The sequence below is a fragment of the Lichenibacterium ramalinae genome (assembly GCF_004137085.1).
GTDB lineage: Bacteria > Pseudomonadota > Alphaproteobacteria > Rhizobiales > Beijerinckiaceae > Lichenihabitans > Lichenihabitans ramalinae.
In genome coordinates, this window is sequence record NZ_QYBC01000024.1 from 1 (window position 1) to 56716 (window position 56716).

At 70.5% G+C, this 56716-nt stretch carries 50 protein-coding genes (1 of these 50 cut by a window edge); 19 read left to right on the forward strand and 31 right to left on the reverse strand.

Annotation, left to right across the window (positions count from 1 at the left end):
• Positions 1-308: 308 nt before the first annotated feature.
• Genes D3272_RS22795 through D3272_RS28120 form a run of 3 tightly spaced genes read right to left on the reverse strand, consistent with a single transcriptional unit; the run spans position 309 to position 4220 of the window.
• Positions 309-2561, reverse strand: a complete 2253-nt coding sequence (locus tag D3272_RS22795; protein ID WP_129221519.1) for a xanthine dehydrogenase family protein molybdopterin-binding subunit — start codon at positions 2559-2561, stop codon at positions 309-311.
• Between the two features lie 10 nt (positions 2562-2571).
• Positions 2572-3549 (reverse strand): FAD binding domain-containing protein, encoded by a 978-nt coding sequence (locus D3272_RS22800; protein ID WP_129221520.1) that lies wholly within the window; start codon positions 3547-3549, stop codon positions 2572-2574.
• Entirely contained in the window at positions 3546-4220 is a 675-nt protein-coding gene (locus tag D3272_RS28120; RefSeq protein WP_129221521.1) for a 2Fe-2S iron-sulfur cluster-binding protein, read from the reverse strand. The genes D3272_RS22800 and D3272_RS28120 overlap by 4 nt, the downstream gene beginning before the upstream one ends.
• A gap of 251 nt (positions 4221-4471) precedes the next feature.
• Between D3272_RS28120 and upp the strand changes: the two genes are divergently transcribed.
• The 3 genes from upp (at position 4472) to D3272_RS22820 (ending at position 7233) form a co-directional block, all read left to right on the forward strand.
• On the forward strand, positions 4472-5101 hold the full coding sequence (gene upp, locus D3272_RS22810; protein ID WP_129221522.1) for a uracil phosphoribosyltransferase: 630 nt from the start codon (positions 4472-4474) through the stop codon (positions 5099-5101).
• Positions 5102-5111: 10 nt separating this feature from the next.
• Positions 5112-6281, forward strand: coding sequence for a winged helix-turn-helix domain-containing protein (locus tag D3272_RS22815; RefSeq protein ID WP_129221523.1), 1170 nt, complete (start codon positions 5112-5114; stop codon positions 6279-6281).
• A 103-nt stretch (positions 6282-6384) separates the two neighbouring features.
• Positions 6385-7233 carry a DUF4336 domain-containing protein gene (locus tag D3272_RS22820; RefSeq protein WP_129221524.1) on the forward strand — a complete coding sequence of 283 codons (849 nt, stop codon included), beginning with the start codon at positions 6385-6387 and terminating at the stop codon, positions 7231-7233.
• On the opposite strand, the gene D3272_RS22825 is transcribed toward D3272_RS22820, so the two are convergent.
• Positions 7184-7996 carry a DUF72 domain-containing protein gene (locus tag D3272_RS22825; protein WP_245496737.1) on the reverse strand — a complete coding sequence of 271 codons (813 nt, stop codon included), beginning with the start codon at positions 7994-7996 and terminating at the stop codon, positions 7184-7186. The genes D3272_RS22820 and D3272_RS22825 overlap by 50 nt on opposite strands.
• A gap of 61 nt (positions 7997-8057) precedes the next feature.
• Positions 8058-9629 (reverse strand): glutamine-hydrolyzing GMP synthase, encoded by a 1572-nt coding sequence (gene guaA, locus D3272_RS22830; protein ID WP_129221592.1) that lies wholly within the window; start codon positions 9627-9629, stop codon positions 8058-8060.
• Positions 9630-9825: 196 nt separating this feature from the next.
• Between guaA and D3272_RS22835 the strand changes: the two genes are divergently transcribed.
• Both D3272_RS22835 and aat read left to right on the forward strand, forming a co-directional pair.
• Positions 9826-10041, forward strand: a complete 216-nt coding sequence (locus tag D3272_RS22835) for a hypothetical protein (protein WP_129221525.1) — start codon at positions 9826-9828, stop codon at positions 10039-10041.
• A 55-nt stretch (positions 10042-10096) separates the two neighbouring features.
• Positions 10097-10759, forward strand: coding sequence for a leucyl/phenylalanyl-tRNA--protein transferase (gene aat, locus D3272_RS22840; RefSeq protein WP_129221526.1), 663 nt, complete (start codon positions 10097-10099; stop codon positions 10757-10759).
• Positions 10760-10780: 21 nt separating this feature from the next.
• On the opposite strand, the gene D3272_RS22845 is transcribed toward aat, so the two are convergent.
• The gene (locus D3272_RS22845) at positions 10781-11500 is read right to left on the reverse strand and encodes a DUF2155 domain-containing protein (RefSeq protein WP_428978013.1); all 720 of its coding nucleotides are present in this window, start codon (positions 11498-11500) and stop codon (positions 10781-10783) included.
• A 185-nt stretch (positions 11501-11685) separates the two neighbouring features.
• Positions 11686-12129: an NADH:ubiquinone oxidoreductase subunit NDUFA12 gene (locus D3272_RS22850; RefSeq protein WP_245496738.1), complete on the reverse strand. Its 444-nt coding sequence runs from the start codon at positions 12127-12129 to the stop codon at positions 11686-11688.
• 445 nt (positions 12130-12574) lie between these two features.
• Between D3272_RS22850 and D3272_RS22855 the strand changes: the two genes are divergently transcribed.
• Entirely contained in the window at positions 12575-16300 is a 3726-nt protein-coding gene (locus tag D3272_RS22855) for a vitamin B12-dependent ribonucleotide reductase (RefSeq protein ID WP_129221528.1), read from the forward strand.
• Positions 16301-16398: 98 nt separating this feature from the next.
• Here the strand turns inward: D3272_RS22855 and D3272_RS22860 are convergent, their stop codons facing one another.
• Together D3272_RS22860 and D3272_RS22865 are read right to left on the reverse strand one after the other, a co-directional pair.
• A complete protein-coding gene (locus D3272_RS22860; RefSeq protein WP_129221529.1) occupies positions 16399-17766 on the reverse strand; it encodes a sensor histidine kinase in 1368 nt (455 codons plus the stop codon).
• Positions 17767-17810: 44 nt separating this feature from the next.
• Positions 17811-18476 (reverse strand): response regulator, encoded by a 666-nt coding sequence (locus D3272_RS22865; RefSeq protein ID WP_129221530.1) that lies wholly within the window; start codon positions 18474-18476, stop codon positions 17811-17813.
• A 130-nt stretch (positions 18477-18606) separates the two neighbouring features.
• On the opposite strand from D3272_RS22865, the gene D3272_RS22870 reads away from it, so the two are divergent.
• The 3 genes from D3272_RS22870 (at position 18607) to deoC (ending at position 20668) form a co-directional block, all read left to right on the forward strand.
• Positions 18607-19155, forward strand: a complete 549-nt coding sequence (locus D3272_RS22870) for a hypothetical protein (protein ID WP_129221531.1) — start codon at positions 18607-18609, stop codon at positions 19153-19155.
• Positions 19156-19275: 120 nt separating this feature from the next.
• On the forward strand, positions 19276-19719 hold the full coding sequence (locus tag D3272_RS22875) for a hypothetical protein (protein ID WP_129221532.1): 444 nt from the start codon (positions 19276-19278) through the stop codon (positions 19717-19719).
• Between the two features lie 184 nt (positions 19720-19903).
• On the forward strand, positions 19904-20668 hold the full coding sequence (deoC, locus tag D3272_RS22880; RefSeq protein ID WP_129221594.1) for a deoxyribose-phosphate aldolase: 765 nt from the start codon (positions 19904-19906) through the stop codon (positions 20666-20668).
• 69 nt (positions 20669-20737) lie between these two features.
• Here deoC and D3272_RS22885 read toward each other — a convergent pair whose 3' ends face one another.
• Genes D3272_RS22885 through D3272_RS22895 form a run of 3 tightly spaced genes read right to left on the reverse strand, consistent with a single transcriptional unit; the run spans position 20738 to position 25307 of the window.
• Entirely contained in the window at positions 20738-21910 is a 1173-nt protein-coding gene (locus D3272_RS22885) for an efflux RND transporter periplasmic adaptor subunit (protein WP_129221533.1), read from the reverse strand.
• Positions 21911-21921: 11 nt separating this feature from the next.
• Positions 21922-25092, reverse strand: coding sequence for an efflux RND transporter permease subunit (locus tag D3272_RS22890; RefSeq protein WP_129221534.1), 3171 nt, complete (start codon positions 25090-25092; stop codon positions 21922-21924).
• Positions 25086-25307: a hypothetical protein gene (locus D3272_RS22895; protein ID WP_129221535.1), complete on the reverse strand. Its 222-nt coding sequence runs from the start codon at positions 25305-25307 to the stop codon at positions 25086-25088. The genes D3272_RS22890 and D3272_RS22895 overlap by 7 nt, the downstream gene beginning before the upstream one ends.
• Positions 25308-25486: 179 nt before the next feature.
• On the opposite strand from D3272_RS22895, the gene D3272_RS22900 reads away from it, so the two are divergent.
• Both D3272_RS22900 and D3272_RS22905 read left to right on the forward strand, forming a co-directional pair.
• The gene (locus D3272_RS22900) at positions 25487-26116 is read left to right on the forward strand and encodes a TetR/AcrR family transcriptional regulator (RefSeq protein WP_428978015.1); all 630 of its coding nucleotides are present in this window, start codon (positions 25487-25489) and stop codon (positions 26114-26116) included.
• A gap of 91 nt (positions 26117-26207) precedes the next feature.
• Positions 26208-26522 (forward strand): hypothetical protein, encoded by a 315-nt coding sequence (locus tag D3272_RS22905; protein ID WP_129221537.1) that lies wholly within the window; start codon positions 26208-26210, stop codon positions 26520-26522.
• Positions 26523-26528: 6 nt separating this feature from the next.
• Here D3272_RS22905 and D3272_RS22910 read toward each other — a convergent pair whose 3' ends face one another.
• Positions 26529-27059 carry a CreA family protein gene (locus tag D3272_RS22910; RefSeq protein ID WP_129221538.1) on the reverse strand — a complete coding sequence of 177 codons (531 nt, stop codon included), beginning with the start codon at positions 27057-27059 and terminating at the stop codon, positions 26529-26531.
• A gap of 204 nt (positions 27060-27263) precedes the next feature.
• Between D3272_RS22910 and D3272_RS22915 the strand changes: the two genes are divergently transcribed.
• Positions 27264-28334 carry a DUF2865 domain-containing protein gene (locus D3272_RS22915; RefSeq protein WP_129221539.1) on the forward strand — a complete coding sequence of 357 codons (1071 nt, stop codon included), beginning with the start codon at positions 27264-27266 and terminating at the stop codon, positions 28332-28334.
• Here the strand turns inward: D3272_RS22915 and D3272_RS22920 are convergent.
• From D3272_RS22920 to D3272_RS22945, 6 genes are all read right to left on the reverse strand, one after another.
• Entirely contained in the window at positions 28297-29646 is a 1350-nt protein-coding gene (locus tag D3272_RS22920; RefSeq protein WP_129221540.1) for a glutamate--tRNA ligase, read from the reverse strand. The genes D3272_RS22915 and D3272_RS22920 overlap by 38 nt on opposite strands.
• Positions 29647-29803: 157 nt before the next feature.
• Positions 29804-30493, reverse strand: a complete 690-nt coding sequence (locus tag D3272_RS22925; protein WP_129221541.1) for an ABC transporter ATP-binding protein — start codon at positions 30491-30493, stop codon at positions 29804-29806.
• The gene (locus tag D3272_RS22930; RefSeq protein WP_129221595.1) at positions 30490-31788 is read right to left on the reverse strand and encodes a lipoprotein-releasing ABC transporter permease subunit; all 1299 of its coding nucleotides are present in this window, start codon (positions 31786-31788) and stop codon (positions 30490-30492) included. The genes D3272_RS22925 and D3272_RS22930 overlap by 4 nt, the downstream gene beginning before the upstream one ends.
• A 25-nt stretch (positions 31789-31813) precedes the next feature.
• On the reverse strand, positions 31814-33163 hold the full coding sequence (gene proS / locus D3272_RS22935; RefSeq protein WP_129221542.1) for a proline--tRNA ligase: 1350 nt from the start codon (positions 33161-33163) through the stop codon (positions 31814-31816).
• Between the two features lie 176 nt (positions 33164-33339).
• Positions 33340-33636 carry a hypothetical protein gene (locus tag D3272_RS22940; RefSeq protein WP_129221543.1) on the reverse strand — a complete coding sequence of 99 codons (297 nt, stop codon included), beginning with the start codon at positions 33634-33636 and terminating at the stop codon, positions 33340-33342.
• A complete protein-coding gene (locus D3272_RS22945; protein ID WP_129221544.1) occupies positions 33633-36212 on the reverse strand; it encodes an HWE histidine kinase domain-containing protein in 2580 nt (859 codons plus the stop codon). Before D3272_RS22945 ends, D3272_RS22940 begins: the two co-directional genes overlap by 4 nt.
• Positions 36213-36382: 170 nt before the next feature.
• Here D3272_RS22945 and D3272_RS22950 point away from each other — a divergent pair, with 170 nt between their 5' ends.
• Genes D3272_RS22950 through D3272_RS22970 form a run of 5 tightly spaced genes read left to right on the forward strand, consistent with a single transcriptional unit; the run spans position 36383 to position 40560 of the window.
• Positions 36383-37000: an anthranilate synthase component II gene (locus D3272_RS22950; protein ID WP_129221545.1), complete on the forward strand. Its 618-nt coding sequence runs from the start codon at positions 36383-36385 to the stop codon at positions 36998-37000.
• On the forward strand, positions 37000-38037 hold the full coding sequence (gene trpD / locus D3272_RS22955) for an anthranilate phosphoribosyltransferase (protein ID WP_129221596.1): 1038 nt from the start codon (positions 37000-37002) through the stop codon (positions 38035-38037). Before D3272_RS22950 ends, trpD begins: the two co-directional genes overlap by 1 nt.
• 2 nt (positions 38038-38039) lie before the next feature.
• On the forward strand, positions 38040-38843 hold the full coding sequence (gene trpC / locus D3272_RS22960; RefSeq protein WP_129221546.1) for an indole-3-glycerol phosphate synthase TrpC: 804 nt from the start codon (positions 38040-38042) through the stop codon (positions 38841-38843).
• Positions 38840-39328, forward strand: a complete 489-nt coding sequence (moaC, locus tag D3272_RS22965; protein WP_129221547.1) for a cyclic pyranopterin monophosphate synthase MoaC — start codon at positions 38840-38842, stop codon at positions 39326-39328. The genes trpC and moaC overlap by 4 nt, the downstream gene beginning before the upstream one ends.
• Positions 39329-39330: 2 nt before the next feature.
• Positions 39331-40560, forward strand: a complete 1230-nt coding sequence (locus tag D3272_RS22970) for a molybdopterin molybdotransferase MoeA (RefSeq protein ID WP_129221597.1) — start codon at positions 39331-39333, stop codon at positions 40558-40560.
• 85 nt (positions 40561-40645) lie between these two features.
• Here the strand turns inward: D3272_RS22970 and D3272_RS22975 are convergent, their stop codons facing one another.
• From D3272_RS22975 to D3272_RS23005, 7 genes are read right to left on the reverse strand one after another with little or no spacing between them, the layout of a single operon-like run.
• A complete protein-coding gene (locus tag D3272_RS22975) occupies positions 40646-41374 on the reverse strand; it encodes a hypothetical protein (protein WP_129221548.1) in 729 nt (242 codons plus the stop codon).
• Positions 41375-41377: 3 nt separating this feature from the next.
• Entirely contained in the window at positions 41378-41803 is a 426-nt protein-coding gene (locus D3272_RS22980) for a hypothetical protein (RefSeq protein ID WP_129221549.1), read from the reverse strand.
• 1 nt (position 41804) lies between these two features.
• Positions 41805-42767, reverse strand: a complete 963-nt coding sequence (locus tag D3272_RS22985) for a capsid protein (RefSeq protein ID WP_129221550.1) — start codon at positions 42765-42767, stop codon at positions 41805-41807.
• Between the two features lie 48 nt (positions 42768-42815).
• Positions 42816-43814 (reverse strand): phage protease, encoded by a 999-nt coding sequence (locus D3272_RS22990; RefSeq protein WP_129221551.1) that lies wholly within the window; start codon positions 43812-43814, stop codon positions 42816-42818.
• 35 nt (positions 43815-43849) lie between these two features.
• The gene (locus D3272_RS22995; RefSeq protein WP_245496739.1) at positions 43850-44350 is read right to left on the reverse strand and encodes a phage virion morphogenesis protein; all 501 of its coding nucleotides are present in this window, start codon (positions 44348-44350) and stop codon (positions 43850-43852) included.
• Positions 44347-47934, reverse strand: coding sequence for a phage tail tape measure protein (locus D3272_RS23000; protein WP_129221552.1), 3588 nt, complete (start codon positions 47932-47934; stop codon positions 44347-44349). The genes D3272_RS22995 and D3272_RS23000 overlap by 4 nt, the downstream gene beginning before the upstream one ends.
• Positions 47931-48608, reverse strand: coding sequence for a hypothetical protein (locus D3272_RS23005; RefSeq protein ID WP_129221553.1), 678 nt, complete (start codon positions 48606-48608; stop codon positions 47931-47933). Before D3272_RS23005 ends, D3272_RS23000 begins: the two co-directional genes overlap by 4 nt.
• 226 nt (positions 48609-48834) lie before the next feature.
• On the opposite strand from D3272_RS23005, the gene D3272_RS23010 reads away from it, so the two are divergent.
• On the forward strand, positions 48835-49680 hold the full coding sequence (locus tag D3272_RS23010; protein WP_129221554.1) for a hypothetical protein: 846 nt from the start codon (positions 48835-48837) through the stop codon (positions 49678-49680).
• 635 nt (positions 49681-50315) lie between these two features.
• Positions 50316-51941: a hypothetical protein gene (locus D3272_RS23015; RefSeq protein WP_129221555.1), complete on the forward strand. Its 1626-nt coding sequence runs from the start codon at positions 50316-50318 to the stop codon at positions 51939-51941.
• Between the two features lie 28 nt (positions 51942-51969).
• Here D3272_RS23015 and D3272_RS23020 read toward each other — a convergent pair whose 3' ends face one another.
• From D3272_RS23020 to D3272_RS23040, 5 genes are all read right to left on the reverse strand, one after another.
• Positions 51970-52914, reverse strand: a complete 945-nt coding sequence (locus D3272_RS23020) for a hypothetical protein (RefSeq protein ID WP_129221556.1) — start codon at positions 52912-52914, stop codon at positions 51970-51972.
• Positions 52911-53729: a regulatory protein GemA gene (locus D3272_RS23025; protein WP_129221557.1), complete on the reverse strand. Its 819-nt coding sequence runs from the start codon at positions 53727-53729 to the stop codon at positions 52911-52913. Before D3272_RS23025 ends, D3272_RS23020 begins: the two co-directional genes overlap by 4 nt.
• Complete coding sequence (locus D3272_RS23030) at positions 53726-54070, reverse strand: hypothetical protein (RefSeq protein WP_129221558.1); 345 nt, start codon at positions 54068-54070, stop codon at positions 53726-53728. The genes D3272_RS23025 and D3272_RS23030 overlap by 4 nt, the downstream gene beginning before the upstream one ends.
• A gap of 94 nt (positions 54071-54164) precedes the next feature.
• Positions 54165-54926 (reverse strand): AAA family ATPase, encoded by a 762-nt coding sequence (locus D3272_RS23035; protein ID WP_129221559.1) that lies wholly within the window; start codon positions 54924-54926, stop codon positions 54165-54167.
• Positions 54923-56716, reverse strand: the 3' portion of a protein-coding gene (locus D3272_RS23040) for a hypothetical protein (protein WP_129221560.1). Its footprint extends 15 nt past the window's final position; 1794 of the gene's 1809 nt are visible here — the last part of the coding sequence; its start codon lies off the right edge, out of view; its stop codon occupies positions 54923-54925. The genes D3272_RS23035 and D3272_RS23040 overlap by 4 nt, the downstream gene beginning before the upstream one ends.

Sequence of the window (56716 nt, forward strand, 5' to 3'; positions counted from 1 at the left end):
CGCCGCCGTCGATGAGCGGTTTATAGAACCCACCAACCAAGCCCGTCAACGCCGAAATTCACAAAAGTGCAAAAATCAGCGGCAGCGTTCGGAGTTGCCGCGGGCGGGCCGGACTCGGCGGCCAGGGGGCAAGGGAATGACGGGACTCTCCCCCTGCCCTGCCCCGGGCCGAGGCGGCAGCCCGCCGGGGCGGCCCCCGTCCCCTCATCCGACCCCGCTGCGCGGGGCCACCTTTTCCCGCAGGCGGGAGAAGGGCAGCGCACGACGGGGCCGGGTTGTCGCGGCAGACGGGAGAAGGGGAAGTGCGATCAGCCGCCTTGCGTGGCCGCCGGGACGGCGCTGCGGCGCTCGGGACGGTCGCGCGCCTCGAAGCCCGCCAACACCTTGTCGAGCGTCAGAGGGTAGTCGCGGATGCGCACGCCGGTCGCGTTGTAGACGGCGTTGGCGACCGCGGCCCCTGCCCCGCAGATGCCGAGTTCTCCGATGCCCTTGCTCTTCAACGGGTTCGACTTGTCGTCGAGTTCCGGCAGAAAGACGGCATCGATGGCCGGGATGTCGGCGTGGACGGGCACGTGGTACTCGGCGAGGTTGTGGTTGACGAACATGCCGAAGCGCGGGTCGAGCGCCACGGCCTCCGTCAGCGCCGCCCCGACTCCGAAGATCATGCCGCCGATCGCCTGCGAGCGGGCCGTCTTGGCATTGAGGATGCGACCGGCCGTGAAGACGCCGAGCATGCGGCGCAGCCGGATCTCCCCGGTATCCATGTCGACGCCGACCTCGGCGAAATGGGCCCCGTAGCTCTGCTGCGAATAAAGCTTGTGCATGGTGCCGGGCTCGATGCCGCCGTCGGCCTCGATCCCGGACGGGCCGGCGAGGCTCGCCAGGGTGACGGAGCGGTTGCCCTCGGTGATGCGGCCGTCCCGGAAGGTCGCGCCATCCGACATGCCGGCCGCCGCCAGCAGCTTGCGGCGCATCACCAGGCAGGCGTCGTAGAGCGCCGATCCGGCACTGCCCGCCCCGAAGGAGCCACCGGAGCCCGACGACATCGGGAAGTCCGTGTCGCCGAGTTCCGTCCGCACCATCTCGGGCGGCAGCCCCAGGAGTTCGGAGGCGATCTGGGTCAGGATGGTGTAGGAGCCCGTCCCGATGTCCGTCATGGCGGCCCGCGTCGTCGCGATTCCGTCCGGCCCGATGCGCACCCAGGCCTTTGCGGGCTGCAGCGGGTTGCCGCGGCTCGCGGCCGCGACCCCGAGGCCCACGGTCCACTGACCGTCCCGCACGCCGCCCGGCGTGGCGACGCGCTTGTCCCAGCCGAACATCTCGGCGCCGTGGCGCAGGCACGGCACCATGGCGCGCGTCGAATAGGGGATCAGCTTGGTGGGGTCCTGGCTGGCGTCGTTGCGGATGCGCAACTCCACCGGGTCGAGCTTCAGCGCCTCGGCCAATTCGTCCATGGCGCATTCGATCGCCAGCATGCCGACGGCTTCGCCCGGGGCGCGCATGGCGGAGGCCGTGGGAATGTCGAGTTCTGCCAGGCGATGCTGCGTCAGGATATTGGGGGTGGCGTAGAGCGAGCGCGTCACCTCGGCGGCCGCCTCGAAGTTCTGCTCGCCGACCTGGTTGCCCGACCAGGAGCGATGCGCCACCGACACCAGCCGGCCGTCACGGGTCGCGCCGAGGCGGATCCGCTGCACCGTGTCCGACCGATGGAAGGTCGAGTGGAACACCTGCTGGCGGGTGAGGGCCAGCTTGACGGGCCGATCCACCACCTTGGACGCCAGCGCCGCCAGCACGGCGTCGGGGTGCGGCGTCAACTTGGCGCCGAAGCCACCGCCGACGTAGCGGCTGACGATGCGGATGTTGTCCTTGTTCATGTTGAGGACCGACGCCAGGATCGCCTGACCGCGGTTCGGCATCTGGTTGGCGGTGAACAGGATCAGCTGGCCGCGCCGCCAATAGGCCAGTGTGGCATGCGGTTCCATCATGGCATGGGTCTGCAGCGGGGTCGTGTACTGCACTTCCACCTTGACGGGCGCCGACGCGAAGGCGGCATCGGCGTCGCCGACCGACGTATCGGCCGGCGACGTGCCCCGGTCCTTGGGCTTCACGGCCCGGTCGAGGTTGGCGTCCAACGCGGCATTGACGGGGTCGGGCGCATAGCCGACCGCGACCGCATAGGCGGCGGCCCGCGCCTGCTCGAAGCTGTCCGCCACCACGCAGGCCACCGCCTGGCCGTAGTGGTCGATGCGGTCCGATGCCAGCTGCGGCTCGACCTGCTGGCTCGCCGAGCCCTGCTTCGGGGCGTTGCGGTAGGTCAACACCGCCACCACGCCCGGCATGGCTTCGGCTGCCGCGGTGTCGAGCGTAGCGATGCGGCCCCGGGCGATGGAAGCCGGCACGAGGTAGCCGTAGGCGATGTTCTCCGGCTCCCGGTACTCGTAGGCGTAGGTGGCGGTGCCGGTGACCTTGGACGGGCCGTCGACACGGTCGAGCGGCTTGCCGACGATGCCGTCCGTGATCGTGTCGAGCGGCGTGGTCCCGACGGGGTGCGTCATGTCCATGAAAGGCTCCTCACGCCTTGGTGACGTCGGCGACGACGGCCCGCAGCGTGCGGCGCGTCAGCGGGATCTTGAAGTCGTTGGAGCCGAAGCCGCGGGCACCGAGCAGCACGGCATCGGCGGCGGCGTCGACCGCATCCGGGCCGCCCTCGACGAGGGCCCGCTCGGCCTCGGGGACGCGCCAGGGCTTGTGGGCGAGGCCGCCGAAGGCCAGCCGTGCCGAGGCGATCCTGCCGGCCTTCGCCTGGATCACGGCCGCGACCGACACCAGGGCGAAAGCGTAGGAGGCGCGGTCCCGCACCTTGCGGTAGACATGCGTGCCGACGACAGGCTTCGGCAGCGTCACGCCGGTGACGAGCTCGCCGGGCTGCAGCACGGTCTCGACCTCGGGCGAGGAGCCCGGCAGCCGATGGAAGTCGGCGATCGGGATGGTGCGGGCGGTGCCGGCGGGCGTCAGCGTCTCGACCTCGGCGTCGAGCGCCCGCAGCGCCACGCACATGTCGGACGGGTTGGTGGCGATGCAGCGGTCGCTCGCCCCCACGATGGCGTGGATGCGGTTGAACCCGCCGATCGCCGAACAGCCGGAGCCCGGCTCGCGCTTGTTGCAGGGTTTGGACGTGTCGTAGAAATAATAGCAGCGCGTCCGCTGCAGCAGGTTGCCGGCCGTGGTGGCCTTGTTGCGAAGCTGGCCGGTGGCTCCGGACAGCAGCGCACGGCTCAGGACGGCATAGTCCCGGCGCACCCGCATGTCGGCGGCGAGGTCGCTGTTGCGCACCGATGCACCGATGCGCAGCCCGCCCTCCGCTGTCGCCTCGATGCGGTCGAGGCCGAGGCGGTTGACGTCGACGATGTGCGACGGCGTCTCGACCTCCAGCTTGGCGAGGTCGAGCAGGTTGGTGCCGCCGCCGATGAACTTGGCGCCGGCCTTGCCGGCCACCGCCGCGACGGCGGCCTGGGGCGTCGCCGCCCGCTCGAAGGTGAACTCCTTCACAGCGCGATCTCCCCGTCGGGGCCGACGCCCCCGCCATCCTTGATGGCCGCCACGATGTTGGGATAGGCGGCGCAGCGGCAAATGTTGCCGCTCATGCGCTCGCGGATCTCGACGTCCGACAGCCGCGGTGCCCCGGACAGGTCGGCCGTCACGACGCTGGGCATGCCGGCCTTGGCTTCGGCCAGCATGCCGATTGAGGAACAGATCTGCCCGGGCGTGCAATAACCGCACTGGAAGCCGTCGTGGTGGACGAAGGCGGCCTGGATGGGGTGGAGCGCCGCGCCCTCGGCGAAGCCCTCGATGGTCTGCACCCGGTCCCCCTCGTGCATGGCGGCGAGCGACAGGCAGGAATTGATGCGGCGGCCGTCCACCAGAACCGTGCAGGCCCCGCACTGGCCGTGGTCGCATCCCTTCTTCGACCCGGTCAGGCCGATGTGTTCCCGCAGAGCGTCGAGCAGCGTGGTGCGGGGGTCGAGTTCAAGCGCGTGGTCGAGGCCGTTGACGTTCAGCGTCACCGGCACTCGCACGGAAGAACTCGCATCCCGTCCGGGAGCCGCGGGCGTGGCGGCCCGCGCCGCCTCGGGCGCGACGCTGCCGAGAACGGCGAGGGCCGCCGTGCCTTCCAGCACGGTGCGGCGGGAGACCCGAAAGGGCCCTGTCGTGTCGTCCATGGGAATCCTCTTTCCGCGTGACGGCGGATCCGGCGAGACCGCGTGACGGCGGCCCGGCTCCCCTGCTCAACGCAGCGGCATGCCGCCCAGGTTCGGGGGTGCGGCATCGCAGCTTGGAACATGTCCAAGTCTTTAATCGGCGGTCCGCCGCCGCTCGCCGTCGGCGCCGCGCCCGACGGGCGTTTCCGGGGCCCGTCCGGCATGTTAGGCGGAACGCCAGGGCGCGGACCGACGCGCCGCCGGGGGCCGCCATGGACAACGTCACGATCGTCGCTCACCCGCTAGTGCAGCACAAGCTGACGCTGATGCGCGAGGAAGAACGATCCACCAAGGGGTTCCGCCAGCTCCTCAACGAGATCGGCATGCTGCTGTGCTACGAGGTCACGCGCGACCTGCCGGTCGAGCTGGTGGAGATCCGCACGCCGCTGCAGCCCATGATGGCGCCGCGCATCTCGGGCAAGAAGCTCGTCTTCGCCCCCATCCTGCGGGCCGGCGTCGGCTTCCTCGACGGCATGCTCGACCTCGTGCCCTCGGCCCGCGTCGCCCATATCGGGCTCTACCGGGACCCCGAAACGCTGCAGGCGGTGGAATATTACTTCAAGGCGCCGGTCGACATCGCCGACCGGCTGACCATCGTCATGGATCCCATGCTGGCCACGGCCAATTCCGCCATCGCCGCCATCGACCTCCTGAAGCAGCGCGGCGCGCGCGAGATCCGCTTCGTGTGCCTGCTGGCGGCCCCGGAGGGCGTGGCGAAGCTCCGGGCGTCCCACCCGGACGTGTCCATCTGGACGGCCTCGGTGGACGAGCGGCTGAACGAGCACGGCTACATCGTGCCGGGGCTCGGCGACGCCGGCGACCGGATGTTCGGGACCAAGTAGGACTCCCGCCATGGACTCGCTGTCGGCCCGGGAGGCGCGCCGGATCGCGCTGGCGGCACAGGGCTTCGACCGCGCGCGGCCAGAGGGCGGCGCCACGCCAAGGGCGCTGGCCGGGACGCTGGCGCGGCTGCACCTCCACCAGGTCGACAGCGTCAACGTGCTGGTGCGGGCGCATTACCTGCCGGCCTTCTCGCGGCTCGGCCCCTACGACCGCGGGCTCATCGACGCGGTGGCCTGGGGACCGTCGCGCGGGCGCAAGCTGTTCGAATATTGGGCGCACGAGTGTTCGCTGCTGCCGCTCGGCCTGCACCCCCTGCTCCGCTGGCGCATGGCGCGGGCCGACCGGGGGATCGGCTGCTACGGCGGGCTCCGGCATTTCGCCGGCGAGGCGCGGCCCGTCGCCCTGGCGGTGCTGCAGCGGATCCGCGCCGAGGGCGCCTTGTCGGCGGGCGACTTCGACGCGGGCAAGGGCAAGGGCGGCTGGTGGGGCTGGGGCGAGACCAAGGGTGCCCTCGAATGGCTGTTCTGGGCCGGCCACCTCACCACGGCGACGCGCCGCGGCACCTTCGAGCGCGTCTACGACCTGCCGGAGCGCGTGCTGCCCCCTGCCCTGCTCGCCCTGCCGACGCCCGGCGAGGCCGAGGCGCACCGGGCGCTGATCGCGCTGTCGGCGCGGGCGCTCGGCGTGGCGACGGCCGGCGACCTGCGCGACTATTTCCGGCTCGGGCCCGAGGACGCGCGCGGCGCCATCGCGGCGCTGGTCGACGAGGGCATGCTTCGGGCCGTCGCGGTCGAGGGCTGGCAGAAGCCGGGCTACCTCCACGCCGAGGCGCGGGTGCCGCGGCGGGTCGCGGCCCGGGCGCTGCTGGCGCCCTTCGATCCGCTGATCTGGGAGCGGGCCCGCACCGAGCGCCTGTTCGGGTTCCGCTACCGGATCGAGATCTACGTGCCGGCGGAGAAGCGCCAGCACGGCTATTACGTGCTGCCGTTCCTGTTCGGCGACCGGCTCGTGGCACGGGTGGACCTCAAGGCCGACCGCGCCGCCGGGCGTCTGCTCGTCAAGGCCGTGCATTGGGAGCCGGACCCGCCGCCCGAGGCCCCGGACGCGCTGCAGGCGGAGCTGGACGCCATGGCGAGGTGGCTGGGCCTCGCGCCCGAGGCGCCGACGGTTCCCGCCTGACACCGCGAAAGCGAAGCCGGGTGGGCGCGCGCCGCAACCCGCGTCGCGTCCCGCGCGTCGTTCCCTGGGCCGCGCCGCCCGCGCGGTCGCCGCGGAGACGCCCATGACCGGACACGCCGATCCCTTGCCCGATGCCCTGCCCGAAGGCCTCACGCCCGTCGACGACGGCCTGTGGACCGTCGAGGCCGAACCCATCCGGGCCGGCGGCATCCTGCCCCTGCCCCTTCGCATGGTGGTCATCCGCCTCCCCGACGGCGGCCTGCTCCTCTATTCGCCGACGCGCTTCACGCCGGCGTTGAAGCGCGCGGTCGAGGCCCGGGGACCGATCCGCCACCTCGTGGCGCCGAACGTCGCCCATTGGATGTTCCTGCCCGATTGGCAGCGTGCCTGTGCCGACGCCGTCGTGTGGGGCGCACCCGGCCTGCGGGACCGCGCCCAGGTGCGGGCGGCGGGCCTGCGGGTCGACCATGACCTCGGGCCGGTGGCGCCGGAGGCTTGGCGCGACGCGATCGAGCAGGTCCTGGTCAGGTCGGGGCCCTTCGCCGAGGTCGCCATGTTCCACAGGGCGAGCCGAACGCTGCTCGTCGCCGACCTCGTCCTCAACGTCCCGGGCGAGGGCATGCCGCCCCTGGCGCGCGGGTTCGGCGGGCTCGCCGGCATCCTGGCGCCGAACGGCAAGGCGCCGATCTACCTGCGCGCGCTGCTGAAGCTGAACGGGCGCGCCGTGGCGCGGGCCGCCGACCGGCTCGTGTCGCTGCAGCCCCGGCGCGTCGTCATGAGCCACGGGCAGCCCTTCGAGGACAGGGCGGCGGAACGGCTGGCGGCCTCGCTCGCGGACCTCCGCGGCACGGGCTCGGGTCCGTCGGCGGCGACGCTGGCGGGCCTCGCCGGTGCCGCGCTGCTCATCGGCCTGGGGCTGCGCCGGTGGCGGCGTCGCCGTGGCCGTCGCTGAGGGCCGCCACGCGCTCCATCAGGGCCAGCGCATCGTCGGGCGCGGCGCCCGCCGCCGTATTGTCATAGACCACCCAGGTCTCGGCCCCGGCCTCGGCCGCCGCCGCGGCCGCCCGGGCATGGCCCGCCACGGCCGCGGCGCCATAGGCCGACCAGTACATGGTGGGTGACCCGTGCAGGCGCGCATAGGCCAGGCCGGCCCAGCCGCCGGGGCGGGCCGCGGCCGGGACGGGCGCGGGATCGGCGGCGACGCGGGCCACGCGGTGGCGGACCAGCAGGGCTTTGGCCTCGGCGCCGAACCAGCTCGGGTGGCGGGGCTCGCAGGCGGCCGATCCGCCGACGATCGCGGCCAAGGCGGTGAGGAAGTCCTCGGCCGCCGCCGGGTCGAAGGCGAGGCTCGGCGGCAGCTGCACCAGGACCGGGCCGCGCCTGGCGCCCAGGCCGTCGACCTCCTCGGCGAATCGCGCCACGAGGTCGGCGCAGCCGACGAGGCGCCTTTCATGCGTGACGGCCTTGGGCAGCTTGACGGCGAAGCGGAAGTCCTCCGGCACGCTCGCGGCCCAGCGCGCGTAGGTGGCGCGGCGGTGCGGCCGGTAGAAGCTGGAATTGACCTCGACGCAGCGGAACCGCGCCGCATAGCGCTGGAGATGGCTGCCGGATGCCGGAAAGCGATCCGCCATGGCGGCCGGCACCGACCAGCCGGCGACGCCGACGCGGATCTCGGCGGAGGCCGCCGGGGTCGGGCCGGTCGCCGGAGGCGTCACGGCACCGGACCGTCGCGCCGCGGGCGGGCCGGCGCCGGACCCGTCCCGGAGGCCGGTCCCCTCACTCCCACTCGATCGTGCCGGGCGGCTTCGACGTGACGTCGTAGACGACGCGGTTGATGCCGCGGACCTCGTTGATGATGCGGGTGGCGGTACGGCCGAGGAACGTCATGTCGAAGGGGAAGAAATCCGCCGTCATGCCGTCGGTCGAGGTCACGGCCCGCAGGGCGCAGACCTGGTCGTAGGTGCGTCCGTCCCCCATCACCCCGACGGTGCGCACCGGCAGCAGCACCGCGAAGGCCTGCCAGATCGTGTCGTAGAGACCGGCGCGGCGGATCTCCTCGAGGTAGATGGCGTCGGCCTTGCGCAGGATGTCGAGTTTCTCCTGCGTCACCTCGCCGGGGCAGCGGATGGCGAGGCCCGGGCCCGGGAACGGGTGGCGGCCCACGAAGGCCGGCGGCAGGCCGAGCGTGCGGCCGAGCACCCGGACCTCGTCCTTGAACAGCGCGCGCAGCGGCTCGACGAGCTTCATCTTCATGCGCTCGGGCAGGCCGCCGACGTTGTGGTGCGACTTGATGGTGACGGCGGGGCCCCCGGTGGCCGACACGCTCTCGATCACGTCCGGATACAGCGTGCCCTGGGCCAGGAAATCGGCGCCGCCGAGCTTCTTCGCCTCGGCGTCGAAGACGTCGATGAACAGCCGCCCGATCGTCTTGCGCTTCGCCTCGGGGTCGGTGACGCCGGCGAGGGCGCCCAGGAACATGTCGGACACGTCGGCGTGGACGAGCGGGATGTTGTAGTGGTCGCGGAACAGACCCACGACCTCGCTGGCCTCGCCGGCGCGCAGCAGGCCGTGGTCGACGAAGACGCAGGTCAGCTGGTCCCCGATCGCCTCGTGGATCAGCACGGCGGCCACGGCCGAATCGACGCCGCCCGACAGGCCGCAGACGACCTTCGCGGAGCCGACCTGCTCGCGGATGGCGGCGATGGCCTCCTCGCGGAAGGCCGCCATGGTCCAGTCCGCCTTCACGCCGGCGACGCGGAACAGGAAGTTCTCGATCAGCCGGGCGCCGTCCGGCGTGTGCACGACCTCGGGGTGGAACATCAGGCCGTAGTAGTGGCGCGCCTCGTCGGCGATCACCGCATAGGGGGCGTTCTCGCTGGCTGCGACGACGTGGAACCCGTCCGGCAGCACCGTGATGCGGTCGCCATGGCTCATCCACACGGGGTGGCGGGCGCCGGGCTCCCACAGGCCGTCGGTGAGGGGGCTGCGGGCCGACACCTCGACGTCGGCGCGGCCGAACTCGCGGTGGTGGCCGCCCTCCACGACCCCGCCGAGCGCGTGGGCCATGGCCTGCTGGCCGTAGCAGATGCCCAGCACCGGCAGGCGGGACGCGAAGATGGCGGGCGCGGCCCTGGGCGAGCCTTCGTCCGTGATGGACGCCGGGCCGCCCGACAGGATCACGGCCCGGGGATTCAGTGCGGCCAGGGCCGCCTCCGCCTTGTCGAAGGGCACGATCTCGCAATAGACCCCGGCTTCGCGCACGCGCCGCGCGATCAGCTGCGTCACCTGGGAGCCGAAGTCGACGATCAGCACCTTGTCGTGCTGCGCCGCCGGACCGGGCTGCTCCATCCTGGAGGCCGAGCCTCCGCCACCCTGTGTCATCGATCCCGTCCCACCTCGGCCGCGCGGCTTCGGGGGGCGCGGCGCATCCCCGGTCCCGGCAGGCTATGCCCCCCAGGGTGAACGAAGATCAACAGTTTTTGCACGCGGCCTTTGACCCGGCGGCAAGGCGCGGCCCCTTATGGTGGCGGGACAGGAGATTCGCATGTCCGTCCTTCTTCGGCATCCCGCCACCGTGCCGGCCCTCTTCTCCCGCGCCATGGACGCCGAGCGCCCGTCGGAGCGCGAGATGCGGGCCTGGCGCAGGATGGCGTCGAGCGCGCCCTTCATCGCGGTCTCGGGCTGGGCCACCGTGATGCTCATCGACGTGCCGCTGGTGAAGGCCGCGACGCTGTTCGCGGGGCTCGGCTTTCCGCGCTGAGCCGGGCACGCCCACCGCGCTTGCCCGCCGGCTCCGGCCGCGCCACCTTCGCGACATGTCACCCCAAAGACCGCCGCCGGCCATCACGCCGCAGATCCTGCTCCGCGCCTATTCCATCGGGCTTTTCCCCATGGCGGAGGGCGCCGACGACCCTTCCCTGTTCTGGCTCGACCCCGAGTTGCGGGGCATCTTCCCCCTCGACGGCATGGTGGTGTCCCGCTCCCTCGCAAAGTCGATGCGGCGGGACCGTTTCGTCGTGACGGTCGACCGGGACTTCGACGCCGTCCTGGAGGGCTGTGCCGCCGCCGCCCCGGACCGGCCCGAGACCTGGATCAACGACCAGATCCGCGGGCTCTACCGTGACCTCTTCGACCTCGGCTACGCCCATACGGTCGAGGCCTACCGCGACGGCGCCCTCGTGGGCGGCCTCTACGGCGTCGCGCTCGGCGCGGCCTTCTTCGGCGAATCCATGTTCCATCGCGACACCGACGCTTCGAAGGTGTGCCTGCTGCATCTGGCGGCACGGCTGCGCGCCGGGGGATTCGAGCTCCTCGACACGCAGTTCGTCACGCCGCACCTCGCCACGCTCGGTGCCGTTGAGATCCCGCGGGCCCGCTACCGCAAGCGCCTGGCCGAGGCCGTGAAGCGGCCCGCCCGGGCCGAAGCCTGGGCCTCGGCGCCCCTGGCGGGGAGCGACGTGCTCGACATCCTGAGCTGACGGGCCGGACGGCCCGGGCCGTCAGTGGCCGTTGCCGGCGGGGTCGCGCGGGGGCAGGTCGGACGGATATTGGCTCGCCGGGAAGAAGCGCTGCGTCGGCTCCTGGCGCGGCGCATCGGCCGGCTCCGGGCGCGGCACGGCTCGGGCGGCGCGCTTCGGCCTGGGCCTGGGTGCGACGGGTGCCGGGACCGTGCCGGGCGCCGGGACCGTGCCGGCTGCCGGCGCGGCCGCGCCCGGCACCGGGGGCGAACCCTCGGCCGGGGCCGTGGCCACGGCGGCGCCGTCGGCCTCGGCCGTCTGGGGCTGGTCCACCACGGTGTCGCCGGGCTGCTCGCACCCCGTGAGCCAGATGTCGTAGATGGGGTGTTCGAGCCCGTGCAGGCCGGGGCTGGCGGCGAACATCCAGCCCGAGAAGATACGCTTGAACTCGCGCTTGGCCGAAACTTCGTCGATCTCGACGAAGGTGTCGGTCTGCGGCGCCTCCTTGGCGGGCCGCGTGTAGCAGGCCCGCGCCGTGACCTGGAGGGAGCCGAACTGCACGGTCTCCCCCATGGCGGCCTTGAACGAGATGATGCGGCCGGTGATCTTGTCCAGGCCGGAGAAGACGGCGGTGCCGTTCTTGATCTTGTCGGCGCGGGCGGGCGCGGGGGCGACGAGCAGGGCGACCAGGGCGAGGCCGGCCGGGACCAAGCCTGCCGAGACCAGAGCGCCGCCGATGGTGGAGATGCGTGAAGCCGCCAAGGTGCTCGCCCGTTTTCGATAGCGCGACGCCCCGCGGTCGCCGCATTCCTGTCGCGCCCGCTTGTGGCGATACGAGGGCCCGACCCATGCGGCCGGGACAGCACGCCTTCGGTGGAAGGCCGGGCCATCCTCGTCCCGACGCGTCAGGATCGCTGGTGCGCCATCACCATGCCTGGACGACGCCCCTAGCCCGGCGTCCAGGCGTCGTAGTCGCCGCCGGTGCGGGGGCGCGTGCCATCCTTCAGCAGGGAGCCCGGCGGGCGATAGGCGGCGGGCGTCCCGGTCATGTTGGGGAGATAGGGCTTCTCCCAGGCCCGCGGCACGTAGTCGGAGCGGGTCGGGGGCTCGTCGGTCTGGTGGTGGAGCCAGCCGTACCATCCGGGCGGCGTCGCCGACCCCTCGCTCTCGCCCCGGTAGATGACCCAGCGCCGCTCGAACCCGAGCGCGGGATCGATGCGGCCGCCGATGGCGCGGTAATAGGTGTTGCCGAACTCGTCGTAGCCGACGACCTCGCCGTTGCGGCTGGTCCAGAAACGGGTGTTGACGGTGGCACCGGTCCACCAGGTCGCGAAGCGGAGGAAGCGCGTCTTGAATGTGACGCGCTCTTCGGGCGGGGCCGGATAGGACAAGGGGCAACTCGCTGTCGGGTTCGCTGACGACGGAATAGGGCGCCGGGCGCGCGGAGTAAAGGCGAGGCGCCCCCGCCGGGGCGCGGCACGGGGTCTGCCCGGCGGAGCGACAAGCCGGCCAAAGGTTTTTGCGGTTGATAAGTCGGCCGGCGTCGCGGCTGCCGCTGCGCCCGCGCCTGCGACGATGTTGCGGAAACGCCCCATTCCGCCGTCACTTATGGTTTTGCCCGCCGCGCCGGCCGGCCGGCTGCCGTAGCGCCCGGCGATTCGACTCAGGCCGGCGTGGTAGCCATATTGGTAACCCAGATGCCGATAGATCGGCTGCCGGTCTTCGGTGCGCGGCAGGGCCTCGGGCCCGCCGCGACCACGGGGTCCGACCTCGGCTCCCCGGCCTCCGGGTCGGGCCCCACGGGTCGCCGGCGCGCAGCGAACGGATAGAATCACCATGCAGATCGAGCGCCGCTACACCAAGGCCGTCGGCACCCCCTATGCCGAGATCCCGTTCAGATCGGCGAAGAGCGAGATCCGCAATCCCGACGGCTCGATCGTCTTCGCCCTCGAGAACTTCGACGTCCCGGCCGCCTGGAGCCAGGTCGCCTCCGACGTGCTGGCGCAGAAGTATTTCCGCAAGGCCGGCGTTCCGGCGCGGCTGAAGCGCGTCGAGGAGAACGACGTTCCCTCGTTCCTGTGGCGCTCGGTGCCCGACGAGGCGGCCCTCGCCGCCCTGCCCGAGGCGGAGCGCTTCGGCCCCGAGACCTCGGCCAAGCAGGTGTTCGACCGCCTCGTCGGCACCTGGACCTATTGGGCCTGGAAGGGCGGCTACTTCGGCGACGAGGCCGACGCGCATGCCTTCCACGACGAGCTGCGCTTCATGCTGGCCCGCCAGATGGCGGCGCCGAACTCCCCGCAATGGTTCAACACCGGCCTCCACTGGGCCTACGGCATCGACGGGCCCGGCCAGGGCCACCATTACGTCGACTACCGCACCGGGGCACTGGTGCGGTCGACCTCGGCCTACGAGCATCCGCAGCCCCACGCCTGCTTCATCCAGGGCGTGCAGGACGACCTCGTCAACGAGGGCGGCATCATGGACCTGTGGGTGCGCGAGGCGCGGCTGTTCAAGTACGGCTCGGGCACCGGCACCAACTTCTCGCGCCTGCGGGGCGAGAAGGAGAAGCTGTCGGGCGGCGGCAAGTCGTCGGGCCTGATGAGCTTTCTCAAGATCGGCGATCGCGCCGCCGGTGCCATCAAGTCGGGCGGCACCACGCGCCGCGCCGCCAAGATGGTGGTGGTGGACGCCGACCACCCCGACGTCGAGAGCTACATCGACTGGAAGGTCAAGGAGGAGGAGAAGGTCGCCGCGCTGGTCACGGGCTCGCGCCTGACGCGCCGCCACCTCAAGGCCGTGCTGCGGGCCTGCGTCAACTGCGAGGGCCCGGGCGACGATTGCTTCGAGCCCGAGAAGAACCCCGCGCTGAAGCGCGAGATCAAGGCCGCCCGCAAGGTCATGGTCTCGGACAACATGATCAAGCGCGTGATCCAGCTGGCGCGCCAGGGCCACACCGCCATCGACTTCGACGAGTTCACGGCCGACTGGGACTCGGAGGCCTACCTCACGGTGGCGGGCCAGAATTCCAACAATTCCGTCCGCATCACGGACGGGTTCCTCCACGCCGTCGAGGCCGACGGCCCGTGGTCGCTGATCCGCCGCACCGACGGCAAGGTCGCCAAGACGCTTCAGGCCCGCACGCTGTGGGACAAGATCGGCTATGCCGCCTGGGCCTCGGCCGACCCCGGCCTGCAGTTCCACACCACCATCAACGATTGGCACACCTGCCCGGCTTCGGGCGAGATCAGGGCCTCGAACCCCTGCTCCGAATACATGTTCCTCGACGATACGGCCTGCAACCTCGCGTCGCTGAACCTGATGCAGTTCAAGGGCCCGCGCGCCGGCACGCTGGACGTGGCCTCCTACGAGCACGCGGTGCGCCTCTGGACGCTGGTGCTCGAGACCTCCGTGCTGATGGCGCAGTTCCCCTCCGAGGAGATCGCGCGCCTGTCCTACGACTACCGCACGCTCGGCCTCGGCTTCGCCAACCTCGGCGGCTTCCTGATGTCGTCGGGCCTCGCCTATGACTCTGATGCCGGGCGAGCGATCTGCGGCGCGCTTTCGGCGCTGATGACGGGCGTGTGCTACGCGACCTCGGCCGAGATCGCCGGCGAGCGCGGCGCCTTCCCGGGCCACGCTCCCAATGCGGAATCCATGCTGCGGGTGATGCGCAACCATCGGCGCGCCGCCTATGGCGAGGTTTCGGGCTACGAGGCCCTGTCGGTCGCCCCGGTGGCGCTCGACCGGTCGGCGACGCCCGATCCCGACATGGTGGATGCCGCCCGCCGCGCCTGGGACCTCGCGATTTCGCTCGGCGAGCGGCACGGCTACCGCAACGCCCAGGTCTCCGTCGTGGCCCCCACCGGCACCATCGGCCTCGTGATGGACTGCGACACGACCGGCATCGAGCCCGACTTCGCGCTGGTCAAGTTCAAGAAGCTCGCTGGCGGCGGCTACTTCAAGGTGGTGAACCGCGCCGTGCCGGATGCCCTTCGGGCGCTCGGCTACCGCGAAAGCGACATCGCCGAGATCGAGGTCTATGCCGTCGGCCACGGCAACCTGCGCCAGGCGCCGGGCGTCACGGTGCCGGCCCTCAAGGCCCGGGGCTTCACCGATGCCAAGCTCGAAGCTCTCGACAAGGCGCTGGTTTCCGCCTTCGACATCAAGTTCGCCTTCAACAAGTGGACGCTGGGGTCGGACTTCCTGGTCGACGTGCTGAAGGTGCCGGCCGACCGGCTGGAGGAGCCGGGCTTCGAGCTCCTGCCCTTCCTGGGCTTCACCAAGGCCGACATCGAGGCCGCCAACATCCACGTCTGCGGAGCCATGACGCTGGAGGGGGCGCCGCACCTCAAGCGCGAGCACTACCACGTCTTCGATTGCGCCAACCCCTGCGGGCGCACCGGCAAGCGCTACCTGTCGGTCGAGAGCCACATCCGCATGATGGCGGCGTCGCAGCCCTTCATCTCGGGCGCGATCTCCAAGACCATCAACATGCCGAACGACGCGACCGTGGAGGGCTGCAAGGAGGCCTACATGCTGTCGTGGCGGCTGGGCCTCAAGGCCAACGCGCTCTACCGCGACGGCTCGAAGCTGTCGCAGCCGCTGAACTCGCAGCTCATCGCCGACGAGGAGGACGAGGACGGCCTCGACGAGCACCTCGCCGCCACCATGCCGGCGCGGGCCGCCGAGGTGGCGGAACGGATCGTCGAGCGCGTGGTGGAGCGGATCGAGCGCCAGCGCGAGCGCGAGAAGCTGCCGGCCCGCCGCAAGGGTTACACGCAGAAGGCCACGGTCGGTGGCCACAAGGTCTACCTGCGCACCGGCGAATATCCGGATGGGCGGCTCGGCGAGATCTTCGTCGACATGCACAAGGAGGGCGCCGCCTTCCGGTCGCTGATGAACAACTTCGCCATCGCGATCTCGCTCGGCCTGCAATACGGCGTGCCGCTGGACGAATACGTGGACGCCTTCACGTTCACCCGGTTCGAGCCGGCCGGTCCGGTCCAGGGCAACGACGCCATCAAGAACGCGACGTCGATCCTCGACTACGTGTTCCGCGAACTCGCCGTCTCCTACCTCGACCGCACGGACCTCGCCCATGTGGTGCCGAGCGACATCGGCTTCGACGTGCTCGGCACGGGCGAAACGGAGGGTCGCTCGGGCGGCGGCGAAGGCCGGGCCGCCCCGGTGGCGAGCCCCGTCTCCAAGGGCCTCGTCCGCTCGAAGACCGACAGGTTCATGCTGGTCGGCGGCACCACCCGCGCGGCTCCCGTTCCGGAAGCCCGCTCCGGCGCCGCTCCCCTGAAGGCCTACGGCGTCGAGGGGGCGACGGCCCTCAAGCGCGACGCCGAGCAACAGGCCACGACGGAGCTGTCGGCTCTCGCCTGGAGCGAGCCGCAGGGCTTCGCGGCGGCCAAGGCGGCGGTGGCGGACAAGAAGGCCGAAGCCCGTATGAAGGGCTATGTCGGCGAGGCCTGCCCGGAATGCGCCAACTTCACCATGGTGCGCAACGGCACCTGCCTGAAGTGCGAGACCTGCGGCGCCACTACGGGCTGCAGCTGACGCGGCCGGCCGCGACCGGGCGAGCGGAGACGGGCCTCGGCCCACCCGCTCGCCGCCGGGGGTTGAGTGGGGTTTGCCGCTGACGCCGTCGTCTGCGCTCACGCGGCCGCCGGAAGGTCCAGCGCGACCCTGAGCCCCCCGAGAGTCGAGCGCGACAGCGACACGGCACCGCCGTAGAGTTCCGCCAGCTCGCGGGTGATGGGCAGGCCGAAGCCGTGGCCGGGGGCGCTCTCGTCGATGCGCTGGCCGGGCTTGAGCATGTCGGCCTGGCGGTCCTCGGGGATGCCGGGCCCATCGTCCTCGACGGCGAGCCGGAGCCGCTGCCCATCCGTGCGGGCCGCGACCGCGACGCGCCCGGTCGCCCACTTGCTGGCATTGTCGAGAAGGTTGCCCAGCATCTCGTCGAGGTCCTGGGCCTCGACGGCGGCGGCGAGGCCGGGGTCGATATCGACCGCGACGGCGAGCCGTTTGTCGGCATAAAGCTTGGTGAAGACCGCCACGTGGCCGGCGACGGCCTCGGCCAGCGGCACCCGGGCCCGGCTGTGGGTCCCCAGGGCGGCCGCCCGGGCGCGGGCGAGGTGGTGGCGGATCAGCCGATCCATGCGGTCGACGAGCGGGCGCAGCTGCCCGTCCGGCACGCTCCCGGGCCGATCGATCGCCAGCGCCAGCGTCGCCAGCGGCGTCTTGAGCCCGTGAGCCAGGTTGGCCACGTTGCGTCGGGCGCGTTCGAGGTTGGCGTGGTTGTCGTCGAGAAGCTGGTTCAGCTCGGCCACCAGGGGCCGCACCTCGCGCGGTTGGGGGCCGCCGATCCGCTCGGCCCGGCCCGCCCGCACCCGGGCGAGCTCGGCGCGCAGCCGCCCGAGCGGGCGCAGGCCGAGGCGAACCTGCAGCAGCACGCCGAGCAGCAGCGCGGCGCCGAGCAGGCCCAGGATGCCGAGGACCGGCATCATGACGTCCCACAGCGGCCCCAGCACAGCTTCGAGGGGCGCGGCGGCCGCGACCGTCACGGCGCGGCCTTCGAGGTCGAGCCGCCGCAGCCGGACGCGCAGCCGGGCATCGTCCGGGCCCCTGCCATCGGCCGTCAGCGGCGCGCCCGGCGGACCATGCGGGGCGGCCTCCGCCGCCGCCACCGCGCGGGGAGGCCGGGACCGCGACGCCAGCACCGGCCCCGGCGCCAGCACCACCCAGGACCAGCCCGAGCCGGGGCGATCGAAAGGCGGGCCGTCGACGGACCGGTCGAGCACCCAGGCCCCGTCCGGTGCCGGCCGCAGCGCATCCGTGACGGTGATGATCTGGGTGTCGAGCCGCCCGTCCACCTGGCCCTGGATGAAGCGCCGCAGCGCCAACTCCATGGCGGCGCCCGTCGCGGCGAGGGCGAGCAGGATCACCGCCGTCGCGGCCAGCAACAGCCGGGCACCGAGCGAGGCCGGCAGCCAGGGCCGCGGCCCCGGGGCTCCCGGGCGCATCCGGCCCGGGACATCATCGGGCGCCGGTCCCGCATGCGGCGGCATCAGGCCGGCTCCGCCGAGAGACAATAGCCGCGCCCCCGCACCGTCTTGATGAGGGCCGGCCCGATCTTGCGGCGCAGCCGCGCGATGATGACCTCCATGGAGTTGGAATCGACGTCCGCGTCGCCGTCGTAGACGCGCTCCAGCAGGTCGAGCCGCTCGACCACGTGGCCGGCCCGCAGCATCAGGCAGGCGAGGACCCGCCATTCGAGCGCTGTGAGGCGCAGCGGCAGGCCGTCGAGTTCGAAGGTCCCGACCTGGGCGTCGAACGACAGGGCGCCGCAGTCGATGCGCGGCGAAGCGTGGCCGGCGGCACGGCGCACCATGGCGCGCACGCGCAGCACCAGCTCCTCGACCCGGAAGGGCTTCACGAGATAGTCGTCGGCGCCCGCCTTGAAGCCCGCGACCTTGTCGGACCAGTTGTCCCGCGCCGTCAGGATCAGCACGGGGAAGCCGAGGCCGGCGGCGCGCCAGGCCCGCAGCACCGCGGCGCCGTCCTTGAGCGGGAGGCCGAGGTCGAGCACGACGGCGTCGAGGCGCTCCGTTTCCCCGAGGTGCTGGCCGTCCTCGCCGTTCTCGGCGACGTCGACGACGAAATTCTCCTGGCGGAGATGGCGGGCGATGGCGGCCGACAACGAGCGGTCGTCCTCGACGAGCAGGATTCTCATGGCGGCGACGGGCTCCGGACGGCGCTGCGGTTACGCTCCCGCCTTAAACCGAAGCTGAACGGGCGGATTCAGCGTGGGTTCCCGGCAGCCCGGTACAAGACGGCATCCGAAGCGAGACGGGAACGCCGCCATGACCGAAGACGCCAACCCCACCACGACCGGTGGCACGAGACCATCCCGCTGGCCGGGGATGCGGGCCGGCCGGCCGGCCGTCGGTCGGAGGTCGCTGGCGCTCGTCGCCGCCCTGATCGGCGCGGCCGCGATCGGCGCCGGCGCCACCGCCCTGGCCCAGAGGGGACGCGTGACCCTGGTGGCGCTGGCACCGGCGCCGATCTCCGTCATGCGGGACGACAGCGCCGTCGCCATCAAGGGCCAGGTCGCCGACATCTTCGGCAACAAGTTCGTGGTGCAGGACCAGGGCGGTCGTGCCCTGGTGGACACCGGCCGTGCGGGCGAGGGCGGCGGGCTCGTCGCGCCTTCCGAGACCGTCATCGTCCAGGGCCGCTTCGAGCGCGGCTCCATCCATGCCGTCGCCGTGCAGCACGCCGATGGCCGGACCGACATGGTGGGGCCGCCCGGCCCCCCGCCCGGCCCCCCACTCGGCCCCTTGCCCGGCCGCCCACCCGGCCCCGTGGCCGGCGCCGCGCCCCCGGCGACCCCCGTTCCCGGCTCCCCGTGATGCCGTGGCCGAGCCGCGCGCCGTGACGGGCGCGGCCCGCGACGACCGGCCCGGCACGCCGCCGGGCCTTCCCCCCCGACCAGACCGGCATCACCCGATGCCGCCCCACCGGAGATCTCCATGAAAACCTTCCTGATGTCGGGCATCGCGCTCGCCGTGTTCGCCGGCGCCGCGCTGGCCCAGACCGCCGGTCCCGCACCCGCGGGCGCCGCCCCCACCCCGATGGCCGCCCCCGCGGCCGCTCCGGCCCCCGGCGCTCCGGGCACCCCTGGCGCTCCCGGCGCCCTGCAGCCCCAGCCGCCGCGCGGTCCGGCCGCCATGCTGCCGCCGCCCCCGCCGCCCCCGGGCGGTCCCGGCGCCATGATGCCCCCGCCGCCCCCGGGTGGTCCCGGCGCCATGATGCCCCCGCCGCCGCCGCCGCCGCCGCGCGGCGCCCACATCCACCTCCAGCGCGGCGACCTCGTGCTCGACGTGAAATGCCCCGACGACGAGGCCATGGGAACCTGCTCCGACGCGGCCCTGCGGCTGCTCGATCGGGTCCAGGCCGCTCCCGCGACCCGCTGAGATCCAGGGCCGCCCGGCGGGGCGGCCGCACGGGGACACCGGTGCGCGGGACGTCCCGCGCACTGGCCAGGGCGCCGGTTTTGGTCGACATAGGTCCTTGGGGCCGCCGTGACGGCGCCCGAGGGAGGTCGCGATGACGGACGGCAATGGCGCGGCGCCGGCGGGCCGCACGGTGGTGGACGACATGGTGTTGCACCGCGCCGTCGCGGCCCGGGCCTTGGCCTGCCTCGACCTCACGGACCTGTCGGACGCCTGCGACGCGGCCGCGGTGGAGGCGCTCTGCACCCGTGCCGCGACACGGCACGGGCCGGTCGCCGCCGTCTGCCTGTGGCCGCGGTTCGTCGCCCAGGCCCGCGGCATCCTCGGCCCGAACTCTGCGATCCGGATCGCCACCGTGGTGAACTTCCCGTCCGGCGACGGCACCATCGCCGGGACCGAGGCGGAAGCCCGGGCCGCCGTGGCGGCAGGTGCCGACGAGGTCGACGTCGTGATCCCCTATCGGGCGCTCATGGCGGGAAACGGCGGCGCCGTGGACGCCACCGTGGCGGCCGTGCGGGCCGCCTGCCCCACGGCCCTGATCAAGACCATCCTGGAGAGCGGCGTGTTGGCCGATGACGGCCTCATCGCCGAAGCCTCGCGCCGGGCCATCGCGGCGGGCGCCGACATGCTGAAGACGTCGACCGGCAAAGTGGCGGTCAACGCCACGCCCGAGGCGGTCGCCACCATGCTGCGGGCCATCCGCGAGGCCGGGCGGCCCATCGGCCTCAAGGCGGCGGGCGGCATCGGCACGACGGCGGTGGCGGGCCGCTACCTCGCCCTCGCCGACGACGCCATGGGGCCGAGCTGGGCGAAGCCCGCCACCTTCCGCTTCGGCGCATCGGGCCTCCTCGACGATCTCCTGGCCGTGCTCGACGGACGCCCGACGGGCCGTCCGGCGACGGGCTACTGAGGCTCGGCCAGGCCCGCCGTCTCCGATCGGCTCATGCCGCTACGGCGTGAGCCCAGCGAGCCCAGAGCCTCAGGACGGCGGCGCACCGCCCTCCTCCAGCGGCTTGACCGGCATGCCGGGGCCGATCTTCTGCAGGTTGCCGGTGATGACGCGGTCGCTCTCGCCGACCCCCTTCAGCACCGCCACGAGCGCGCCTTCGGACGGGCCCAGCACCACGGGACGCTGCTCGACCTTGTCGCCTTCCCCGGCGACCATGACGTATTTGCCGAGCTGGCTCGACCCCACCGCCACCTGCGGGACCAGCAGCGCGTCCGGCTGGTCGCGCAGGTGCACGCGCACCCGGACATATTGGCCCGGGAGCAGGCTGAGGTCGGCATTGGCGATGGTGGCCCGGGCCACGACGGTGCCGGTGGCACGGTCCACGCTGTTGTCGACGAAGCTGAGTTCGCCCTTGTGGTCCGGCACGGCCTCGCCCGGCACCGACACGTCGACCGAGACGGTTCCGGCGCGCCGGGCCTTCTGCAGCTCGACGAGGTCCGTCTCGCCTGGGTTGAAGGTGACGTAGACGGGGTCGATCTGCACCAGCGTGTTCAGCACCGTGGTGCCGGCCCCCGCCAGCGTGCCGATGGCGGCCTGGTTGCGGCCGAGCCGGCCCGGGAAGGGCGCGCGGATCTCGGTATAGGCGAGGTTCAGCTGGGCGGCGCGCTGCGCGGCCCGGTCGGCGACCAGCGCGGCCTCGGCCTGCCGCAGGCCGCTGCTGCGCTGGTCGAGGCTGTCCTTGGCGAGGTAACCGCTCTTCGACAGGGCGTCGCCGCGGTTGAAGCTCGCCGTCTGGTAGTCGAGCGAGGCCTGGTCGCGCTCGATGGCGGCATTGGCCTGGTCGAGGGCGACCTGGAAGTCGCGCGGGTCGAGGCGGTAGAGCAGGTCGCCGGCCTTGACGTCCGTGCCGTCGGGGACCCGCTGCTCGACGACATAGGCCGACACCTTGGCCTGGAGCGCGATGCCCCGCACCGCCTCGGTGCGGGCGGCATAGTCGAGCACCACCGGGATGGTGCGCTTCACCACGCGGGCGACCGGCACCGGCATGACGAAGGGCGGCGGGGCGGTCTGCGCCGCGGCGGGCGTGGCGCCCGCCGCGTGGAGGAAGGGCAGCCGGTCGACCAGGGTGGGGTCGGCCCGGTAGGCCAGGGCGGCGGCGACCGCGAGCGCGACGGCGCCGAGCGGCAGGTTGCGGAAACGCATGACGGGTCCTCTCACTCGGCGGCTTCGGCGCGCCGGGGCGGCATGACGGCGTGGTGATGGGCGGGCGGGGACGCCGCGTCGGCGCTGCGGCCCTCGCGCATGCGCTCGATGACGGCGTAGAACACCGGCACGAAGACGAGGGTGAGGCCCGTGGCGGCCAGCATGCCGCCGAACACGGTGGTGCCGATGGACTGGCGGCTCGCCGCGCCCGCCCCCGTCGCCACCACCAGCGGCAGCACGCCGAGGATGAAGGCGAAGGCCGTCATCAGGATGGGCCGCAGGCGCAGCCGGCCCGCCTCCATGGCGGCTTCCACGATGCCGGCCCCCTCCTCGCGCAGCCGCCGGGCGAACTCGACGATCAGGATGGCGTTCTTGGCCGCGAGCCCGATCAGCATGACGAAGCCGATCTGCGAATAGACGTCGATCTGCATGCCGCGGACGTAGAGGGCGAGCAGCGCGCCGAACAAGGCCAGCGGCACGGCGAGCAGCACCATGAAGGGCATGGTCCAGCTCTCGTACTGGGCCGCCAGGATCAGGAACACGAACAGGATGGCGAGGCCGAAGATGAGGCTCGCCGCCGAGCCCGCCTTCAGTTCCTGGAAGGTGATGCCGGTCCATTCATAGGCGAAGTCCCGCGGCAGCGCCGCTTCCGCGGCGCGCTGCATGGCTTCGACCGCCTGCCCCGAGCTGAAGCCCGGCGCCGCCGCGCCGTTGATCTTGGCGGCGGCGTAGTTGTCGTAGTGCGGCACCGTTTCCGGGCCCACCGTGGGCTTGAGGGTGCCGAGCGTCGACAGCGGGACCATGCCGCCGCTGCTGTTGCGCACGTAGAGCCGCGACAGCGCGGATGCGTCGGCCCGCGCCGCCTTGTCGGCCTGGATGGTGACCCGGAAGGTGCGGCCGAAGAGGTTGAAGTCGTTGACGTAGAGCGAGCCGAGATAGACCTGCAGGGTGTTGAACACGTCCGGCAGGCTGAGGCCGAGCAGTTTGGCCTTGTTGCGGTCGAGGTCGTAGTCGAAGGCCGGCGTGCCGGTGGAGAAGGAGGTGAAGAGCTGGCGCGGATCGAGCGCGGGCTGCTTGCGCGCTTCGGCGATCACCGCCTGGGTGGCGTCGTTCAGGGCCGCCGAGCCGCGGCCCGTGAGGTCCTCCACCTCGAACTCGAAGCCGCCGGTCGCGCCGAGGCCGGGGATCGACGGGGGATCGAACGACAGCGCGAAGGCGCCGGGGATGCCCATCAGCTTGGGCCGTACCGCCGCCACGATCCTGGACGCCTGCTGCTCGGGGGGACGCTCGTCCCAGGGCTTCAGGATGGCGAATTCCACGGCGGAATTCGACTGGGCGGCGCTGGTCAGGAAGTTCAGCCCGCTGATCGAGCCGACGATCTCGACGCCGGCCTCGGCCTGGAGCACGTCGCGGACCTGCTTGGCGACCGCGTCGGTGCGCTCCAGCGAGGCGCCGTCCGGCCCCTGGATGACGACGAAGAAATAGCCCTGGTCCTCGACGGGCAGGAAGGTCGACGGGATGCGCTCCCACAGGCTGTAGGTGCCGAACAGCATCAGGGCGAAGCCCGCCAGCAGCCCCCAGCGCAGCGCGATGAAGACCCGCACCATGCGGGCGTAGCCGTGCGACAGCCAGTCGAAGCCGGCGTTGAACCAGCGGAACAGCACGAAGGGCTGGCCGTGGCGGTGGCGCAGGAACACGGCGCTCAAGGCCGGGCTCAGCGTCAGCGAGTTGAAGGCCGAGATGCCGACCGAGATCGCCACCGTGAGGGCGAACTGGTTGTAGAGCCGGCCCGCCACGCCCGGGATGAAGGCCACCGGCACGAAGACCGCCATGAGCACGGCGGTGGTCGCCACGATGGGGCCCGTCACCTCGGCCATGGCACGACGCGTCGCCTCCATGGGCGGGTGTCCCATCTCGAGCTGGCGCTCGACGTTCTCCACCACCACGATGGCGTCGTCGACGACGAGGCCGATGGCCAGCACCATGCCGAGCAGGCTCAGCATGTTGAGCGAGAAGCCGCAGACCTCCATGACGGCCAGGGTCGCGATCAACGACACCGGGATCGCGATGGTCGGGATGATGGTGGTGCGCCAGCTCTGCAGGAAGACGTAGACCACCATGACGACGAGGATCAGCGCTTCGGCCAGCGTGATGACGACGTCGTGCATGGAGGCCGACACGAATTTCGTCGTGTCGTAGTGCATGGCGTAGTCGATCCCCTTGGGGAAGCGCGCCTTCAGCTTCTCCATCTGGTCCTTCACGGCCGCCTGGAGGGCGAGCGCGTTGGAGCCGGGCTGCTGGTAGACCGCCAGCACCACGGTGGGATCCTTGCCGAAATAGGCCGTGGACGCGTATTGCAGCGCCCCGAGTTCGATGCGGGCGACGTCGCGCAGCCGCACCACGGAGCCGCCCGACGGGTCGGCCCGGACCACGATGTCGCCGAACTCCTCGGGCGTCGACAGGCGGCCGATCGCGTTGACCTGCATCTCGAAGGCCGTGCCGGCGGGCGCCGGCGACTGGCCGATCTTGCCGGCCGCCACCTGGATGTTCTGTTCGGCGATGGCGCCCTGGACGTCGGTGGCGGTGATGCCGAGCTTGGCCAGCCTGTCGGGATCGAGCCAGACCCGCATCGAATAGCGGCGTTCGCCGAAGATCGACACGTCGCCGACGCCGGGCAGGCGCTTCAACGGGTCGACGATCTGCAGATAGGCGTAGTTGGAGAGCGCCACCGGATCCACCGAGCCGTCCGGCGAGGTCAGATTCACGATGAGGACGAAGTTGGGGTTCTGCTTCTTGATCGTCACGCCGGCCTGGTTGACGATGGCGGGCAGCGACGAGGACGCCTGCGACACGCGGTTCTGCACGTCGACCGCCGCGATGGCGAGGGGATAGCCGACGTCGAACGTCACCGTGATGGTGGAGGAGCCGTCGTTCGACGACGAGGACGACATGTAGGTCATCCCCTGCACGCCGTTGATCTGCTGTTCGAGCGGCGTCGTCACGGTGTCGGCCACCACCTGGGCGCTGGCGCCGGGATAGATGGCGCTGACGACGACCTGGGGCGGCGTGATGTCGGGGAACTGCGCGACGGGCAGCAGCACGTAGCTGATCGCCCCCGCCATGACCATGACGAGGGCGACGGCGGAGGCGAAGATCGGCCGCCGTGTGAAGAAACTTACCATACGGCGATGTCCGTGGGCGAGGCCGCGCGGGCGCGGGCGGGCGTTGAAGCGGTGGGCCGGGCCGCGGGGCCCCGCCGGCCGTCGAGACGCCGCGCCGTGGAGCGCAGCAGGGTCTCGAAGCCGCGGCGGTCGACGTGGTCGGCCCTGAGCACGGCGCCGATCATCGGGTCGGCCAGGGCTTCGTCGAGGGTCAGGTCGCGGGCGATGCAGCTCATGGTGGCCTCCTCGTCGGCGCGTCGGGGACGCCCGATCCGCGACGGCCGGGGCCGTCGCCCGCGGCTCCGGAGTCGTCGTTGACCCGGCTTCGCGGTTCTGTTACCGATCAGTAACAAGCCGGACGTTACCGGCCGGTAACAGAAGCGTCAAGGCCATGGGCGAGAAAATCGCGGCAGTTCTGGACCGGGCCACTTCCAAGCCCGGCGACCGGTCGCCCACCTCCGCATGCTGCTCCGACGGCAAGCCGAAACCGCGCGACCGCATCGTGGCGACGGCGCGCGACATGTTCCACCAGCACGGATTCCGGCCCGTCGGGGTCGAAGCCATCGCCGAAGCCGCCGGCACCAACAAGATGACGCTGTACCGCCATTTCGGCTCGAAGGACGAGCTGATCGTCGAATGCCTGAAGTCGGTGGCGGCCGAAGCCGAGGCCCAGTGGCGCGTGCTCGAGGCGCGGCACGCCGGGAACCCGCGGGCGCATCTCGTCGCCTGGGTGCGGGAGGCCGCCGATTGCGTGCTGGCCGACGGGCGGGGCTGCTCGCTGGCCAATGCCGCCGTGGAACTGACCGAGGCCCACCACCCTGCCCGCAGGCTGGTCGAGCTGTGCAAATCCGCCTACCGCGACCGCATGGTGGGGCTTTGCCGCTCCGCCGGCATCGCCCAGGCCGAGAACCTCGCCGACGCCCTCTCGCTGTTGCTCGAAGGCGCGCGCGTCAGCCGACAGAGTGTCGGGGCCGAGGGTCCCAGCGCCAAATTCGTCCGCACCGCCGAAGCCATGATCGCGGCCTTCGCCAGCGAGGAGGCCTGACGGCCGGTTTCGCCGGCCGTTAAACCTTTAGTGACCTCGTTTCGCCACCTTGGGCTCACGGCACCGCCACAGTCCGAGGACTTCGACACCCATGGCCTTGCAGGCTTCCATCACTCGCGCCGTCGCGATCGCCGCCGGCCTGGCCCTCGCCGCCGCCGCGACTCCTGCCGCGGCCGGGGAAAACTACGTCATCCCGTCGAGCGACGGCTACGGCATCAGCGACTGCATGCATTCGGGCGTCGACTGCGGCCGGGTCATCGCCGACAGCTGGTGCGAATCGCACGGCCACGCGCATGTGCTCGCCTACGGCACGGTCGACGACGTCACCGGGTCGGTCCAGGCCAGCACGAAGCCCGAGCCGGTCAAGGCCGCGCCGGGTGACATCGTGATCCGCTGCGGCGATTGAGGTCCGTCACCCCTTGAACGCATCCGCGCAGCGCGGCGGCTCGCCCGCCGCGCCCCAGGGCATGATGGGCACCGCCGAGGTCGAGTTCTTCGGCGAGCCCTCGATGAGCTTGTCCGAGTAGACCATGTAGACCAGCGTGTTGCGCTTGGCGTCGCAGCCCCGCACGATCTGCATGTGCTTGAAGAAGAACGAGCGCTTTTCCGAGAACATGACGTCGCCCTGGCCGAGCTTGTCCTTGATCCGGATCGGCCCGACCTGGCGGCAGGCCAGCGACACGTCGGACACTTCCTCGGCCACGCCGAGCGCCCCGGCGATGCCGCCCTTCTCCGGCACGGTATAGAAGCACGAGACCCCGTCGACCGCCGGGTCGTCCACCGCATAGGTGGCGAGCTTGTCGCTGGGCGTCAGCGCGCGCCACTTCGTGGATTCCTTGAAGATCAGGTCCGGTCCGTCGGCGGCCCGCGCCGGTGCGGCAGCCAGGGTCGCCAGGGTCGCCAAGGCGGCGCCGGCAGCGGCGATGAGGGCGGGAAAGCGCATCGGAACTCCTCGGCGACGCCGCGAGCCTCGCCGCGACCGGGCCTTGATGCACCGGATCGCGCCCGAGGTACACCGCGCCGCGGCCCCTCGACGGGCCGCCATCTTGTTTCGGCCAAGAATGTCGTCATCACTCGCGCCATGACCCGTGCTGGACCGCGCCGCCGCCCTGCCCCGCCCTTTGGCCCCTCGGCCCCGAACCTGCCCGTGCTGGGCTTCCTGGCCGCCTTGGCCGCCTTGGCCCTGCCCGCCGTCCCGGCCGGGGCCCAGGCGGTCGACTGCCCGGCCCTGCGGGCCGAGATCGACGGCGTCGGCCGGCCCGGCGACCCCGGCCGCTACGCGGTCGCGCTGCGCCAGCAGCAGGGGGACATCGCGCGGACGCGGGCCTATGCGGACCAGTCGGGCTGCGGCGACGGCCTCTTCGATGATCCGGACTCGCCCGAATGCCGGGCCCTGGCGCGACGGCTCGGGACCCTCGAGGACGGAATGCGGCGCCTGCAGGACCAGGCGGCCCGGGCCGCCGACGGCGGCGCCGAGGACCGGCGCCGCGCCCTGCTCGAATCCTACAATGCCGAATGCGGCATCGCCCGGACCGAAGCCGACGCGCCCCCCGCCACCCTGCCGGTCGACCCCGATGCGCCCTCCGTCAGCGACACGCCGGACGCCCCGGCGCCCGCCACGGCGGCGCGCTCCCCCGTCGTGCTCTGCGTCCGCCATTGCGACGGCGCCTACTACCCGCTCGCCACCGACGTGCGCCAGGACCGCCTGGCCGACATGGACAGGATCTGCCAGGCGCAATGCCCCGCCGCCACCGCGTCGGCCTATGCGGGGCGCGACGCCGACGACGTGGCCGACGCGCAGTCCACCGAGGGCACCCGCTACACGGACCTCGCCGCCGCCTTCAAGTTCCGCAAGGGCCCGACGGGGAGCTGCGCATGCCGGGCGCCGAACCAGAGCTGGGCCGACGCCCTCGCGGGCGCCGAGGCCATGCTGGAGCCGCACAAGGGCGACGTTACCGTGACGCCGGCACTGGCGGAATCCATGAGCCGCCCCGCGACCCCGCCCGCCGCGACGCCGGCCAGGACACTGCCGGCCAAGACGATGCCGGCCAAGACCACACCCGACAGGACCACGCCCGACAGGGCCACGCCCGCGCCGCGGAAGGCGGCCCGCAGGCCGGCCGCTCCCGACGCCATCCCGGTGCCAGACGCGCCTCAGCCGCCCGACGCGGCGCAGGACCTCACGCGGGAATTCCGGCGATCCGGGCCGACGCTCTAGCCCGGCCGATCAGGGGCAGCAGTGACTTCAGGTCGGGGCCCGCGTCCCGCCCCGTCAGCGCCAAACGCAACGGATGGAAGAGCGACCGTCCTTTGCGGCCGGTGTCGGTCCGGACGGCGGCCGTCCACGCCCCCCAGGTGTCGGCAGTCCACGGCTCCGGCGGCAACAGCGCGGCGGCGCGCTCCAGCAGAGCCTCGTCCTCGACGAGCGGCTGGACCATATCCTCGACGACGCCCCACCACTCGGCAGCCTCGGCGAAATGCGCGAGGTTGCCTCGCACCGCGTCCCAGAAGGGCTCGGCCTTGTCGCCGACGATCCCGAACAGCGCCAGCCGATCCGCCACGGCGGCGAAGGGCAGGCCGTGCAGGGTCTTGGCCGACAGGGCCTGGAGTTCGGCCTCGTCGAAGCGCGCCGGGGTCCGCGACAGCTGCCGGAGGTCGAACCCGGTGGCGAGGTCCTCGAGCGACGTCACGGGCCGCAGGGCCGCCGAGGAGCCGGTCAACACCGCCATGGCGGCCACCGCCAGGGCCTCGATGCCCGCGTCCCGCAGCGCCCCCACCGACAGGGCGCCGGAGCGTTTCGACAGCCCCTCGCCAGAAGCCGTGACGAGCAGGTTATGGTGGGCGAAGGCCGGCGACGCCGCGCGGCCCAGGGCTGCGAAGAGCTGGATCTGCACCGCCGTGTTGGTGACGTGGTCCTCGCCGCGGATGACGTGGGTGATGCCGAGGTCGATGTCGTCGACGACCGACGGCAACGTGTAGAGGAAGCTGCCGTCCTGGCGCACCAGCACGGGGTCGCTGAGGGACGCGCAATCGATGCTGCTCGGCCCGCGCACCAGGTCGTCCCAGAACACGATGCCGTCGTCGAGTCTGAAGCGCCAGTGGGGGCGCCGCCCCTCCGCCTCGAGGGCGGCGCGCTGCTCGGCCGACAGGGCCAAAGCCGCCCGGTCGTAGACGGGCGGCAGGCCGCGGGCCTGGAGGCGCTTGCGGCGCCGGTCGAGTTCCTCGGCGGTCTCGTAGGCCGGATAGAGCCGGCCGGAGCGCTTCAGCCGCTCGGTCGCCTCCCCGTAGAGCGCCGTGCGATCGGACTGCCGCACCACGAGGTCCGGCCGGATGCCGAGCCAGTGCAGGTCGGCCTCGATGGATTCGGCATATTCGGGCCGGGACCGCTCCGCATCGGTGTCGTCGAACCGCAGCACGAAGCGCCCGCCCGCGGCCCGGGCGAAGAGGACGTTGAGCAGCGCCGGCCGGGTGTTGCCGATGTGGATGCGCCCGGTGGGGGACGGGGCGAAGCGGACGACGGGAAGCGACATGCACCCTCCTATGGCGGAGGCGGCGAGGCGACGCAATGCGGCCGCGGCGCGGTCCCGTCACGGTCAGGCGAGGCGTCGAACCCGTGCCTGAACGCCCCCGACGACAGCCGAGCTTTCCCCGCGGCCTCCCGGCGAAGGGGCGTCCGCCCGGATCGCGTCAGTCCAACTCCACCACCAGGCCGTCCTGGAGCGTCACGCGCCGGTCCATGCGCGCCGCGAGGTTCATGTTGTGGGTGGCGATGAGGGCAGCCAGGCCCGTCGCCCGGATCAGCGACGTCAGGGTCGCGAAGACGTGGTCGGCGGTATGGGGGTCGAGGTTGCCGGTCGGCTCGTCGGCCAGCAGCATGCCGGGGGCGTTGGCGACCGCGCGGGCGATGGCGACGCGCTGCTGCTCTCCGCCCGACAGTTCCGCCGGGCGATGGTCGCAGCGCTGCCCGAGGCCCAGGAAGGTGAGGAGTTCGCGTCCCCGGTCCCCCGCCTCGCGGCGGCTGAGGCCCGCGATCATCTGCGGGATCACGACGTTCTCGAGCGCGGTGAACTCCGGCAGGAGGTGGTGCGCCTGGTAGACGAAGCCGATGGCGGTCCGCCGGAGCGCGGTGCGGTCCGGATCCGCCATGGCGGCGGTCGGTGCCGCGCCGACGTAGACCTCGCCGCCGTCGGGCTTCTCGAGCAGCCCCGCGACATGCAGCAGCGTCGACTTGCCGGCGCCCGACGGCGCGACCAGCGCCACGGACTGGCCGGGCCACAGCGTCAGGTCGGCGCCGCGCAGGATGCCGAGCGTCGTCTCGCCCTGGCGGTAGCTGCGCTTGACGCCGCTCAGCGTGAGGGCGGGTGCGGAGGCCATCATTCGTAGCGCAGCGCTTCGACGGGGTCGAGGTTGGCGGCCCGCCACGATGGATAGACGGTGGCGAGGAGCGACAGCGCCAGGGCCATGCCGGTCACCGCCAGCACGTCCCCGGGTTCGATGACGGAGGGCAGGTGGGACAGGAAGTAGAGCTCCGAGGGGAACAGGTCGGCGTGCATCAGGCTGTTGAGGGCGGTGCGGATGCGCTCGATGTTGCTGGCCACGAGGACTCCCAGGGCGAGCCCCGCGAAGGTGCCGCTGACGCCGATGGAGGCACCCGCGATGAGGAAGATGCGCAGGATGGAGCCGCGCGACGCCCCCATGGTGCGCAGGATGGCGATGTCCGAACTCTTGTCCTTCACCAGCATGATCAGGCCCGAGATGATGTTCAGCGCCGCCACCAGCACGATGAGCGTCAGGATGATGAACATCACGTTGCGCTCGACGTTGAGCGCGTCGAAGAAGGTCTTGTTGCGCTGGCGCCAGTCGGTCATCACGGCCGGCCGCTCGATGGCCCGGTCGAGCCGCAGGCGCACGGCGTCCATGTGGTCGGGATCGTCGACGAAGACCTCGATGACGGAGGCCTCGCCGTCCTTGTTGAAGTAGCTCTGCGCTTCCGCCATCGGCATGTAGACGAAGGACGAATCGAACTCCGACATGCCGATCTGGAAGATGGCCACCACCGGGTAGCTCTTGATGCGCGGCGCCACGCCGAAGGGCGTCTGGGCGCCCTTGGCGGTCAGCACCGAGACCTGATCGCCGAGGCTGAGACCCAGGGATTCGGCGAGTCGCTGGCCGATGGCGACGCCGCCGGACTTGTCAAAGTCGTCGAGCGTGCCCTGCACGACATGGCCTTCGATGCCGGGCAGGCGGCGCAGGTTGGGGCCCGCGATGCCGCGCACCAGCGCGCCGGATTGGTTGAAGGGCGAGGAGACGCCGGCCGCGCCCTCGATCATGGGGATGACCAGCTTGACGCCCGGCACGGCCTCGAGCCGCTTCGCCACCGCGTCGTAGTCGGTGAAGGGCGTGTCGGTGGCCTGCACGAAGACGTGGCCGTTGATGCCGACGATCTTGTTCAGGAGTTCCTGCCGGAAGCCGTTCATCACCGACATGACCACGATGAGCGTGGCCACGCCCAGCATGATGCCGGCGAAGGAGAACCCCGCGATCACCGACACGAAGCTCTTGGCGCGGCGCGCCCGCAGGTAGCGCAGCGCCACGATCCACTCGAACGGCGAGAAGGCCCGCGTCGCGCGGGCTCCCCCACGCGGGGCGGCGGCGGCTTCGGCGTGGGCCATCGTCATGCCGTGTTCCTCGTGGCGTTCAGCGGGCGGCCGGGACGGGCGCGAGCTGCGCGACCAACCGGTCCAGGACCTCCCCGGGGGCGAGCAGGTCCTTGGCGCCGGTGCGCCGGTGTTTCAGTTCCACCTTGCCGTCGGCCAGCCCCTTCGGCCCGACGAGGACCTGGTAGGGCACGCCGATGAGGTCCAGCGTCGCGAATTTGGCGCCCGGCCGCTCGTCGCGGTCGTCGTAGAGCGCGTCGATGCCGGCGGCGAGCAGGCCCCGGTAGAGGGTCTCGCAGGCGGCGTCCGTCTCGGCATTGCCGGTCTTGAGGTTGGCGATGCCGACCGTGAAGGGCGCGACCGAGTCGGGCCACAGGATGCCGGCCTCGTCGTGGCCGGCCTCGATCAGCGCCGCGACGACGCGCGAGGGGCCGATGCCGTAGGAGCCCATGTGGACCGGCACGGTCTTGCCGTCGGGCCCGCTCACCACGGCGTTCATCGGCTCCGAATATTTGGTGCCGAAGTAGAAGATGTGGCCCACCTCGATGCCCCGGGCGGACACGCGGTCCGCTTCCGGGACGGCGTCGAAGCCGGCCGCGTCGAACTTCTCGCTCGTGGCGGCGAAGCGCGACGTCCAATGGTCGACGACGCCCTGCAGGCCCGCGACATCGTCGAAATCGATGTCGGCGGGCGGCGGCGCGAAGCCGAGATAGTCCTTGTGGCAGAACACCTCGCTTTCGCCGGTCGACGCCAGGATGATGAACTCGTGGCTGAGGTCGCCCCCGATGGGGCCCGTGTCGGCCACCATCGGGATGGCGGTCACGCCGAGCCGCGCGAAGGTGCGCAGGTAGGCGACGAACATGCGGTTGTAGCTGTGCCGGGCGCCCGCGGCGTCGAGGTCGAAGGAGTAGGCGTCCTTCATCAGGAACTCGCGCGACCGCATGACGCCGAAGCGCGGCCGCACCTCGTCCCGGAACTTCCACTGGATGTGGTAGAGGTTCAGCGGCAGGTCCTTGTAGGACCGCACCGAGGCGCGGAAGATTTCCGTCACCATCTCCTCGTTGGTCGGCCCGTAGAGCATCTCGCGCTCGTGCCGGTCCTTGATGCGCAGCATCTCCTTGCCGTAGTCGTCGTAGCGGCCCGACTCGCGCCACAGGTCGGCGGACTGCACGGTCGGCATCTTGATCTCGATGGCGCCGGCGCGGTTCTGCTCCTCGCGCACGATGGCGTTGACCTTTTCCAGCACCCGCAGCCCGAGCGGCAGCCAGGCGTAGATGCCGGCCGCCTCCTGGCGGATCATGCCGGCCCGCAGCATCAGGCGATGCGACACGATCTCCGCTTCCTTCGGCGTTTCGCGCAGGATCGGCAGGAAGTATCGGCTGGAACGCATCAGGATCGTCTCTGGACTTGGGGCATCGGCACTCGCGGTGCTGGCGGACCCCGGAGCCGGCTAACAAACGCATAGGCGGGCAAAACACAAGGCGCGCCGCACCTCGTGCGGAGCTTGCCCCCTCGGTGCGAGCGGAAGCATGGCGTTTCCACGACAGTCCGGCGAAGGGGCGGCGTTCAGGACCCGAGCAGGGCCGCCGCGATCTCGTGCCATTCCGCCGCGAGCGGCGCCGTGGCGACCGGCCGGCCGGCGCGGCGGTACCAGTAGCGGGCGTTGCCGGCATCGCCCTCGCGGCGGTGCAGGTAGGCGTGGACCCAGGCGGCGTCCCGGCCCTCCTCGTCGGCCGCGGCCGCGGCATGGGCCCGGTCCCAGTCGCCCCTGCCGTCCCACCACAGCGCCAGCAGCGGCGGGGCGAGGCCGGGCGGCGGCACCGCGTCCTCCCGGGACGAGCGGGCGAAGTCGGCGGCGTTCATGCGGCGGGCTCGGCGGCCAGGGCGGCCTGCACGCCGCCGAGCGCCATGCGCAGGGCGGCGCCGTCATAGGGCTTGGACACCACCGGCACGGCGCGGAATCGCTCCGGCATCATGATGCTTTCGCCGTAGCCGGTGGCGAAGACGAAGGGCAGGCCCAGCGTCACCAGCCGATCCGCCACGCCGAAGCTGGTCTCGCCCGACAGGTTCACGTCGAGGACCGCGACGTCGAAACTGTCGACGCCGAGCAGGCGGTTGGCATCCGCGATGGTGCCCGCCACCTCCACGTCGAGGCCTTCCTCCGCCAGCATCGCCTGGGCGTCGAGCGCGATCATCATGCTGTCCTCGACGAGCAGAAGCCGCTTGGCGTTGAGGTCCGTCGCCGGCAGCACCACGACGTCGGGCTCGACCTCGCCGCCCTCGACCTCGCCGATATGCAGCGCCGGGATGAGGAAGGAGCCGTGCACCCCCTGGGTCAGGTATTCCACCCGCGCTTCGCCGCGCAGCTCGAACGGGATGGTCTGCTCGACGATGACGCTGCCGAAGCCCCGCCGCTCGGGCGGCTGGACCAGCGGGCCGCCGAGTTCCCGCCACTCGATGCGCAGGTCGCCACCGCCCTCGCGCGACCAGATCACGCTGAGGCGCCCCGCGCTGCGGCTCAGCGCGCCGTATTTCGCCGCGTTGGTCATCATCTCGTGGAACACCAGCGCCAGGGCCTGGTAGGCCCGCGAATCCAACGTCACGCCGGGCCCCACGAGGGACACGCGCTCGGGCGAATGGGTCCAGGCGCGGGCCTCGGCCTCGAGCAGGCGGCGCAGGGGCGCGCGGTGCCAGCCCGTCTGGGTCAGCTGGTCGTGGGCCAGCGCCAGGGCGCGGATGCGGTGTTCGAGGTCGCCGGCGAAGCCCTCCATGGTGAGGGCGTTCTGCCGGCTCTGGCGCACCAGGGAGCGGATCAGCGCCAGGATGTTCTTCACGCGGTGGTTCAGTTCGGCGATCAGCGTCGCCTGGCTTTCCTGCGCGGCCCGCCGCTCGCTGTTGACGATGTCGGCCCGGCGCAGGATGACGTCGAGCAGCGAGATGCGCAGCGTTTCGGCGATCTGCAGCTCGGCGGGCTGCCACGGCACCGATTGGCCCCGCACGGTTTCCTTCCAGGCGTCGAAGCTCGTCCGCGGCCCGATGCGGGCGCCCCCCTGCTCCACGATCACGGGCTTCGTGGGGTCGCCGCCCCAGGTCACGGTCTGGACGACCTCGGCGCGGAAGAACAGCAGGTATTCGCGCGGACGGCGCGAGAAGGGGATCGACAGCACGCCGCTGACGTCCGCCACATAGGCACCCGCCGACGCCAGCTCGCGCGACAGGGCCGCGGTGGCGTAGGGCTGCTGGGGGTCCCGCTCGCCGAGGTGGCGCACGAGGTCCGGCATGGCTTCGGGCGGGGGCGTGGTGCCGACCGCGATGAAGCCCTTCTCCGACCACACGCCGTATCCGTCGCAGGGGATCATCTCGACGACGAGGTCGCGGAAGCGCGCCGGGTCGTCGAAGATCGACACTTCCGCCGACATGGCCGCCATCAGCCGGTCGTGGGACTTGCGCAGCTCGTCGGTGAGCATGAGCTCGCGCGCCTGCTCCTTGGCCTCGATCTGCAGCGAAAAGATCTGTCCGAACAGCTCCGCGGCCGCGCAGGTCGACGAGGAGATGCGCCGCGGCGACGAGTGGTGGCAGGCGATGAGGCCCCACAGCGCGTCCCCCACCATCAGCGAGATGGTGAGCGTGGCATGCGAGTCCATGTTGCGCAGGTATTCGAGGTGGACGGGCGACACGCTGCGCAGCGCCGCGAGGCTGAGGTCGGCTTCCGCGGCCGCGCCCGAGCGGGCCAGCAGCGGCACCGGCTGATAGTTGACGTCCGGGATCAGGCGCAGCCACTGGCGGCGATACAGCGCCCGGGCCTGGGCCGGGATGTCGGACGCCGGGTAGCGCAGGCCCAGGAAGGGGGTGAGGCCCGAGCGCAGCGCCTCCGCCCGCACCTCGCCGGTGCCGTCGGGCAGGAACTTGTACACCATGACGCGGTCGAACCCCGTCACGGCCCGCACCTGGTGAGCGGCGAGGTGCAGGAAGCGTTCGAGCGTCGGGGCCCGCTTCAGCCGGCCCACCATGCTCTTCACCAGCGTGATGGGATCGGTGGCGAGCGTGTCGGCCCCCTTGCGCGGGATGATCTCGACCACGGCGTTCGACGCCGCCATGTGCACGGTGAGGTCGTAGCGGTCCGGCCCGTCGTCGATGGGCTGGTCGATCAGCCGCTCGGCTCCCCCCGAGACCATGGAGGCCTGGAGCACGTTGCGCAGGTCGTGCAGCGTTTTTTCGGGCAGCAGCGTGTCGAGCGTCGCGTCCAGCATGGCTTCGGCCTCGCGGCCGAGCAACTGGCCGGCATTGGCCGAGACGGCGCGCACCACCCAGGACGGCAGGGTGCAGAACAGCAGGCACCCATAGGGTTGGATGGCGCCCGGCATGTGGATCCGTTCCCGCTCGCAGGCCGACAGGTCCGGGAGCGGCGGGGGCACGGTGGGCGTCTCGGTTTGGTCCATCTGATCCGTTTCGAACGACGTCGCGCGCGAGGGGCGTCGACCTCTCTGATAGCCGAAACCCGACCCGGTGCCAAAGTCCTCGGCGCGGCGGGCCGCGGCATGGCGCCTCGCCTTGACCTCGCGGGCGTGCCGCCCGATAGGTGCGGGACCGCGCAGAAGGCTAAGGTCCCGTGCCGAGAGTCACCCTCGTCGACAATTACGACAGCTTCACCTGGAACCTGTTCCACGACCTCGGGGCGCTCGGCGCCGACGTCACGGTCGTGCGCAACGACGCCGCCACCGCCGAGGAGATCCTGGCGGCGGCGCCGGACGCCATCGTGCTGTCGCCGGGGCCCTGCACGCCGCGGGAGGCGGGCGTGTGCTGCGACCTGCTCCGCCAGGCCGGGGACAGCGTGCCGATCCTCGGCGTATGCCTCGGCCACCAGGCGATCGGGGACGTCTACGGGGGCGACGTCGTGCGGGCCAGGGTGCCGATGCACGGCAAGGTGTCCACCGTGGACCACGGGGGCCGCGCCGTGTTCCGCGGCATCAACGGCGCCTTCAAGGCGACGCGCTACCATTCCCTCGTGGTCGACGAGGCGACGCTTCCGGACGAGCTCGAGGTCACGGCCCGCTCCGAGGACGGCACCATCATGGGCCTGTCGCACCGCGCCCACCCGGTGCACGGCGTGCAGTTCCATCCCGAAAGCATCGCCTCCGAGAACGGCCGGGTCATCCTGAAGAACTTCCTCGACCTCGCCGAAGCCTGGAACGCGAGCCGGGCCGGCGCCGGCGAGGCGTCCCGGTGATGGACGGGTTCAAGCCGCTCCTCGGCAAGGTCGCGACCGGCGCCGCCCTCACCCGCGCCGAAGCCGAGGCCGCCTTCGACCACCTGCTGTCCGGCGAAGTGACGCCGGCCCAGACCGGTGCCTTCCTGATGGGCCTGCGCGTGCGCGGCGAGACCGTGGCGGAGATCACCGGCGCGGTCGCCGCCATGCGGGCCCGCATGGCCCGGGTTTCGGCGCCCGAGGGGGCCGTCGACATCGTCGGCACGGGCGGCGACGGCTCGGGCTCCTACAACGTGTCGACGCTGGCGGCGCTGATCGTGGCGGCCTGCGGCGTCCCCGTCGCCAAGCACGGCAACCGCGCGGCCTCGTCGCGCTCGGGCGCCAGCGACGTGCTGGCGGCGCTCGGCGTGCGGGTCGGCGGCACGCCGGCATCGGTCGAACATTGCCTCGCCGAGGCCGGCATCGGCTTCATGATGGCGGGGGCGCACCATGCCGCGATGCGCCACGTGGCTTCGGCCCGCGTGGAACTCGGCACCCGCACGATCTTCAACCTGCTCGGCCCGCTGTCCAACCCCGCGGGCGTGCGCCACCAGCTGCTCGGCGTGTTCTCGCGCGCCTGGCTGGAGCCGCTGGCCGAGGTGCTGCGCAACGCCGGGGCGGCGCGTGCCTGGGTGGTGCACGGCTCGGACGGGCTCGACGAGATGACCACGACGGGCCCGACGGAGGTGGCGGAGTTGCGCGACGGCGCCATCCGCCTCTTCGAGATCACGCCGGAGGAGGCCGGCCTGCCCCGCGCCGCCGCGGCGGAGCTGCGCGGCGGCGACCCGGCCCACAACGCAGCGGCCCTGCGCGCCGTGCTGGCCGGCGCCCGCACGCCGTATCGCGACATCGCGCTGCTCAACGCCGCCGGGGCGCTGCTGGTGGCGGACCGGGCCGGAACGCTTCGCGAAGGGGCGGCCCTGGCGGCCCGCGCCATCGACGACGGGCACGCCGCCGCCACGCTGGAGCGGCTCGTCGCCGCCTCGCAGCACGAAGCCCCCCTGACCCGGAGCGCCTGAGCGTGGCCGACATCCTCGAGCGCATCGAAACCTACAAGCGCGGCGAGATCGCCGAAGCCAAGGCGCGGGCGCCCCTCGCCGAACTGGCCCGCCGCGCCGCCGACGCGCCGCCGCCGCGCGGCTTCGCCCGCGCCCTCGCGGCCCGGCACGCCGAGGGCCGGCTGGCGCTCATCGCCGAGATCAAGAAGGCGAGCCCCTCGAAGGGGCTGATCCGCCCCGACTTCGTGCCCGCCGACCTCGCCCGCGCCTACCAGGCCGGCGGCGCCGCCTGCCTGTCCGTGCTCACCGACGCGCCCTCGTTCCAGGGCGCGCCCGCCTTCCTGCAGCAGGCACGCGACGCCTGCGGACTGCCGGTGCTGCGCAAGGACTTCATGTTCGACCCCTACCAATGCGTCGAGGCCCGGGCCTGGGGTGCCGACTGCATCCTCGTCATCATGGCGGCGCTGGACGACGCCACGGCGCGCGAGATCGCGGCGGCGGCGGACGACCTGGGCATGGACGTGCTGGTCGAGGTCCACACGGACGAGGAGCTCGACCGGGCGCTGGCCCTGCCCTGCCGCCTGCTGGGCGTGAACAACCGCGACCTGCGCAGCTTCGCCACCGACCTCGCCACGTCGGAACGATTGGCGCCGCGCATCCCGGCGGACCGCATCGCCGTCGGCGAGAGCGGCATCGCCACCCCCGCCGACTGTGCCCGGCTGGCGCGCGTCGGCATCCGCACCGTGCTGGTCGGCGAAAGCCTGATGCGGCAGGCCGACGTCGCGGCGGCGACGCGGGTTCTGCTGGCGGAAGGTCTTCCGGCGTGAGCGGCCTCACCCACATCGACGCCGCGGGCGAGGCCCGCATGGTCGAGGTCGGCGGCAAGGAGGTGACGGACCGCGTCGGCGTCGCCGGCGGCACCGTGCTGGTCGCGCCCGCCACGCTGGCGCTGATCCGGTCGGGCGACGCCAAGAAGGGCGACGTGCTCGGCACGGCGCGCATCGCCGGCATCATGGCGGCCAAGCGCACCCACGACCTGATCCCGCTCTGCCACCCGCTGGCGCTGACCTCCGTCAAGGTGGACCTCGCCTGCGAGGCGGATCCCCCGCGCGTCACCGTCACCGCCACCGTCAAGACGTCCGGCCGCACCGGCATCGAGATGGAAGCGCTGACGGCCGTCTCGGTGGCCTGCCTCACCGTCTACGACATGGTGAAGGCCGTCGACCGCTCCATCCGCATCACCGACATCCGCCTGCTGGAGAAGCGCGGCGGCAAGTCCGGAGACTGGGTCGCCGACCCGGCCGCGCCGTGACGCTGCCGCCCCTGACGCCCGTCGCCGAGGCGCTCCGGCTGATCCTGGCCGGCGCCGCGCCGCCAGCCCAGGTCGACAGCGTCCCGCTGCGCCGTGCGGCGGCCCGCGTCCTGGCGCGACCGCTGGCGGCGCTGCGCACGCAGCCGCCCTGCGACGTGTCGGCCATGGACGGCTACGCGGTCCGGGCCGCCGACATCGCCGCCGTGCCGGCGACGCTCGGCGTGCTCGGGGAAAGTGCGGCCGGCCGGGCCTTCGCCGGGACGGTCACGCCCGGCGGCGCGGCCCGCATCTTCACGGGCGCTCCCGTGCCGCCCGGCGCCGACACGGTGGTGATCCAGGAGAACACCGAAGCCGGGGACGGGCGCGTGACGGTACGGCAGGCGGAGGCGCCCGGCCGGCACATCCGCCGGGCCGGGCAGGATTTCCGCGAGGGCGAGAGCCTCCTGGCCGCGGGCCGCCGCCTGGGTGCCGCCGACATCGCGCTCGCCGCCGCCATGAACCACCCGGCGCTGCCGGTGTTCCGCCGCCCGCGCGTCGCCGTGCTGGCCACGGGCGACGAACTGGTCGAACCCGGCCAGAATCCCGGCCCCGGGGAGATCGTCGCGTCGAACAGCTACGCCCTCATGGCGCTGGCCGAGGCCGCCGGCGCGGAGGTGATCGACCTCGGCATCGCGCGGGACGACATGGGCGCGCTGGCGGCCTCGTTCGCGCGGGCCCGCGAGGCCGGAGCCGACCTGCTGGTGACGCTCGGCGGCGCCTCGGTCGGCGACCACGATCTCGTGCAGCGGGCGCTGGTCGCCGAAGGCATGGACCTCGGCTTCTGGCGCGTGGCCATGCGGCCCGGCAAGCCGCTGATGCACGGGCGCCTCGGCCCCATCCAGGTGCTGGGCCTGCCCGGCAACCCGGTGTCGGCCATCGTCTGCGGGCTGCTCTTCGTCGTGCCGCTGGTGAAGGCGCTGTCGGGCGACCGCCATGCCGCCGAGGACATGGCCGAAGCCGCCGTCCTCGCCGGGCCGATGCCCGCCAACGACGCCCGGCAGGACTACATGCGCTCGCGCATCCTGGCGGCGGACGGCGGCATCGCCCGCGTGATGCCGGGCCCGCGCCAGGACTCCTCGCTCCTGAAGGCGCTGTCCGATTCGGATTGCCTCGTCGTCCGACCGCCGCACGCCCCCCCGGCGGCCGAAGGCGACGCCTGTCGCATCCTGAGGCTGTCGCGCCTCGGCGCCTGAGGCGCGGGCGTTTCGCGCCGCCTTCCTGTACCCGTCATCGATCCCTGGCGGCTGACATCGCTCCGTGGCGGGATTAAACGGGATATCAGGGGATTTCGCGGTTCGATTTCGTCCTCCGAGGGTGGCGGTCTGACTTCGCTCCGTCCAGCGCTGCGCCATGCGCTTCGTCCGAGCCTCCATCGTCGAGTGCTGCGGCGTGCCCCTCGGGCGCTTCCGCCTCTCTCGCCACCCCAGTCAGTTCAACACGCGCCGCCTCAGGCGACGCCGTGAAGTGAACAGGAGACGCGTAGGGCCCTGCCGAAAGGGTAGCGTTCACGACGGCGTTGCCGTCGACCATCGCGCGATATGCCGCGATGCGGTCGCCGACATCCAGATGGTCCAGCCCGGAGGCTTCGACGAGCTGCCCGATGGACAGCGTCCCGCCCTCGTGCAAACGGATGAGCAGGCCCATGCACCCTTCTGAGTTCGGCACCGGCCCGGCTTGCTCGACGTCCTCCTCCGGCAGCTCTTGCGCTGCCGCGTGGCGCAGCGCGTAGGCATAGGCCGAGGCCGGCACCGTCACCATCTCGACGCCGCCGATTGTCGTCACCAGTGGCTTGACGGTGACGAGATTGAACGCACCCCGGAGCGCGCGGTCCCCGAGGAAGGTGGCAGGGTCGAACTCCCGCACGACCACGACAGTCGGACCTGGCGCGTGGGCTGGCGGAGGCGGTTGACGGCCGTCGAGTAGGCTCGCCGGATCGAATGGTGCGCGGGTCGGCGGGCGGGCGGTGATGAGGTCGACCGCGCGGGCCGCCGGGTTCTGTTCGTCCATGGTCTACCTCGTGCGCTGGCGGAAGATGGTGATGCGCGTCAGCGACGGCGTGCGTGCCTCGCCGAAACGCTCGATGCAGGCGGCGCGTAGCTCCGCCACGGTCTTGTGCTGGCCGAACAGATCGCGGAGGAACGCCGCGACCTCCGCATCTCGCTCGATCGTCGATACGGGTCGGGTATTCGCCTTGAGGGCCGGCTTGGGCGGTGCGGTGCGCCGCGGGGCGACGCCGTCGAGGGCTGCCTGCACCAGGCGGCGGTATTCGTCGAGCGGCAGCACCGCCACCGGCTCGCCGCCGAGCGTTGCGAAAAACGGCGGCGCCTGCCCGTCCGCTGGAAGCGGCCCGAGAGGGTCGAGCGGTGCCAGCGTCAGGGCGTCGCTTCCCCGCTTGCGGACGCCTTCGGAGACCTTTCGAAGGGGCTTCGAAGCCATCTTACGCCCCCGGTGCAACGCAGTTCTGGATGAGGTAGCCGGCGTCCGGCGCCGTCACCAGCTCCCGCACCTGTTCCCCGACGCGGATCTTCATGCCGCCGCGGATGCCGATGTTCGGGTCCGGGATCGACCCGGCGATACGGGTGCCGAACTGTGCCGTCATGCCGAAGGTGGACGGGTCCTGGACGTTGGCCGCCTTGTTCACGTAGGTGAGAGCGAGGTTGTTGCCCCACACGCGCGTGAGCTGGACAGGCTGGCCCGGCCTCGCCGTGTTCACGAAGCTTTTCCCCACCAGCACCTTGTCCATGCCGAAGAGCTGGCGCAGCTCTTCCTGGCTGACGATACCCGAGCCTGTGACGTTGCCCTTCACGGCGTTGACGATCTTCGGGTGCGAGCGCAGCTGTGTGAAGACGCGGAAGCCCATCGTCATCGTGTTGTATTCGAAGAACCGATAGGCCGAAATCGCGCCCTGGATGGTCTTGATCGGGTCGCTGTCCGCATAGTCGTCGAACATGGACGCGGGCGGAAGCACGGCGCTCCCGGCATAGTTGGTCGGGTCCTGCCCGATCTTGGCGACCCGCACCTCCCGGTCCACCAGCATCAGATCGGCGAGGGTCAAGGTCGCGACCTGTTCGGGATCATAGGTGCTGAGCCCGCGCGTCCGAAGCGCCGTGGCTTCGTCCACGTCCGTCTGTGGGATGGGCGTGTCCAGCCCGTAATCGACGGTCTCGCTCGTCTCGCGCGTGCCCTCGAACTCGACCACGTTGGGGCGTCCGGTGCGGCCCACCCGCGTCTCGGGCACTGTGATGGACTGGCCGAGCGGCATGCGCTGCCAGCCGAAGCGCTCCCCGCCGACCGGCGTGCGGGGCAGGAAGTCATCGGCGATGTAGGACGCCTGGGGGTTGCGGTAGGAGACCACCAGGGCCGTGAGGATCGGGTCGGCTTGGAAGGGAAAGCGTGCCATCGGACTTGAACCTTCGGATTGAGGGAGAGAGGCTTGTAGGAAGAGGCGTCAGACCGCGGAGCGCTTCGCCACGGCGTTGATGGCCTCGGGCATGGTCACGAGGATGCCGAGCTGGGCCTTCTCGGCGACGTGCAGCCGGGCCGCGTCGATGATCTCCTGGACGGCTTGGGGGCCGTGGTCCTGCGGCGGCACCTTGCCGTCGAGGCCTGACGGCTGCAGCATCGGCGTGGTGGCCGCCATCAGCTCGCGGAAGTTCCCGACGCCCGCCTCGGTAGCGCACATCGCGAGGTAAATTGGGCGCTGGGCCGGGACGATTTTCATCTCTCGGACGGCGTCATCCACCAAGCGTTCGACGTCGGCCTTGCGGGTGGTTGCGGACAGGGCGGAAAGCCTGCCCGTCGTCTCCGTCAGGGCCGCAAGCGTCGCCTCGTGTGTCGCCTTCGGCACCATGCCGCCGATCGCCGCCAGGATCGCGGCTTCGTCGGCCGTCGCGGAAAGGCCGAGCGCGCCCGCGACCCCGGCGAGTTGCGCCGGGACGCCACCACCGCCGAGGCCCATGGCGGCCATCAGCGCCGGCATGTCGCCGAGTGCCGGCGCGGACACGAGCGCCACCGAATGAAGCCACGTCGCGTGGCCGGCGTCGTCGGTGTGGATCGTGGGGGAGACGTAGCGGTGCGTCCCGGCCGCCAACGCAGCCAGACCGGCCGCGTTCCACCCCACCCGCACATAGGTGCCGTCGTCCCGCGCCTCGACGGCCGAGGCATAGCCCACCGTCTTCGGCGTTTCGCCGCGGGCGCCGAGCAAGATGGTGGAGTGGTCGAGATCGACGGGGATCTGAACCTTGTCGGTCGCGAAGCGCGCGGCGAGGCGCGCCGGGTCGAAGGTGAAGCCGCGGCCATCGCGTGTCGTGACGTGGCCTTTCGGGGTGGCCTTGATCCACTCGGGCGCGGTCTGAGCGGTGTCGCCCGTCTGTATCGGCAGCTCGCTCGCGAGCGTCGACGTTATGTTGAGAGAGCGAAGGAAGTCGGCAGCGTTGGGGTTGTTCATGTAATCCTCGAATATTTGAAGGTGGATCGAATGCTTCAGGTCGCGCCCATGTGAGAGAAGTAATCTGTCAGAAGATTTTGTAGCTCGTCGTGGTTCTCCTGGGAGAGGCCGATAAACGGGCGCGCCGGAATAGTGACGCTATTTGCATGGGCTGTCCTGTTGCCGACCTTGAAGCGAAGGGCCCCCGCATTTTTCGGCGTGATGACGGCGCCCTCCTGGTGAATGTGTGCGAACTCCCAAGCCGCTCCCCACTCGGCTTCATCTTCGGTGGACGAGAAAGCCAGAGATGCGAGCAGGTTCAGCCCGGAACGCTGTAGGATCGAGGTGCCTTCCAAGTTCGGCTTCCACGGCGTCCCGTCAGGAGCGGTCTTTTCCTCAATGATGCGGCGTCGCGTCTGACTTTCGCCGAGCGTTGCTATGGCCTCCATGAGGTCACGACCGTCGAAGGACACGAGACTGTCGAGCTTGCTCAGAGCTTTTTCGAAGCTGGCGTCGTCGAGATGGATCGTGAGGCCGATACCGGAGATGCTCGTCATGCGGTCCGCCCGACGCTGTGTAGGGCGCGCGCCTGGCTGCGGCGCACCTCGCGGTTCTGCTCCATCATCGCCATGCGGGCCGTCTGCGCCGGATCGTGGTTGCCGTAGAAGTTCTGGACCGGAGCGGGGCCGACCGCGGCGGGCGCGGCCCCTGCGCCGGCCGGCCTCGACGCGCCACCGCCGGCCGAGCGCGCCGGCGTCTTCATGCGCGGATCGGTAAAGCGAGGGGAGTGCGGTTCGGCCGAGGAAGCGTCGGCGCGCCGAGCACGGGTCGCGCGATCTTCGCCATTCGCTACGGCAGTCGCTGAGGGGTCCCGCGCGTGCCAGGACGGCGGCAGGTGACCCGTCTCGATGACGGACGCCTCCTCCAACCGGCGCTGCCGGTTGACGCCGTTGTTATGACCCTGCAGGCCGCGGACGGCGGAGGCGATCCTGCCCTTGTCGCCCGACGCGATTGCGCTGCGGAGCCCAGGCAGCTTGGCGAAACTGCCGTAATTATAGCCCACCGACGTGAGGGCGCCCCGCGTGGCGGGGTCGAGCCGGTCCCAGTTCGCCGCACCGACCTCCTTCCGCAACCTGCCGCCGAACTCCCCGACGCGGCGCTTGAGGTCGCGCTCGGCTTCTTCTTTCGTGACGGTGTCGCCGCGATGCACTTCATGCACGCTGCCGTCGGCGCGAGTGATTGTGTCGGACCCGTAGCCGACCCGCTCGTGATTTACGTCCCAGTAGGAGTGGGCAGCGAACTTTTCCTTTGGACGGAGGATTGCGGCCGCCCAGTCCGATCCAGAACCGCCACCCGAGGGCTGCGCGCTTTCGTCAGAGTTCGCGCCAAGACTGCCGGCTCGGCCAGGCGTGTGGCGATAGCCGCCGCTGGCGTGTCCATGCGGGCCGCGAGCAACGGCGCCCGGCGTGTCGCGATAGCCACCACCGCCGGCGCGCCCGTAACGCATGTTCGGGAGAGCCGCTGCGCGCGGTGCGCGTCCGTAACGCATGTTCGGCGCGCCGGAACCACCGCGGTGAACGGCGCCACCGCCATCGGAGCTTGCGCCCAGGTCCCCGGTCTCGTAGCTGGCGTTCAGCACGCTGCCACCCGAGCCTCCGGCCCCGCCGCGCAGCTCCATGAACTCGCGCATCCCCTCGACCACGCCCTGTTTCGTCGCGGCCGCCATCACCTCGCGCAGGGCATCGGTGGCGCCGCCGCGCCCGGCCGGGCGCTCGTCGCCGTCGGTGAAGCTCGCGCGGTGGATCATCGACGGGTCGACCAGCGAGGCGTGCTTGTCGGGCGCCGCCCGTAGCTCCTCGTCTTTCGGCCGCTCGGGATAGGTCGAGCGGTAGTCCTTGCGCGCCTCGTCGGCCATGCCCCGGATTTGCGGATCGTTACCGTTCTCCCGGGCGGACCGGTCGAGGTCCTGGATCGTGCCGAGCGCCTTCAGCCGGTCGCTTTCCCGCTTCGCCGCCGTGCCGGCCGGGTCGCGGTCCTGGCCGACATAGGCCCGGAGCGTCGGATGCTTGTCGAGGTCGGCCTGCTGCTCCGGCGTGGGCGCCTTGCCCTCGCCCTGCCGGTCGAGGATGGCCTTGGCCTCGCCTGACAGCTCGAGATACTTCGAGCCGGCGTCGAAGGCGCGCGCCATGGCGTCGGCGCTGTTGCCCACCGCCGGGGCGAACAGCTTGCCGATGTCGACCGCCAGCTTGGCGGCCGAGGCCGACATCTTGTCGAGCTTGGCTCTGGTGGTGTCGTCGAAGATCTTGAAGGACCGCTCCAGTGCGCCGTGGCGCTCGGCTTGGTCCTCGACGAGGCCGAGCGTGCGCTTCAGCCCGTCGAGGTGGTCGACCACGCGGCCGATATCGCGCCCGCCCTCGGGCCCGAACATGCGCTCCAGCATCGGCACGCGCTGCATGTCGGGCAGCGCCTTCAGACGGTCGAGGACGTCGACCATCTGGCGCGTCGGGTCCGTCCGCATGCCGACGCGGGCCTGGCTCGGCCCAACCCCGAGGCGCGCCAGGTCCGCCTCGAAAGGCTGCCCGGCCTTCTGCGGGTTGGCGAGCTTCTCGCTGAAGTCGCCGAAGGTGCCCTCGGCCTGCGACGGGTCGAGACCGGCCCCCTGGAAGCCGGCGCCGAAGGCTGCGACCTGGCGGGCCGACATGCCGCGCTCGCGCAGGTTGGAGAAGCGGTTGGTGAAGTCGAGCACCCCGCCGGCGCGGGCGCCGGTGCGCTCGGAGGCCAGCGCGATGGCGTCCGACGTGTCCTCGATCCCTGCCTCGTCCTTCCCCCAGGTGCGGCCGAGCTGCACGAGCTTGTCGCCCGCCTCGCCGACCTTCAGCCCCATCACGTTGGCGGCCTTGGCGCCCAGCTCCAGGAAGCGCGGCAGGTCCGCCACCGGCCGGCCGGCGCGGGTCGCCGCCGCCGCCATGCCGGCGAGGTCCTCTTTCGAGGTGCCCGTGGCCCGGCTGACGTCGAGGATGGTGCTTTCCAGGCGCTTCACGCCCTCGGCCGGCATGTTGCCGGCGGCGCGACGCACCTCGACCATGGCGGCCTCGAAGGCGATGGCCTGGTCGGTCGCGTCCTTGATCTCGCGGCCGATCGCGGCGACGCCGAGGCCTCCGGCCAGCCCGGCGGCGCCGATCGGCGTGAAGGCCGACATCACCAGGCGCTCCATGTGCAGCGGCCGAGCCGCCGCGATGGCGGCGCCGCGCAGCCCGCCCGGGCCTCCATGGCCGCCGCCCGCAGCGACGCCGGCCCCACCGCCGTGTTCACCGCCGCCGCCGCCCGACGCCGACGCGGTGCGGCCCATGCGCTCCATGTCGCGTTCGGCCGTGCGGGCGGCGGTCGCGACGTCGTCGATATGGCGGCGCGCCTCGGTGGCGGCCGGCGTCACAGCCGCGACGCTCTCCGCCAATCGGGCCGGCCCGGCGCCACCGAGCTTGTCGGCCGCCTTTTCCAGGGCTCCGACCTCGCCCCGGCCGCTCTTAATTTGGGCTTCGAAGGCCTGCATGGCGGCCTGCGCCTGGGCCGGGCTCCAGGCGTTCAGCTCGGCGCCGGACGCCAGGAGGGCGTCGATCTGGCGGTCGAGGTCGCCAGCCGCCTTGGCGGCCTGTTCCATGCCTGCCGTCATAGCGGCGGGCGCCGGCGCGGCGGCGAGGCGCCCGGCCGCGGCAGCCGTGTCGGCGATGGCGCGGCGGGCGGCGACGGCCTCCGTCGACAGGGTGCTGAGGCCGTCGCCCGAGATGGCGCCGACGGCGCGGCCGAGCCCGGCCGCCGCGGTGCTGACGCCAGCGAGCTCGCGCCGGGCATCCGCGGCCGGCCTGGCGATGCCCGCCACAGCGGAAGACAAGCGCGCGCTGCCGCCGCTCGCCGCCGACAGGCGCGAGCCGGCCTGGGCGAGGTCGTCGAGGCTGGCCTTCGCGACGGCGGCGCCCTTGCCGAGGTCGGCAAGGTGGCGGGCCGACTGCAGGATGCCCTGCTGTGAGCCGAGGCGCTGTGCCCCGGCGCGGATGGCCTCGATGTCGGCCACGGCCGCCTTGGCGCCGCCGGCCGCCTCATAGGCGAGCTTGACCCGGAGGGAGACGTCCAGAGGCTCGGTCACGGGTCGACCTCATCGGCTGGCGGCTGGGCAGCGCCTTGCTGCTGGCCGACCTGGGCCAGAGAGGGAAAGGCGCTGGGCTTGATCTGGCCCGAAGCAAAGAGCACCTTCCGCCGCGTGCGGACGAACGGCAGACCTACCTGCGCCTTCGCTGCGATTTGTTTGTTGCTCCACCGTTCGAGCAACAAGGCATCCACCTCAGCCGTCTTGTACTGCCAGTTGCGTTTTCTGGCGTACTTAGATGCGCTGGAGTAAGTCGTCGCATTCGTTCTGCGAGACTGATCGGGAGTGAGTGTCTTTACGATCGACCCTTCTGTGATCAGGGCCGCAAACTGCCTACTGACCTGCCGTTCGGAAACCCTCACCAGCTTCGTAGTTTCCCTCACGCTCAAACCCGACAGAAGAGCATCCCTGATCTCTCGATTGACGTTCTCCCTGAACTCGTCTTCCCGAGAGCGCCGGAAGCCCACGTAGCATTTCAGGCCGCAACTCGGCTTTCCATCGGCGTCAATGACCGTCAAGCGGCGACAGATCTCCTGGGCCTCACTATGGCCGAAGACCTTGCTCATCCAGTGATCGGGTGATGGATCGACCGGGATCCAGACCTCTGTTCCGGCCTTCTCTGCATCCAGCGCTTTCAGGCCAGCCTCACCCGCGACGTCGCGGATGGTGCGCATCACCAATCTCTGTTCGGAGCTTCCGGACATTGCGCCTGGTCTTCTGAGACACGAGGCTATGGTCTAGTGTTTCCACGTGCGCATTTACCCGTGACGCCCGTCACGGAGAGGGGAGCCGGCGGAAGGTCGGGGAAGACAGGTGTGGCCGGGAGGCAGTGCCGATGATCCGTGGTCGCCTCGACCGCGGCAAGAGCTTTCCTGCCCGCTTCGCAAAATCTGCCCGTGGATGCTGGTTTCGCCCTTCGGGCCGCCGTTGTACCGGCGCCGCTCGGAACCGCACTCCAAGGGCTTCAATGGTGCTTTAACGTCGATCCTGCTGGGTTGGGGTCGGGTCAGATTGGTCCGGCTGCCTCAGAAGCCCCGTGACTACCGAAACGCGGGCCGAAGCTGTCATCATGGCTTGGGCGCCGAAAACCTCGCCCAGGGGCTTCGATGGTGCTTTGACGGCGATCCTGCGCGGGCAGGATCGGGTCGCATCAGCAGCGATGCGGCCAACTTCGCGCGCGCGGGCGAGCGCACGCCCGTGATGATGGTCACGGGGGGATCGAATGCCCGATTGGCCGATGGTGGCCGGGTCGAAGCGTTCCGGGTCGAGAAGTCCATGCCGGCCGGGCTCGCCTCGGCGGCGGGGCGGCCTTCCTGGGGTTGGGCCGCCCCGCTTCAACCCCAGTCGCCCCATCGGACCTCCATCATGCAGTCAGGCTTCATCAAGAGCCGCGTCGCCGCGGGCGCTATCGCGCCCTGGTCCATTGCGGCCTTCACCGGCAACCGCAACGAGGTCGCACAAGCGACCGGCAGCACCACCGGCCTCGCCGGCATCACGGACTACCTCGGGATCGACGCGGTGTGCGCCGACCGCATGGTCGACCTCCAGCTCACGGAAGTGGCGGACGTGAAGGCCGGCGGTACGATCGCGCCCGGAGATCCTATCACGTCCGACGCCAACGGCGCCGCGATCAAGGCCGTGAAGGCGGTCGGCGCCGAGGTGTTCTGCATCGGTATCGCCCAGGAGCCCGCCGTGGTCGGCGACGTGTTCGGCGTGTTGGTGAGCCCCTTCGTCATCACAGCCTGACGAGATCGGGTCGGCGTGTTACAAGCACGTCGGCCTGTGCGGGGTCTGCATCCCCGCGAGCCGGGTCCGGGTCGACGCCATGCGGCCCGGCCCCGGCTCTTTCCACGGCGCTTCGAGTGCCTTGACCGCTATTTGGCATCGTGAACCTATTCACAACGGGGGCGACGATCCGGTCGCCCCCGTCTTAGGGGCTATGGCGTCGCGCCGTCATCGTCTCCAAACTGCTTTGCGGGAGCGGAGTGAGTCGTGAGTGGCGTCTCCATGCCTCCTGATCAGGCAGGCTTGGGACCGACATGATGCTCCGAGACAGCGACCTTGACACGTTTGTCCAGCTTTTCACCGCTTCTCGCGCTGAAGCTGATGATCCCGAAGCCACTCCGTTGGCAGCGTTGCAAATAGCCGAGGGAGGTCTTTCCTCCACTGAGGTATGGCGGCTTTCGCGCTCCTTACAAATTGCAGCTGTAATGGGCAAAGTGGCGACGGAGGTTGCCGTTGCGGCGACGACCATAGCTGAAGCGTTGAAGGGCGTTCGATGTCGATCTTTGGACGAGGATAGCGCTTGGGTTCAGGCAATAACTCTGGCTCGTTCCTCGCCAGCAACCGATCTACATCAGGGGGTTAATCGCGACTAGTACATGCGTCAGCGTCAGGTTGGAGAAGCGTGTTTGCGACTTCGTGATCGCGGGTACGAAGTTAATGTGGGTGCTTACGGACCAGAAGTTACGCAAGACGCGCAGCGTTCTATTGCAGAAGAAATTAACGGTCTGGTTTCTCAGATAGGGGGCGCGCACGCCTTAGTGCAGATCTGCTCAATCTTCAGAGAAGATAAATTTATTCATGACGGAATGTGGATGATGGGAAACATCGTCCCTGGCATTCACCAAAACGGTAATCCTGCGGCTCCCTGGGGATGGGTTATGTCTCTGGCAATCCGAAACATCTCCAAAGCGCAGACGGCATCTAACCCCAAAGAGCTTTGGCGCGAGATGATTTTGCTAGCCATAGATTTGGCTGCCGTCTTTGACTGCCAGCGCTACGGGCAATTTGAAGATCTAAATCTTCCACCAAGTGAAATACATCGTGCTTTAAAAGACTCTCTTATTTGGAGGGAGGCCTTCACCTTAGAACAGGTGCCGCCGAAGTTTCTCCCAGTTCTTTTCAACGCTCTACTTGCGAACATGGATGAAAACGATCATTCGAAATTCAAGTTTCCAATAAGGCAGTTGCTTGGAGAAATCGATCAGGCTCTCAGACAGGCCCAGCCTGACAAAGTTAAGCTACATACTTCAGGTCCTGTGAGTGCCGCCTCGCCTCTCCTTTGGAGCCTTGCGCGGGGCAAGATAGGCGAGGTCAACGCTGCTTATCTGGGGCCCCTTCATGCTGATGCAAGAAACCAAAGCGATTTCATCTTCTATGAAGTCGACAGCGATATGGTATTAATTCTTCCATCTCCCTTTTTAGCCTCTTCGGCTTGTCAGATCGTATTCAAGGCAGTATGGAAACACCTTGGCAGGACAAGAGGCGCAGAGTTAGTTGGAAAGTCATTCGAAGATGCAATTCACGCGAGCTGTATCGGCAAATCACCTATTGTACTAGCACGTCGTTCTTATCATTCTGACGGTAAAAATCTCGAAATGGATGTAGCGACTCGCGACGGCGATCGATTTGTTCTCTTCGAGACTAAAGGTAAATCGCTCACATCGACTGCGCGTGCTGGCGACATGATGGCTTATTTCAACGATTACGCCGATAGCTATCTCCTCCTAGTCAAGCAGCTGGCCGTACATGATAAAAATTTGCGGGAAGGCAGAACACCACTCGCTGAGGGGGAGACTTTAACTATCGGCAGTCACTCGATCAAGGTCGCTGTCTCCCCACTGAGCTATGGGTCGATGAGTGACAAGTCATTCGCTATCAGCCTTTTAGCAGCGCTATCGCAGGTAAAATTTACGGCCATCTTAAACGATAAGAAACACCTTGAGATTGTAGAGAAGTTAAACGAACATAAGGACAACGCACTTCGGGAGATTTCCACAGTTGCAGGGCTGAAGGATGGGAAGATGGATCTCCACTCCTATCTGATCAACGTTTTTTGGCTCGATCTCGGACAGCTGTTCTACATTTTAGGTAGAGGCATCACTGTGTTTGACGCGTTTCGTCCGCTGAAGAATATGACATTCAGCACTCGGGACTTTTGGACGGAAGTGGCACTTGCAGACCGTCAAGGTCTCACATCGAGTGCTTGGAGCGCCCTCGCATAGCGTCGAGCGCTTATTAAGAAGGCCGGCGTCACCGCCGGCCTCCGTTCCTTTGGCGCCTTGCGCCCCTGCCCTGGTGCTCTTCTGCCCCGTCTTGCCCGGTGGACGGGCTTCTGTCTGGCGGGTCTCTGGCCGCCTCAGCCGCGCGCCGGTCAGTCAGCCGCGGAACCATGAAGCGGTCGATGATCGCCGCCGCGCCGCGCCGCGTCAGGGTCACGAGGCCGCCGCCGGCGCCGAGCAAGCTACCGATCGCCGCGTCAAGCGCGGCCGGCGACATGTCGCCTTTCCAACCGCCGACGTCGACCCACAGCCGCCACAGCAGGTTCGCCTGAGCCTGTGTCACCATGCCGGGGTCGCCGGGCACGCGCGGGGCTGGCGCCGAGCGCATGAAGCCGCGAGCCTGGAACATCAGGGCCAGCCTCACGAAGGCTTGCTCGTCGAGCTGCGAGGCGCGCAGAACGCCGCCGACCTCGGCCAGCACCGTCACCAGCATGCCGGCATCCATGCCCTGCTGATAGGCGGCTTCGTGGACGGTGCGCACCATCACACGCGACATAAAGCCGTGGCCTGGCACCGGCACAATCACTCCGGCGCGTGCCAACCACCCCCAAACAGCGAGGAAGCCGGCCCCATCCAAGCGATGGCGGCTCGCCACCCCGCCGATCCGACGTACCAGGCCGACGAAGCCGCGATCATCTATGCCGAGGGCGCGCCGCATCTCGTCGAGCGTCGCGAGCTGTACCGCCGTTACCATCGGCACCGCCGGGTGCCGGAAGCCGCCCGCAACGAAGCGGTTCATCAGGTCCGCCCATCCCTTGCGCGTCAGCCGCTCGGGAGCCTCGCACCCGGTGACGCCGACCATCAGCGCGGCGACTTGTTCGGCCGACATGCCAGCCCACTGCGCGGCCTCGATCAACGCCCGGCCCTGGTCGAGCGTGATCCGGTCGCCGTCGCGCTGGCGAGCCGCGGCCGTCATGCCGTCACCTTCGACGGCTCTGTCGCTCGGCTCTTCATGGCCTTCAGCGCCGTGATGGCCTTGGAGGCGTTCGCGGCCGACAGGAAGCGGAGCGCTGACACACGATAGTAGCGCTCCAGCCAGGCGTTCAGCGCCGCCGCGTCCGTGTTGCCCGCCCACTCAGCCCAGAGCGTCTGGACGAGAGCAACCTGCCGCGGCGAAGCGAAGCCGGGACGACCAGCCAGGCCGGGGTCTGTCGTGTCCAGCCCGGGGGTGCTGAACCCCATGCCTTCTAGACAGAGGATCGACAGCTCGTAGCCTCGGTCATCGAGATCCGATGCCGAGTTCACGCCGCTGTAGCGTTGGATCAGCCGGTAGTAGCTGAAGTCGCTGATCTCCGTCACTTTCCGGGCCATGCCGAGCGTCTTCAGCTGGCCGGGCTTGATGGTGCGCCGCTCCGCCTTGAACCGCTCGATGTCGATGCCTCGCACCTCCATGAGTGCCATGAGGTCGAGCAAGCATTGCCCATCGAGGTCACGGATGTCGGCAACGCCCTGCCGCCTCAAGTCCGTGTCCAAGACGAACTTCGAGAGGCCCCGGTCGGAGTAAGCCTTTCCGATCAAGTCGCGCGTGTCGGCCGACAGGATGGGCCGATGGCGTGTGCGGAACCCCTGCAGGATGAAGTGGTCGACCAAGCGCTGATAGCCGCCGACCTTCAGATCCTCGAGGCGCTGGACGCGACCCCAACGCTGGAGGAGCCCATGCCGAGCCGCTGTGTCGATTGCCAGCGTAGCGCAGGCCTGCTCCACCACCTTCAAATGGAGGGCACGGATCATCGCGCTCCTCCTGCCGCAAGGTGGTTTCGGCGCTCTCGTGCATACTCAGCGTTGGCGTCCAGTCTCTTCGCCATCCCCTCGATGCATTCTCCAACGATGCGGAGCGCGGCGTCTTCTGCGACGGAGAGGTTGGTGCAATCGACCTCGAAGATGCCGCTCAAGAGCTTCGAAAGGCCGCGAAGGTCGTCCGCGATCAAGGCGGCCTGGTCGACGAAGCCGAGCATCTCGTCGGCTGCCTTGTTGGTCCACTGCGGGGGCAGCGCCGCGCGCCTCCGCGGCGCGGGCCTGGTTTGGTCCGTGCCTGTCGCTGAGGCGCGGCTGTCCGTGTCTTCAAACGTCATTTGAAGGTGCCTTTCAGGATAGGGAAATTATCCCGCGCCGGCCTCGGCGGCGGGTACGCGTACCAGGAGGCGAAGCGGCCGGGGGCCGCCCGCCTCAAGCTGGGGAGAGGCGCAGAACGCCGTCGCGGCCGGTGCCGCTCCGTAGGAAGCCCTCGGCCTCGCGGAGGTCGGCCAGCTCGATCGGCGCCTCGGCGCCTCCGATCTTCAATGCGGCCTGGAGCACTTGCGTGACGTGGCGCAGCGACGTCTTGAGGCCGAGCTGCACCAGAGCGTCACGTGTCGTTTTGTCGGCGATGTTGCAGGCCGCCGCGAATGCCGCGAAGTCCTCCGCCACCGGATCGCCAAGCCGCACCGTCTTCCAGATCCGGTCGCTGATCTGCTCGTAGGTGCCGGCGTCGGCCGACACGCGGCGCAACCGCTTCTCATTGCCGACGAAGACGATCGGAAGTCGGAAGTGGTCGGAGAACCGCAGAACGCTGCGGATCGCTTCCAGGTCGTAATTCTGGTATTCGTCGAGCAACAGGAAGCAACCGCGCTCCGCCATGGCGGAGGCGCATCGCTCGCACGCCTCCTCCAGCTCGAAGCCTGTCCGGTGATAGTGGCTCCAGCCATCAGCCTCCATGATCGCGATGTGCAGGCCTTTAGTCGTGCGATAGCGCGCCCGGTATTCGACGTAGACGGCCCGCGGGTCGCGTCGGGCGATGTGCTCCAGCGTGGCCGTCTTGCCGATGCCGGGGCGTCCGACCACAACAGCGGTGCCGTGGATGGAAAGGGCAAAGGCGATCGTCTCGTTGATCGCCAGCGCGATCGACGTCTCGACGAAGGGGACGCGTGGGGCGTCGTGGTCCTCGATCATGTGAGCCTCGGCATTTTGGCGTCGGCCATGAACTTGGCCGCGGTTTTCGAATGGCGCGCGTTGCGAGCCTTATCCTCGGCCTCGCGGTTGCGCCGGTCGGTTTCGACCTTGGTCAGGAGGTCGGCCGAACTCGCTTTGCGGTCCTCGGCGATGGTCTTCGCGTCGTCCGACGCATCAAGGGTCGCGCCGACCGGCACCTTGGGCGCGGCAGGGAACGTCGCGATGAGCTTGTCGCGCTCGGCCAGCGGGTCGACGTCGGGCACCGATCGGTCGAGCGCCTGGACGCCTTGGCGGCTGGCCCGCTCACGCTCGCCGGCCTCTACGGCGCCTTCAGGCGCCAGCATCGCATAGGGCTTGTCTCGCTCCAGGAAGCCCCGGAGCGCTCCCGTTTCATCCTTCCAGGGCAGGCGATCGAAGTGATCGTATTTCGGCACCAGCAGCTCGACAGTGTCGCCTTGGTAGGCCTGCAACGCCCGTGAGGTCCAAGGGCCCTTGAGCTTCACGCGGCCCTGGTGGACGTCGACAACCTTGGAGGTGGAGAACGCCACCAGGAAGGCACCATCCTCGACATCGACCCTCTGCCAGCCATCGCTGATGAAAGCGCGAAGAGCGTCGTTCGGCGACTTGCCGCCGAGGGCGCTGCCGAACTGCGGCGTCTCCGCATAGAGCACGTCCACATAGCGGTTCAGCAGCTCGCGCAGCTCGGCGAAGGTGCCCGGGAACGGCTCCGGCTCGCGCCCGACGTTGGCGCTCTTCTTCCGCGTTCGGTCGCCCGCCACCCATCCGGGGATGACGTGAAAATACTTGCGCTCCAGAACGCCGAAGATGCCCTCGATCGGCTTGGCCGGCGCGTTGTAGGCGCGAGCCCGAACGATGTTGGAGCGGCGCTCCTCCCAGGTCCCGAGGTCTGGGATGAGGCGCCGGCCGTCGCGGTCCATGAGCTTCAGGGCGTCGTCGATGAACTCCAGCCAGCGATATTCGGACCCGTTGTCCCCGTAGACTGCCCGCGGGCCGCCCCAAATTCGTATCGTCGCTGTGGTGTGGGCGATGACGTGGCGAGCGGTGATCCCCTTACCTTCGTCGAGCAGCACCCAATCGACGCGGATGCGGTTTGTGGCGAGGTCCAGCGTCGCGATCCCGCGGGGATAGGCGATGGTGCCGTTCTCGCGCCGGCACCCGATATCGAGCGGATGCACGTCGACCACCCACACGTCGTTGGGCAGGAGGCCAGCACGGGTGCGCGAGATGCGGGAGCGAGCGTCTTCGTGCGCCTTGCGGTCCGTCTTGAAGCGGTGGACCTTGCGAAGGTCCTTCGCCCGGCGAATGAGGTGCACGGGGATGGCACAGGCGGCGAGCAGCGCTTCCGTCGACAGGTCGGAGCCCGCCTGTCGGGTTAGCTCAAGCAGGTGCTCTCTCGCGAGCCGCAGGATGATGGACGGGCTCTCCCCCGCCTTCACAAGCCCGCCGATGTAGCCTGCCAGTTCGGTGGCGATGGTGTGGGCGGCAGCCTTGGGAAGTTTCACAGCCTTGTCCCAGGCACGGGAGACGACTGCGGCGCGCTCGCCGGCCCCCTTCCGCTTCCGGCGCGTTAGGCCGGCGAAGCCCTCCGCCTCGTGCTTCTCCGCCCACCGCTGGATGGAGCGCTCTGAGGCCGCGAAGGGTTTCCCGTCGAGGTGGAACACCTCGGCCGCGCGGGCCTTCGTCGCCACGGCCCGCTCGGGCGTGCCCGGCTTCGTCTTGAGCACCGGGCCGATGATGTGGAACCGCATGTTGCGGACCGACGCCTCGGC

What these genes read in the sequence shown, in the direction of transcription:
- D3272_RS22940 (WP_129221543.1), bottom strand. Translation starts at nt 33,636, where the DNA reads ATGAACGCCGCCGACTTCGCCCGCTCGTCCCGGGAGGACGCGGTGCCG.
- D3272_RS22990 (WP_129221551.1), bottom strand. Translation starts at nt 43,814, where the DNA reads ATGAACAACCCCAACGCTGCCGACTTCCTTCGCTCTCTCAACATAACG.
- D3272_RS22835 (WP_129221525.1), top strand. Translation starts at nt 9,826, where the DNA reads ATGTCCGTCCTTCTTCGGCATCCCGCCACCGTGCCGGCCCTCTTCTCC.
- guaA (WP_129221592.1), bottom strand. Translation starts at nt 9,629, where the DNA reads ATGGAGCAGCCCGGTCCGGCGGCGCAGCACGACAAGGTGCTGATCGTC.
- D3272_RS23015 (WP_129221555.1), top strand. Translation starts at nt 50,316, where the DNA reads ATGCGTCAGCGTCAGGTTGGAGAAGCGTGTTTGCGACTTCGTGATCGC.
- D3272_RS22820 (WP_129221524.1), top strand. Translation starts at nt 6,385, where the DNA reads ATGACCGGACACGCCGATCCCTTGCCCGATGCCCTGCCCGAAGGCCTC.
- D3272_RS23025 (WP_129221557.1), bottom strand. Translation starts at nt 53,729, where the DNA reads ATGATCCGTGCCCTCCATTTGAAGGTGGTGGAGCAGGCCTGCGCTACG.
- D3272_RS22870 (WP_129221531.1), top strand. Translation starts at nt 18,607, where the DNA reads ATGACCGAAGACGCCAACCCCACCACGACCGGTGGCACGAGACCATCC.
- D3272_RS22855 (WP_129221528.1), top strand. Translation starts at nt 12,575, where the DNA reads ATGCAGATCGAGCGCCGCTACACCAAGGCCGTCGGCACCCCCTATGCC.
- aat (WP_129221526.1), top strand. Translation starts at nt 10,097, where the DNA reads ATGTCACCCCAAAGACCGCCGCCGGCCATCACGCCGCAGATCCTGCTC.
- D3272_RS22920 (WP_129221540.1), bottom strand. Translation starts at nt 29,646, where the DNA reads ATGTCGCTTCCCGTCGTCCGCTTCGCCCCGTCCCCCACCGGGCGCATC.
- D3272_RS22885 (WP_129221533.1), bottom strand. Translation starts at nt 21,910, where the DNA reads ATGCGTTTCCGCAACCTGCCGCTCGGCGCCGTCGCGCTCGCGGTCGCC.
- D3272_RS23010 (WP_129221554.1), top strand. Translation starts at nt 48,835, where the DNA reads ATGCTGGTTTCGCCCTTCGGGCCGCCGTTGTACCGGCGCCGCTCGGAA.
- proS (WP_129221542.1), bottom strand. Translation starts at nt 33,163, where the DNA reads ATGCGTTCCAGCCGATACTTCCTGCCGATCCTGCGCGAAACGCCGAAG.
- D3272_RS22985 (WP_129221550.1), bottom strand. Translation starts at nt 42,767, where the DNA reads ATGGCACGCTTTCCCTTCCAAGCCGACCCGATCCTCACGGCCCTGGTG.
- D3272_RS22895 (WP_129221535.1), bottom strand. Translation starts at nt 25,307, where the DNA reads ATGAGCTGCATCGCCCGCGACCTGACCCTCGACGAAGCCCTGGCCGAC.
- trpD (WP_129221596.1), top strand. Translation starts at nt 37,000, where the DNA reads ATGGACGGGTTCAAGCCGCTCCTCGGCAAGGTCGCGACCGGCGCCGCC.
- D3272_RS22890 (WP_129221534.1), bottom strand. Translation starts at nt 25,092, where the DNA reads ATGGTAAGTTTCTTCACACGGCGGCCGATCTTCGCCTCCGCCGTCGCC.
- D3272_RS22980 (WP_129221549.1), bottom strand. Translation starts at nt 41,803, where the DNA reads ATGGCTTCGAAGCCCCTTCGAAAGGTCTCCGAAGGCGTCCGCAAGCGG.
- D3272_RS23035 (WP_129221559.1), bottom strand. Translation starts at nt 54,926, where the DNA reads ATGATCGAGGACCACGACGCCCCACGCGTCCCCTTCGTCGAGACGTCG.
- D3272_RS22945 (WP_129221544.1), bottom strand. Translation starts at nt 36,212, where the DNA reads ATGGACCAAACCGAGACGCCCACCGTGCCCCCGCCGCTCCCGGACCTG.
- D3272_RS22815 (WP_129221523.1), top strand. Translation starts at nt 5,112, where the DNA reads ATGGACTCGCTGTCGGCCCGGGAGGCGCGCCGGATCGCGCTGGCGGCA.
- D3272_RS22930 (WP_129221595.1), bottom strand. Translation starts at nt 31,788, where the DNA reads ATGGCCCACGCCGAAGCCGCCGCCGCCCCGCGTGGGGGAGCCCGCGCG.
- D3272_RS22975 (WP_129221548.1), bottom strand. Translation starts at nt 41,374, where the DNA reads ATGGACGAACAGAACCCGGCGGCCCGCGCGGTCGACCTCATCACCGCC.
- D3272_RS22875 (WP_129221532.1), top strand. Translation starts at nt 19,276, where the DNA reads ATGAAAACCTTCCTGATGTCGGGCATCGCGCTCGCCGTGTTCGCCGGC.
- D3272_RS22925 (WP_129221541.1), bottom strand. Translation starts at nt 30,493, where the DNA reads ATGATGGCCTCCGCACCCGCCCTCACGCTGAGCGGCGTCAAGCGCAGC.
- D3272_RS22910 (WP_129221538.1), bottom strand. Translation starts at nt 27,059, where the DNA reads ATGCGCTTTCCCGCCCTCATCGCCGCTGCCGGCGCCGCCTTGGCGACC.
- D3272_RS23030 (WP_129221558.1), bottom strand. Translation starts at nt 54,070, where the DNA reads ATGACGTTTGAAGACACGGACAGCCGCGCCTCAGCGACAGGCACGGAC.
- D3272_RS22865 (WP_129221530.1), bottom strand. Translation starts at nt 18,476, where the DNA reads ATGAGAATCCTGCTCGTCGAGGACGACCGCTCGTTGTCGGCCGCCATC.
- D3272_RS23005 (WP_129221553.1), bottom strand. Translation starts at nt 48,608, where the DNA reads ATGCGCACCATCCGCGACGTCGCGGGTGAGGCTGGCCTGAAAGCGCTG.
- deoC (WP_129221594.1), top strand. Translation starts at nt 19,904, where the DNA reads ATGGTGTTGCACCGCGCCGTCGCGGCCCGGGCCTTGGCCTGCCTCGAC.
- D3272_RS22860 (WP_129221529.1), bottom strand. Translation starts at nt 17,766, where the DNA reads ATGCGCCCGGGAGCCCCGGGGCCGCGGCCCTGGCTGCCGGCCTCGCTC.
- upp (WP_129221522.1), top strand. Translation starts at nt 4,472, where the DNA reads ATGGACAACGTCACGATCGTCGCTCACCCGCTAGTGCAGCACAAGCTG.
- D3272_RS22995 (WP_245496739.1), bottom strand. Translation starts at nt 44,350, where the DNA reads ATGACGAGCATCTCCGGTATCGGCCTCACGATCCATCTCGACGACGCC.
- D3272_RS22795 (WP_129221519.1), bottom strand. Translation starts at nt 2,561, where the DNA reads ATGGACATGACGCACCCCGTCGGGACCACGCCGCTCGACACGATCACG.
- D3272_RS28120 (WP_129221521.1), bottom strand. Translation starts at nt 4,220, where the DNA reads ATGGACGACACGACAGGGCCCTTTCGGGTCTCCCGCCGCACCGTGCTG.
- D3272_RS23020 (WP_129221556.1), bottom strand. Translation starts at nt 52,914, where the DNA reads ATGACGGCCGCGGCTCGCCAGCGCGACGGCGACCGGATCACGCTCGAC.
- D3272_RS22905 (WP_129221537.1), top strand. Translation starts at nt 26,208, where the DNA reads ATGGCCTTGCAGGCTTCCATCACTCGCGCCGTCGCGATCGCCGCCGGC.